Below are 56394 nucleotides of genomic sequence, written 5' to 3'. Positions count from 1 at the left end.
TTGGATGTGGCGCAAACTCAGTAAGCGAATCTGAAGTATCAAACCTGAATGAAAATACAACTACTGAAAACTCAACTGATGCAGACAGCACAGCAACAGACAATAAAGCTGAAGATAATAGTGCTTCTTCTCAGGAATCTTCTTCTATTGAAGGAATTTGGGGTTCAAATTCTATATCAGGAGAAAATGAGAACTTCCCTGCTACATACTATGTACAGTTCACCGATTCAACAGTTGATTATGGTCATATGACAGATGATGGAAATTTTGAGATTGAAAACTCTTATAAGATTTCTTCAATTACAGAGATTTCTTCTGGTATATATCGAGTACAGGCAGAAACTGAGGACGGACATCATTTCACTTACCAGACTAACGAAGATGACAACACCATCATGGACTACTTCTCAACATGGGAAGAAAGCGAATTCGATGACAACTATAGTGCAAGCGAATCACTTAGTAAATGCCAATAGTATTTATGACTTTCTGTTTTTCTGATGAAAAACAAAAACCTATATTTAGCTGTATACTTATCAAAAAGTACAATAAAATTTTAGGCGCTCTGCATTATACAGAGCGCCTTTTATTAATCAAAAAAGCTCTCTCTAACTTTCCATAGAAAGTGCCTTAGTTGAGTATGATATAGATTTAAAACTAGGTGTTACTATAGTTCGAAAGTATTTATTTTGGGGATAAGCTGTATTATTATATATCACTGTAATTATAAATTTGACTTAATGTAGGACTAAAAGGAGAATGAATGATGTATCGAAATAAATTGATACTTTTGCTTGTAACAAGCACTCTTATAACTGCTTGTGGTATGAAACAAATCACTGATGTATCTGATGATAATGAAAATGAGAAGGTAGAAGTACAATCTGAGGTTGTTGAGAAAGAAGTTGAAGAGGAAAATGCCGGTCAGAAGGAGGAAATGTACGCTGCATACAGAGAAATACTTACCAATTTTCTTGAGAGCTCTGAATTATTAGATATAGGAGTTACGGAGCCAGAAATTGAGACTATTAAGAAAGATTCTTTGTTTGCAGTTTTTGACCAGGATGGCGATGGTTACGATGAGCTTGCTTTTAGATATGATGATGGTGTTATAGCCGGAATGCAGGAACATGTTTATGATTATGACTTTGAAAAACACACTGCATATTTAAAATTCTCGGGCTTTTATGGATTAGATTATTATGAAAATGGCGCTATTGCAGATGGTATTTCCCACGGAAACTTTAAAGCAGGTGATTTTTGGCCATATACTTTATATGTAATTAATAAAGATACCAACAAATATGAGGAAAAAGGGTTTGTCGATGCATATTGTGTTGATTTTTATGAGTCTGAGAAAGAATTTATGACAGAAGAAGATGCATTTCCTTTTGATGTAGATAAAGATGGAAATGGGTATGTGTATTATATAGATAAAAATGATGGTTCTGATGAGGACAGAGAAACGCCTTTGGACGATGATGAATATCAGGCTTGGCTTACAAGCTTCACAGATGGAACAAAGATTATAGAACCTGATTTTTACCATATTACTGAGGAATATATCTCAAATATTGGTAAAAAGAATTAAAAGATAATGTTAAAAAAGCACTTTCTAAGGAACACTTAGAGAGTGCTTTTTTTTAATTCCCCCCAAAAAAGAGCCAGGCTCTTTCGAACCTGACTCTGAATAATCATAAGCACTGATTAATCCTGTACGTATGGCATAAGTGCAAGGTGGCTCGCGCCCTCTTTATTGTACAGAATTATCGGTAATACTCAGAAATTATGGTCATATCTAATAATAAACGCGTCAGCTCAGTCAAAACTATAAGGCATTATAAAGTATTAAATATTTGTCGTCAAGTTTGTCCCTTGAGCTTTCGATTTGTCAAAAGAGCTGAGCCCTTTCTAAAAATCCTTCCACTTTGCAGATAAATTCTGCATTGATTCCTTCTTCTTTTCATCGGTACATTCAGCGTATACTTCCATGGTTGTTTTGATATTCTTATGTCCCATTACACTCTGAATGACCTTAAGGTTAGTCTCGTTTTCACAGAACCTTGTACAAAAGGTGTGCCTCAAATAGTGGCATGAGAAATTCGGTAATAATAGCGGGTCACGTTTCTGACGCGATGCATCCACAGATTCCTTCATATTATAAGCTTCAACTATTCTCTTTATAGCAGCATTGATATTCTGCTGAGAAAGAATGTTACCAACCTCATTCTTAAATATGAAGCCGGACATACCTTCTATCTCTGTCTTATTGAAGCCAGTTTCACACTGCTCTTTGTACACTCTATCAAATGCTTCATAGACTTGATCCAACATTGGGATTGTTCTAATACCTGCATCTGTCTTTGGAAGTGAGACTATAACTTTTTCCTTCTTATTATATCTACTCTTCTTAGCACGGACAAGGGCGTGATTTATACTAATCATACGATTCTCCATGTCGATATCCTGCCAACGTAATCCTATAAACTCACCGCATCGACAACCTGTACCTAACAATACTGTGAATACTGGAACCCAATGATCAAAAATCGGATGCCCATCAATGAAATCCATGAATGCTTTCTGCTGTGGAATTGTAAGAGCATTTCTTACACCTTTGTTTTTCCAAAACTCTGCTGAAAATTCTCGATACGCATCATCACAAGGATTCTTCCTAATTATGTCATCCCTCACTGCCATATCAAATGTTGGATGTAAACAACAATGAATAGTTCCAACCGTATTAGGCTTTATGTTGTCCTCTTCAATTAATCTCTGATAGAATTGCTTAACATCTGAGTACTTGATATCTCCTATCAATCGCTCGCCAAACCCTTTTCTCACATGAGCATTATACATAAGCTCATAGTTTGTCCTAGTAGTGATTCGAAGATTTGTCTTTACTGCCATGTATCTGTCAAAAGCTTGATTAACAGTAACATGTCCTCTCACATAATTATCAATTCCATCCAGCTGATCACGTTTTATCTCATCTTCTCGCTCACGAAGTCGAAGAAGATTCACAGAATAGATAGTTCGTCTTTTCTTCCTAGCATCAAGATATGTGTACATGTATCGTCCTTCCTTTGGACGATAGTGCTCACCTTCTCTAAGCGTTCTTCCTTTATTATCCTTTCTGGCCTTTGCCATGAATCCGCCTCCTTCTTTAATAAGAAAGAAGCTCTCTACGCAAACTATTTTGAATATAGATTCTCTAAGCCTTCCAAAATAACCTGCGTCTTAGTTAATTGTCTTTTTTGGGAATAAGCTTCAAGTCTAGAATATTGCTCCTCTGTTAATCGAAGCCCAACTATTCTTTTCTTTGGTTCGTCAGATTTTGGACGACCACCTTTGTTTTTTACTTCACTCAAAACTCATTCCTCCTACAAAATCTATTATAGTTTTTGTTTAACAATAACTCAAGAACTTCTTTCTATATAATAATCAAGCTAATCTAAAACCTTCCAAATAAGCTTCAAACACCTCTACATTTACAAGACAAAGCTTATCCAGCTTATAAACAGCGCCTGCATCATGGGCCATTCTTTCAAACTTCTTCTGGCACATACTATATAAATCTGCACCTTCCTTATATCTTACAAACTTCTTATTGGTATTCTTTATTTCCTCTGGCATTGTTCCCTCCTAATTTACATAGCTTAATGATGCGAAGCTAACCACATTTTTCTTGAGTTTTCTCTTAATGTTATATATCTTACATTTTGCTGAATCATATTGGATATTCAGTTCATCAGCTAAATCATTTAAATCTTTATTGCCTGATAAATAAGTTTGAAGAATTGTCATTTCCTCTTCTGCTAATAAATGCATTTGACTATTGAATAACTTATAATCTCGTCTCATTCTCCTTAACACAGCTGCGTCTCTCATAAATTGTTCTTCATGATCCGTATCCTCAAGTACACCACCCTCAAAATCGCAATTAATAATGGCATCTCTAAGAGATACATTTCTGATAGCTTTATTGGCAGTTGGGTCACTATGTCCGAAACCTCCTCCTACTCTCACGCCTAAATCTCCACGTTCTTCTCTACGATTAAAATCCTGCTCCTCTTCAATCATGTAGATTAAACCTTCTGTATAACTCTCAACAATTCCCATAAAGCTAGCGTAATTCCTACAGATGTAATCAACCCTCTTTTCAACTGTTAATTCTGCATATTTTCTTAATACATTTGCCGAAGCCATCGCTATTCCTCCTTAGAATCTGAATGTCTCGGCCAAACCGGTCTGTCCTGTTGACTTCTCTATAATACCCAGTAATACCTTGTGGTTCGATGTGCGAAGCGACAACAAAAGGTTGTCGCTATGCCATCATTTCATTTTGGCTAGCGGTACTATTTTATTACCGCTAGCTTAATTATGAGATTATCCTATTAGTTCAACAACAAACCTGAGAATATTAAGTAATGTATTAATTGCATTCGAATGCTCCTGAATATAATCAAGAGCTTCCTTCATTCGCTTTCTCATTCAGCTAGCCTCCATTCTGGAATAGATTTTTGGATAATTCATTGACTCCAAAGGTTCCTAAATGAAATATGGTTTTGGTTTTCGCCAACCAAGCTCGGCTCAAACCAAAAAACTTATCTCTACTCTAAAATGAATAAAAAACTGAAATTTCAGCACAAAATGAAATCTTTTCGCTATCTTTCTATTTGGAACAATATTCTTATCTGCTCTAGCGCCACCTTCTGCAGTTCTGGTGACAACTGCTGCAACAATATCACAGCCCGATTAATAGTCTCATTTGTTTCTACATCCCCATTTAATAAGTAATCAACTGTAGTCTCTAGTGCGATAGCCATCCCAGCTAATATATCAGCTCCAGGCATTCTTCTATTTGTCTCATATGATGAGATAGTTGCCTTGCTTTCCAAGAAAAGTAACTCTGCCAACTTCTCCTGACTCAATCCCTTCCTCTTTCTTAATTCTTTTACTCTATCTCCAAATGTATTTACTGTATTCAAAAAATCCTCTCTTCCCGGCTTATAACCAGGAAAAGAGGATTCTCTCTTCTACATTATTCTATTGTAGGCACACGGGAAGCCCCAGCTTTCGCTGGTTATTTTCCCATGCGTCCCTAGGATTGCATTACTGCCTCCTTATATCATGGAGCCTTAATTCAATTATATAGTTACTGTCGCGTGGTTATAAATAGAACTTAAACTCACTATCTATTCTTTCAAGAATCATCGATTCCGTATAATTTCTTAAAGTTGATACTTTTCTACATACACGACACTTCAATGTGAAATTTGGTAATACCGGGGCTGATGGATTACCACTTACATTGTAGGTCAGTCCTATAGATTTCTTGCACTTTTTGCAATGAAACTTAACTTCTTGCATGTTTCATAACACCCTCCTTTGAACTGAAATGACTAGTTCGTACCGCTAAAAGGAAAAGGGAATCACCTTCCGCATGTACATTTACCCTTTTATTCACTCCCTTAGAAAACAAGAACAATTGTTTGTTTTCATGGTTAAATTATAGGCTAGGACAGGTGTGTATTACAAGTCCATTATAGGTTACTTGTGACATTTATCGTACTTAATCACAAGTATTGTATAAGTCCTCAAACCCCACTTCTAGATATGCTAAAAGCCTTTTTACTGTGCTAATTCTTGGATCAGAACCACACTCTGATTCCATCGCTATAATAGTTTTTCGACTAACACCAATAGCGTTAGCAAGTTGTTGTTGTGATATACCTGCTTTCTCTCTAATTTCTCTTAGATTTGAATGATAATGCTCCATTTCCTCTCCCATTAGTTCTTTAGCTTATTATTCTATCTCTCCAGTACACTTATAAATTATATAATCTAAATGATCTTCAACTACGTTTATGTATTCCTCTGGCAATTCAGCTATCACGCTTTCAAGCCTTTTTAATTTTTGCCTCAACGGTACTCGTTTCGTTTCTTCGTTATGTGCGTCTTTTGATAAAGTTCTTGTCCATTGCCCGTTTTTTATCTCAAAAACCAACTCTTTTTCATATCCACATTCAGGGCAATATTCTTTTAAGTCTAAATAGCAGTTTTCGTTAGCCTTAGTCACATAATCTCCTACGTGATACTCTTGATATGATAGTCCAAACTCCTTTGTTTTAAAGCAATACTCTACTTCTTTGTGGCAATTAGGGCATATATCCTTTACATATAATGAATCATAAACTCCCATTTTTAATTCCTCCTACTTCTTACTACTTCTTATCAAGTTCTATTAAATTATGCTCTTCTGGCTTCGTCTTTCCGCTTTCATATTCCGCAATAATCTTTTTTAGATGTTCAATATTCGTCTCTGAATAGAACGAATCTTTCGTAGCATTCTCATCTGTTATTTTTCTTGTATTTTTTTCCTTACTCATTTTTTTACTTCCTTCCTAAAAATCTCTTAACTCTATCAATAAACCTGTAATACCAATGTGTTCTTCTTTCTTCTTCAATGGCAATAATACGAGCCTCTTCTTCAGCCTTAACCTTCTTTCGCTCTTCGCCTTCAAGATGCTTTTTCCATGTATAACATTCAATATAATGTAATATATAGGTCATGTTACCATTGCAGTTTTGCTCATGAAATCCATCCGTTATATATCTTTCAGTATCACTTAGCTTTATATAATTATTATGCCAAAGGCTAACGCCATCTCCAACGGCTCTTATCTGCCAGTTATCTTCGATTCCATTTACAGTCATAACACTCATATCTTCCGCATGAAATGTGATTCCCATATCTACCATACGCTCCAATTCAGCGGTTGATACTCTGTATTTTTGGAAAAATCCTGCACATGTAGGAATCTGTTTTGTGTTTGGATAACATCCCATTCGTATCAATAGTTTTCGCTTACATTTTCTGCAGAGAATATAACCATCTGGAACCTCCGAGCTTCCCATAAATTTCTCATCTGGTATTGAATCCAAAACCTCACACTCTTTATCATGAATCTGTCTAGAGCCATCTCGATTACTTGAATAGAAGTATATATTCTTAGGATTATCTAGCTTGCTTTGTCTAGCTCTCTTTGATTCGCTCTCCTTTTGCTGCTCTTGCTTTCGAGTCTTATATTTTATCTTTCCGTGATATGTAATATACGGCTCTCTGTTATAACTACGAAGAACTCTCAAATCAACAATATCCTCTGGTGTCTCTATCCCTCTCTCTGTACAATAATCAGGGTTATTCTCAATCCCAATTGCTATACTTTTCTTTAAATGTCTCCAATGCTTATTAAATGCATCTTCCTTAATATAAACTCGTTTGTTTGTTGGCTCATACAACGCTGGTACAACTTCTATCATTCCTGCAGCATGTGGATCAATCGTTATTAATCCCACCTCTACAGCCTCCTGGCATACTCTTTGATATCCAGGGATTGTACTTCTATTCTTTGTATAAACGATAATTGGGAATTCAAATAGCTCTTCACCCCATGCATAATCATCTATATTTGTAAGGCTATCCTCTACATCTTTAAATAGCTCACCATACAAAATCTGCTGACTCATTGCACACATAACTAAAACTCCACTTTCTATCTACCTAATGATTTTTTTCTAATTATAGGGTACAAAAAAAGGAGTCCTATAAATAGGGCTCCTTATTCTCTTTTATTCTTTAATTCTCTTTATAGCCTATAGTTTCCTTTACAGAGATGTTTTGCATAACGCTGTATAATACTCGTTAATAAACTCATAGTCCAATTTTGTTATTTTTGCTTTTGCCTCTGCTTTTCTTTTCAAGTCCCCTACATGCTTTAACCATTCAACAGTTTTTTTCTTATTAGGCTTGCCATCTTCTATTATTTTAAACTCTTCTTGAAACATTGTAGACCAATTGCTTCCATAAGATATTATATCACTTACCTCTTTATAAGAAATAAAATCCCACTCAGTTACATTTTTACCTTCGACGCCAAGAATACTATTATTGTTTTTTGCTATCGCTGTATTTGCTATAACAGAATTCTTTGTACTTTCAGGCACATACTTATTTAACCAATTTGGCTCTCCCATAAATTTTTGCTTTAAAATTTCAATAATTTTAGTTTCCAACTCCTTAGCTTCATATAAAGCTTCCTCACTGAAATCTTCCAGATAATATTCAATATATTCTTCTAGATCCTGCGTAGTATATTCTGGATATCTGTTATGGAATTCTACTTGCAATTTTCTGCGTGATATATTTTCAGCAGCTGCACCTTTAGCTGTTTTGATTTCATGTATAGCTTCATCACTCAAATTATTGAGAGTAACTCCTAAACAAGTCAATAATTCCTCGCATTCTTTATAGAAACTCCTATCATTTACTACTTCTAAACCTTTTTCTGTCAATTTTATATTAACAATATCATCTATTATTCTAATAATTGCAGACATACAATTATTTATAGCTATATATCCCTGATTACCTTTATCCCATTCCTCCAAGCAATTTTCTTCAATTGTCCTAAGAGATTTTATTAAAAACGGTAATAATAAATCTAGCGTTTTTTTGTTATCTAATTTATCAAACGTACCATACTTCACTACTTCATTATTGATTTTACTCTTATATTTGTTAAAAAAACTTGTTTTTTCAAGTGCTAGTCTTAACGACTCTGATGTTATACATCTTCTATTCGTACTACTATTAGTTCCTGTTACTATTCTGTCATAAAGTGGGGAGTTTTGCGTTGTGCCCAATCTTTCACATAACGCAAGCATAACAGCTTTTGACCTCTCTAAATATGACTCTGAATTCCAAAATATGTTTATATTCAGACTGTTTCTTAAAGTCTTATTTACAGCCTTTTGATTCTCATTAATATCCATAAACATTTTTAGTTGCTCATATTTATCCATGTCAACGAAAGCTACCACCGGTATAGCATTATCTTTACCATGAGTTGAATCTGAATATCCATATAATCTATGTTGTCCATCGATTACAAATGCAGAACTATATGTCTTTGGTAAATGTAGAATTCCAGCACGTGAAAACTTATTTATATTCTCATCTGTCAAAGGCTCGAACAAAAGATCTGCTCCTTTATTATCTATGGAAATAATAATAGAATTGGGAAAATAACCCCCATTATCTACAAATTGCTTTACTTTTGTTAATCTATCTTTTGTTATTAGTCTTTGATAAGTTGGCATTAATGTTTCATTTGCATTATCTCTATGTAAAATATATGCTAATTTTAATAATCTTTCTGGTTCTATAGAAAATGAATAGTATTTTAATCCTCCTCCCATTATACCCTCAATGGCAGGTACCATACTTTCCATATTTTCTATAGTCTTTCCTGCAAATATATTTCCTAGTAACTGATACTTAGCCGCTGGACCGATATAATTGACTAACTTATCATAATAATCAACAACATCCATTTCAAAATTGGATATATCAAATTCTTCCATTCGTATCCTATCGGCATTTCCTATGGAATAATTCTTGGTAGCAAATATATATTTAAATTTTCTACCAGGATATTTGGACGATATTTCTTGTATTATTCCATCTCTTATAGTCGGTATTTCTTTTAGATCTTTATCAAATATATGATTCTTATCATATGTATCACTACACTTACATTCTATAAGCAAACATACTTCATCATCTATTGCAACAATATCTACTTGCTTACTCTGCCTCTTAGAAAATTGAACTTTAAAATCATTTGTTGAATTAAGCGTTGTAAAACCCATTCTATAAAAAATATTCCAGACTTCGTTTTCAAATAGATCTCCAATAGGCTTATTTTTTTCTATCAGAACTTTTCCATTTTTATATTCTTTTGTTATAAACCAACCATCTTGCAAATAATTTTCAACCGAGTCTCTATCCACCTTATTTTTTATAGTCTTATTTTTTCTTTCTTTAGCTGCTTCTTTTAGTTCATCTCCTGATACTAAATACTCCCAGTTTGTCATTTTCTCCTCCCGTTTCCATAATAATATGCTGTCATATATTATTGTTTACATTTCAAACAGTCCATTCTTTCCATAATCAAACAAACTCTTTAATGCTCCATCTTCCATGTCTTTTATGTTAAATAAAGTATCAAGAACACCAAACGTCTCAGATAAATTTTTTCTTGCAGACTTCCATCCGCCTCCATCTGTAACCCAAATAAATTCAACCCCATCGACTTCTTTCATCTTTTGTGCAATTAATTCATAGCTTCTTGATGTCTCATTTAATTTTGAACCACCCGCTGAATAAAAATTGGTTTCAATAACATATATCTTTTCTACTGTTTTAACCACAAAATCCCATCTCTTCGTACTCTTTCCCTCAGCGGATATTGGAGACAAATCCACTCCCCACTTTTCTTCTATCTCTGTTAGGTACATCTCTTTGTAGTACTCTACACCTGCTTTTTCGAGGTATGATTCAACCAAGTCTTCCATTTGATGTCCACCACGATTTTTTCGACCATTACTGTCGAGTCCAACTTCAATACCTAAACAATAATCTACTAAATTGTTTATCAAATGGTTTGAAATCAGGTCAAGCAACCCTGTTTTCTTCATAAATACGATGTACTGCTCTATATCGTAATTCATTTCAATGAAATTATAATTAAATGCTCCATCATCATCCTGCGCATATATTTCAGTTTGTCTAACAGCTAAAAGTGTTGGTATACATTTTATAATCTCTGGATATCTTTCAATCAATTGTCTAATATCATTTTCAATATTTTTAGAACCTATTAGACTATTCATGATATTAAGCTCTACCTTCATAGCCTCTACGTTCTCATATACCTTGTCAAAATCAACATAATAATCATATTGATTTATACTAGGTCTCATTGTCCCTAGCCATTCCTCAAAATTACGCATCTTCTAATCTCCTCTTGGAAATATCTATAAATTCCTGGTTATTATCTATCCCTATATAGAATCTATTTAATTCTTTTGCTACAACACCCGTTGTTGAACTACCGCAAAACGGGTCTAATATCACATCACCTTCCTGTGATGATGCTAAAATTATCTCTTCTAGTAAGTATTTTGGTTTTTGTGTTGGATGCTTTCCATATTCCTTCTCTTTCTTTGGTGTCAACGCCCCAGTCCAAACATCCTTCTGCTGCTTTCCAGCATTTCGTTCTTTCATCAATTGATAATTAAAAAAATGCTTGGCTTTTTTCTCGTTCTTCTTTGCCCATAAAATAGTTTCCGTACTATGGGTAAAACATCTGCAGGCAAGATTAGGTGGAGGATTAGTTTTCTGCCATGTAATGTTATTTATTATTTTAAATCCTTCCTGTTCTAAAGCTGTACCTATTGAATAAATGTTATGCAGTGTCCCACTTACCCATATTGTTCCATTCGGCTTCAGGACCCTTTTACATGCTTTCAACCATTTCCTGTTAAATTTATGCTTTTCATCAAAGGAATAAGCTTTATCCCAATCCCCCTTATTAACAGAAACCATCTTACCTGCTTGACATGTTATTCCATCATTAGACAAAAAATATGGCGGGTCTGCAAATATCATATCTACTGATTCTGGCTTCAGAGTCTTTAAAACATTAAATGTATCATCCAAGAACAATACTGATGTCTCATCCTCATAATATGGTTTTTTGTTAGAAATATTATATTTCATAGTTAGTAATAATTACTTCTTTTCCTCTTCTCTTTTTAGCATTACTATTAATATTTCTCTTTACATCCATTTGATCAATCTTGAATGACTTGTCGTTGTACAGTTCATACACCAAGTCAACATCATGATTAGAAAGCATACACTTAACACCTTTTGATGCTAATGACTTATATAGTTCGGAAAGTCTAACGTGGTCATCATAGGTAAATCCATCTTTGGTATAATCTGTAAATGACGCCGTCTCGCTAACTGGAATATACGGCGAATCAAAGTACACAAAATCGTTCTCTTTTATTTCATTACATACATCCTCAAAATCTTTACAATAAATCTGAACGTCAGCATCCTGCAAATAATATCCTATGTTCATCAAGTTTGCTTCATCTATAGATTTTCCAGTCTGCTTGTTATTATATGGAACGTTAAAGAGACCTTTATTATTAACTCGATATAAACCGTTAAAACAGTGCTTATTAATCCATATCATGTAGGCTGCACATTCAGCATCTAATTCCTTATTCGCAATCTTTTTGTTATACTCCTCTCTTCGGAGCAAATAGTAATCCTTATCACAAGGCCCTCTATCCAATTTATAAACCTGTCTTATAACTTCTCTTGGATCTGCTTTCAGTTGACGATAAACATTAATTAATTGTTCATTAGTATCATTAATTACTGCCTTCTCCGGTCTCAGATGAAACAAAACTGCGCCTCCTCCAATAAAAGGCTCATAATATGTGTCAAATTTATTAGGTGTTCTTTCCCATATTTTTGTTAAAAGCTGTCTCTTTCCACCAGCCCATTTTACAAATGGTTCCATTTAGTTTCTCCTAGTAATTTTTCTATAATGCCTTACCATGCACCATCATTTATGCAATCTATAAAATATGGACATTTCATACAGCACTGACTGCAGTTCCTTTTTTTGATTCGTTTTTTTCGCTGTAACCAAAATAGTAATCTTTTCATAATAGCTGGTCTCCATATGGTTATAATTTTTTACTGTTATTAGATTACTAAATTAGGTGTCCAATAAGTCGTCTTTATTTGTAATTATTTAAAAACAATTCTGCTTCTTGCTGCATCTGTTTAACAATATCTCCGGGACCAGTAATCTTCACATCTGCTCCTAATCCAAAAATCCATCCAAAAAAAGCTGAACTTATCGCAACATCTACAGCTATCATACTTCTACCTTCACATGTATTTCGTATATTGATGTCCTTACCAAATCTATCTATAAAAATGCCCACCTTTTCATTAGGGAACTCTATATGTACTCGCCTTATATCTCCCCCAAACATAGAAAAATTCTCTAAAGCATATTCACCCATATCAAGGTCATTGTATATTTCTTTTCCTTCTCGGAGAGTATCTTTAATAGACACCTCCTTCATCTTATCTACGCGATAGTGTTTCATCTTTGTGGTCTCATGATCATAAGCCACCAAATAGTAATACTCATTTGCCCAAGTTAATGCCCATGGACTGACTCTATAACTTGCTCCTGATTTTTTAGGAATAAGTTTTTTATCCAATGTCCACTCACAATACTTGAACTCAATTTGCTTGTTGTTAAATATTGCTGTATGAACCGCATCCACATTATAATAAATACTTTCGTTCATATTCTTGATGCGAGTGTTAATATAGACCTGTCGTTGTAGCTGTTTTCCTTGATATTCACTTACAAAACTCTTTATCTTTGATATAAGAACTTTTGATTTATTTTCTGTTATGAATTTTGATGACTGAATGGCATCAATAAGGAGCTTAACCTCAGCAAGTTCAAATTGACGCTCTCCAACATGATAATATGTCTCGCGCCCCTTCGGAGTTTTAATAACTTCAATACCAAGTTTTTCTGTCATTACAGCAAAATCATCATATAAACTTTTCCTTTCTGCAGTGACACCATAACGCTCTAGCTCATTCATAATCTGCGATAGCGTAAGACTATGTTCATCATCTGTTTTCTCCTGAAGAATTCTGCAAAGATAACTTAGCTTTAGCTTTTGGTTTGCTCCTTTGGACATAGAAAATCCTCCCATATAAATACTGTTTTCAGTATATCACAGGAGGACATTTTAAAGGACATTATTTTACTTTTTTTCGAAAACAAAGATATATTCGTGTGCAAGCAGAAGGAATGATTTACTGATACTTTTCCACTTATTTGTAGAACGACAATTATGTTGCTCTTTTATTATTATTTCTTTTAATGAAAAGCCACTTTCGATAAAACATTGCATCATTTTGAATCCTAACGGTACTACATTTCCATGTCTTCTTATGTCTCCAATCATAACTGCGCATTTTTTTGTTTTTTTTAGTACACGATATGATTCTCTTGCAACATTTTTCATCTCTTCTAAAAAGTCATTCACATCTAAAAGAGATATATCTTTTTCTATTCCTTCGCTATAGCGAATAATATTTGCATAAGGTGGATGCGTGCAAATGAAATCAATTTTCTCATCCTTCATAAAGCTTAAATCAGATGCACTTCCATTTTTTAAAAATATTTTAGAATGGGAATCTACTTGAAAATTAAGATTTTTTTCAGAAATTGAAATAGCTCGTTGATTTATATCAACACCTATAGCATTTCGGTTTAGAAGTTTTGCCTCAACTAATGTTGTTCCACTACCAACAAATTGATCCAAAATCCAATCGCCCTGTTGTGAATATTTTAGAATTAGATTTCTTGGTACATATGGTGACCAGTTACCTCTATACTCCCCTGAATGTGTTGCCCAATTGCCACGGTCTGGAAATGACCAAATTGTTGTCTGCTCTGGGCAAAAGCTGCTCGGTTCTATTTGTATATTATTCCCTCCTTTCTTTTACGTTCATGTTACATAACTTTTTTCTTTTTATCAATAGTATTTTTCTATAACCCACTTTCACAATAAGTGAATTTTAACTGTTAATTATCAATGTAATAATAATTCACAAATAGTGAATATCAAAGGAGATGGTGCCTATGAATTTTGAAAATGAATCAGATTTATATTACACAATTGGTCATAATATAAAACTTTTTCGTGAATCTGCCTCTCTTACACAAGCTCAATTAGCCGATAATGTCAAAATTAGTCTCAGCTATTTATCAAAAATCGAAGCTGCCGGTTGTGAGAAAAGCTTGTCCATTTCTGTTCTTAACCAAATCGCAAACGAGCTAAATGTTGATATTACTGAATTTTTTGTAAGGAGGAAAGAATAATATGCCAAGAAGAATAAATACACATGGTGGCGGAGCACGTACAAATGCTAATGGTTTACACTTTGAACAATCAACAAATCTTGATGATCTACTATTTTCTGCTGGATATGAAGTAGTAAACCACGAAGTTTTCCTGAATGATGCTCTTTTGGGTGTTTCAGTACCAAAACATGCTCTGTACTCCCATTTTTTAAATAACCACGGTATTAATTACAAAGATTATAATTCAAAAAAATGGCTACCTGACGAAGCTTTTATCAACTTTACTAATAACACAGCCTACATAATCGAGAAGAAATTTCAAAATTCATCGGGTTCTGTTGATGAAAAGCTTCCAAATTGTGATTTTAAGAAACGAGAATATCAAAAGTTATTTGACCCATTAGACATCCACGTTGTCTTTATATATTTGTTTAATGACTGGTTTAAGCAGGATATGTATGATGACACCCTAGAATACATCGAAGATTCTGGTTGCAACTTCTTTTTCAACGATCTTCCATTAGATGCAATTGGTTTGTAAACGGGAGGTGTTAATATGTCAAGATATGAAATAACTCATTTTTTCTCTAATTCTGGTTCAAGAAACGAAGTTAGAATGCGGGTAGTTGAATATCTATCAAGAGAAGAACCTGGTCAAGGTCAAGAGTCTTTAGCTTCCAGATATATCTATTACGTTGAACAGCTTAAAGATGGAAATAGAGTTTACCTTCAGAGACCAGCAAATTTACATAATGGATTTGATTTCTTGGTTTGTGTTGAGAATACAAACTATGCTTCCGAGGGTAAAAGAAAACGTAATTATCCAAAACATGATGACTTCAAGTATGATTTAGCTGCCAAAAAATTCGAAAACACACATATGTATTCACGGCTATATGATGTTTTATTCCGTGTATATAACTGCGAAGATGTTCCCGAATCTGATTATTCAGATATTACATTTAACACTGGATTACCTGTAGATCACATCGTAAAAACTATTAAATGGCTATTTATCGAACAAGACATAAGATATTGGAATTACTCCGGTCGTGCTATGACTTGGGGACTTGTTCCTGACAAATAAACGCAGTGGGCTGAAAAGGTTATCTAATCAGCCCACTGCATTTTCTAGTTAAATGGCAACTCCTCATCAATCCCATCCACCACGGGATTGATACCGCCATCATTTGGATCTGGTGTACCCCCTGATGCACCCTTGCTATCAGCAAACTCGTGCTCATCTACAATCACATCTGTGGTGTACACCTTGATTCCATCTTTGTTAGTATAACTGCCAGTCTGAATTCTCCCTATGACAGCAATCTTGTTTCCTTTATGAAGATACTTCTCTGCAAACTCTGCTCCCTTGCCAAATGCCGTGCAATTAATGAAATCTGCAGTATCATCTCCGTCCTTTTTAAAGCGACGCTCAACGGCTAAAGTGTATCTAGCTACCGCCTTATCCTTATTCTCTCCGCCATATCTTACCTCTGGTTCTCTAGTCAATCGTCCAATCAATAATACCTTGTTCATTCTTCTCCTCCTTTGCATTAACGCCCGTCCCGCGGGTCTCTTTTAGGGTCCTTCTAGAGAGTGGCAAGCAAGGCAAACCTGTACAGGTTTTGCAATATGCTTGCTGGGGAAGCTGCCCCAGCCCCCTAGAACAGCTTGTTTCACTCACTGGCTTCGGTATCACCTTTCGGCGTCCCTCTTACCTCTTTCTCGACTTCTTTCTGGCTCCTTCTCCATCGCCAAGAAGTCATCAATATTACGTTTGGCCTTTACATAATCGGCCATATTTTTCTTAGCCAAACGATATTCACCATATAGCTTTTTCTTCTCTGCCAACGCCTCCGCATACTCAGTGCTTAGTTGTTTAACCGTTGGTAGTTTTCCATTCGGCTTCTCCTCAGGAGACATAGCATCAAATGCTTTCTTTGCTGCCTTATGGACTGTAATCTCCTCTCTATTTGCCTCATAGAACTTTTTGCTATATCCGCTCTCACGATATTTCACATAAGTCTCTCTCGTCTTAGCATAATTGATAATGTTCATACGTATAGCGCCAATTCGCTGAAGCTTTGCTTCCTTTTCCTTAATAGCAGAACTTAGCTCATCAAATTTGCTTGAAGCATCATCAGCCTTTTCGCTCAAAGTTTCATAATCACGGATATTGTTATCACGCATAAAAAGGAGTGTCTGAGTTATCTGCTTTGCATTGAAAACCTTAGCCCAACGTTCATAGCCTCCGCCTTTTCCCTCCTTAAGCTTCTTTTGTATATCAACCAGCAAATCAAACTTTCTCTTGACTGGTGCTCCAGGATGGCCTTTATATTTTGGTCTATCCCTATATGGTCTTGGCTTGATAACTGACAGACCATGATTCATACAAATCTCATCAGAAACTCGCTGAACAACTCTGTAACTTCCCAGAAAATTCCTATATTTTCTTGAGCAATTTAAATCCGTACTGTTCCAAACAATATGATTATGGATATGCTCCTTATCTGTATGGGTAGCAACGATAAAAGCGTGATTTCCCTTTGTCAGCTTCTCTGCTAACTCGTAACCAATTTGATTAGCCTCTTGAGCTGTGACCTCCCCCGGCTTAAAGGACTGTCTCAACTGATATGCAATTATATCTCCATGTGGATGCCTGCCTGTCAGCCTATAATATTCCTTCTTCGATAACAGGAATTCCTCTGTAACAGTCTTTGGATCACAAGCATATGAGCTAACATATTCGCCATTCTCAGTCTTCTCATCATTCTTTACATAATCCAATCTAGCCTTTACACATGCTTGAATAGTCTTTCCCTTGTTGATATGCATTGGAATGATTCTCGTTGCTGCCACGACTTCACCTCCTCTTTTAGATTTCTACTAAGCGCCCCAATATCCCCTTCATCATTTGCCATATTTCTTCTTGGCTCTTTTGAAGCTCTTTTATATCCGCCACATAAATGCTTCCAGTCTCATTTGCACGTCTAGCATATTGATTTAGGTTATTCGAATTGATACGAAGGAGGCGAACCGCCTCCCTCATATCTGTCAAATCAAGCTTTATAGTGTATCCATCAATAGCCATCTTTCTCATATATGCTGCCATGCTATTTATGCCAGCCTCCTGCATTTTCTTTTTGATGAGTTCTTCTTCAGACTCATTCACTAGAAAATGAATCTGTCTATTCCTGGTCTCCTTCTTCTCCATCTGCATCCTCCTGAACAAGAGAATCCACAAAATCGTCCTCTACATAATCCAAATCAGGATCAGGTAAGTCTGTCTTTTTTGTCTTCTGCTTTTTATACTTTTTGAAGTAGAAGAAACCTGCTAAAGCACTGATTGTAACAATAAGAATTAATGACATTATTCCATTCAACTTAGAATGTCCAGATTTCTTATTATCGTCATTTTCATCTGTCTTATTTTCATCATCTTGGACAACTTCTTTCTCTTCGATTTCTTCGTCTTCAGCTTCCTTACTTTCCTCGTATATTTCTTTCTCATCATCGTCCATGAGAGCTAGAAGATCTGATTCGTCCACCTGATTGAGAAAGTGAACTGTCTCATTGCCACTGTCATCTCTATCTATGATTATGTAAAAGTAATTGCCACTCTTTGTTGTAACAGTAATGAACTGCTTACCGCCTACTTCGATGCTGCCATAATCATCCACTAACTCCATATTGCCTTCAGGAGTAAGTGAGCCATAATCCTCTTCATCTACTTCTTCAACCTCTACATCATCTTCTGGTTGCTTTTCCTTGCTGGATTCTCTATAGTCCGTGTTACTCTCAACTGTCATAATCTCTGTGTCTTCTATCTCAGCCGTTTCATCGTATTTTGCAAAAGCTGTCATTGGGGTTAGGCCAACCATTAAAGCTGTTCCCACTGCTGCAATTTTAGTAATCTTCATTCTCTTCATCCTCCTCTTTCTCTATATCATCGATATCATCTTCCTTTGCCTCTATCTCTGGCTTTGCAACAACTACATTACCAACCTGCCCCTGCTGCACCAACTGAAGGAACTGTGCCAACTGCTCTGGTGACATATTTAACGCCCCAACATCTGCTAATATCTGAGAGTTCTCGGCGTTCTTAAGCTTTAGCTCTGCTGCCCTAAGCCTTGCCTTATCATCCTCAATTTTCTTTTTAATTCGCTCCACTTCTGCGCGAAGCTTATCCAATCTCTCGTACATTCTTCCTCCTATCTGATTCTTCCATAACAATAAAAATGAGCCCTCCAATAGCTTGTGTCATAGCTTGCATAAGATATTGGTGACCCACAATGAATCATTATTTTATTTTCTGGATCAACCACAATACCTACATGGCTGGCTCCACCCGTAGCATACGTCCCTTTGAAGAAAATCAAATCTCCTGCTTTTACATTTGCTGGTTTTACTCTTGCAGTAGCCTGTTTTAATCCATTAGCCGTTGTTCTTCCTACGTTCCATCCGTTACCACAATGATTAATGACATAACATACAAACCCTGAACAATCAAAACTCTCCTCAGGATTTGAGCCACCCCACACATACGGATATCCTAGGTACTTCTCTGCTTCCTGATGCATCCTTGCAAACTGTTCATCGCTCAAGACATCTGGAGGTACATCATAATCCTCATAGTCGTCAGTAATCATTTCATCTACATAAATGTTATCTCCAAAGATTTCAGGCTTATTCCCTTTCATCTCTGTAAGTATTGAATAGCGTGAGTTTAAATCATCGCTACGTATCATTGCTGACCTAGCAGCCTCTATACCTCCATTAGTAAGAGATACCTTAAGAACATGCCAGTCATAAGGGACTAGCACTGTATAGGAATAACTTTCTGTGCTGGTTTCTCCTTTCGAGTTTGTCACCTCTCTGGTTCCTGTCCTAGTTTCAGTCCTATAACGGGTCTCCGTTATCTCCTGTGTAGTGAACTGATACTGATGGTTGAAAATAGTATTTATTGCTTCAGCAACTTCAGATTGTGTGTAATCCTCATAAAGCACTGTAAGCAAAGCAGCTAGCTCGTATGGATCATGACCTATTCCTGCCACATCATAACGATACTCATCATATCCTGGTTTTGTTATCTCAATAGTGTCTATCTTCTTCTGAAGAGCTTTCTCCTTTTTCTTGTATTTATTATCTACTGCTATGATGTTTCTATCGCTTGCTGTGTATGAGCTTTCAACTGTAAGCGATGTGATACCTCCCATTACTCCAGAGCAGGAAGTAAAGGTTGTTCCAATAAATAGCAGCAGAACTAAGACAATCACGGCAATTAGCGCAATCTTCGGATTGTCTTCCAAAAACTCCTTAAGGCGCTCTTTGATGCTCTCTGCTGCATCACTTCCAGCTTCATCGACAAATCTTTTTGACGGACTGAAACGATTATTAGCTGCCTTTACCTCTTCCTTCTTCTTGGCTGCCTTTATCTGTTCCTGTCTAATCCGCTTTCGTTGAATAGCCTTACTTCTAGTGCTTGATGCAATATCAATAGCTTCATCAACCACCTCCTTATCTGTTCCCTCCTCCTCACCCTGTCCAATGGACTTTTCAGTTAATGTTTTAAGCTTTTGCCCATACTTTGCAGCTGTAGCACTCCTGTCCTTTAGCTTTTCCTTCATTCTCTACTCCTTCTTTTCTACAACTTCCTCTAGCTTTGTTGTCATGATGCGATAAAGCTCTGTATCTGTTGGAAATCTGTCTACAAATGGCAAAATTACATTTCCAAAAAATATAAGCCCTTCACCAGGTCCCGAATGTGTTACATACGAAAGCTGATGAGGGCTTATGTTTAATTGCTTTGCAAGTATTGCTCGATCTCCCACAGCCTGATTAAGCATGTAGATGAAATCAGAGTTTTCAAATATATTTTCAACCTCCTTTGATGCCAAAAGATCCTTTACGTTCTGAGTAATACCAGTTGGAATACCTCCCCATTTTCTGAATCTCTTCCAAATCTCTACGGTGTAAGCTGCTGTCTGTTCTTCTCTAAGTAGCAAATGCATTTCATCCATATAGTAACGAGTTGACTTACCAACTGCTCTGTTTTCCGTTACTCTTCCCCACACCTGATCTTGAACTACCAGCATTCCAATCTTCTTAAGCTGCTTGCCTAAGTCTTTAATGTCATAGCACACTAGACGGTTATTGAGTTCAACATTTGTGCGGTGGTTGAACACATTAAGAGAACCTGTAACATATATTTCCAAAGCCTGTGCCACATGCTCGGCCTCCTTTTCCTGCTGCGCTAAAAGTTCCTTGTACAAATCCTCTAACATAGGCATTTTCTCAGGTCTAGGGTCCTCAAAATATCTCTGATAAACCTTTCTGATACATCTATCAATTACAGTCTTTTCAACTGGCTTCAAACCTTCCTTTGAACCAACTATAAGCTCGCATAATGAAAGTATAAAATCAGCCTTGAGGGATACTGGGTTGTCATCATCAGAATAGTTCATATTTATGTCCATAGGATTGATGTACTGATCTGATGTCGGACTAATCTTTATTACCTGTCCATGGAATCGCTCTACCAAGTCTTTATACTCTGACTCAGGGTCTGAAATGATAATGTCATCGTTTGTTACTAGAAACGCATTAGCAATCTCTCGCTTTGCTGAGAATGATTTGCCCGCTCCAGGCGTTCCAAGAATTAGACCATTTGGATTCTTAAGTCTCTTTCTATCTACAAATATCAAGTTATTTGAAAGAGCATTAAGCCCATAATAAAGACTAGCTGCACTGTCCTGAAATAACTCCTGAGTTGTAAATGGCACAAATATCGCAGTAGAGCTTGTAGTCATACCACGTTGAATCTCAATGAGGTTGTTAGCTAATGGTAAGCAGCTCATCAATCCATCCTCCTGCTGAAAATCTAATCGTATCAGATTACAGTTGTGCTTCTGTGCAATAGATTTTGTCTGGAACACATTGTTTTCTAACTCTTCCTTCGTTGCTCCTGTGTTAAGAATGAGAAAGGTCAACAAAAACATTCTCTCATTCTGTGATTGTAGCTCTTTAAGAAGAGCTTTCGCATCTTTACCATATGTTGCAAGATCCGTTGGAATGATATCCATATCATACCCCGCTCTTACTGCCTTTTTCTGCTCCTCAATCTTACTTCTATCAAGCTCAGTAATTGTATGCTTGATAGTCTTAATAGCCTCATTCTGATCCACTGATTGAATATGCATTGTAACAATCTGGTTTGACTCTATGTCTAGCAAATCAGCCAGCATTCTATCACTAATATCTGACGCATCAATGGATAGAAAATTCATTGCACAATAAGTTTCTCCTATCTTGAATCGTCTTCCATTTTCAAAATGGAAACTGCTCGGTGCAATAAAATCTTTAGGAGAATTCCCCGCTTTTAAACACTTATCCCAATCGAAGTGAAATCTCTCATCACTTCCCATATGAAACATCTGATGCATAAGAGCTAAGCGCTCCTTTCCATCTAATGTCTTAGCCTGCACACCAAGCTGCTTAAAATTATTCAGTATATCCGTCTCAATATGTTGAAGTCTTGGCTTTGCTTCCTTGATAGACTTTGCATGAATCCCAAAACTTAAGTACTTTGTCTTTGTAAGGCCGTTATTTCCTGCCTCCATCTGATGAAGTAAAATGCCTGTATATTCATCTCTCACATCATCAAAACCATCTGTCTGATGCTTAATAGCAATTCTCTTCTGGAAGTTTGCTGCGTCTACCGATGTATTTAAAAAGCTGAGCTGAAAACTCACTGAACTGTCAAAGAAATTCAAAAAGCTACACCACTCAGAAAAAATCTCTGTCTTATCTTCTTGCTGTGCCAACTGATAGTTTATATCTGCAAACTCAATTGTCTTCGTATAGAAATCCTGATCCACTCTACATATTCCATCTCTAAACATTCTGTCAAATGGAATAGACTCCTGTGCTGATATATCCTTCTTTTTATTCGAAATTAGAAACATTCTTCCTCCTTCAGACGCTTAGCTTCCTTTGCTAGCGCCGCATAATAATTCTTCGTCTTATACTTTCTCTTCTTTGGTCTGACAATCTGGCTACTGATGAAATGCTCCATAATAACCTCTAGTGGCTGTCCATTCTTCTCATACATTGCCAAGAAGAAAAATGGCATCATAATTATCATCATTCCCATAACTGCTGTATTGACTGGCACCACTGTCTTCATCAAAAAGAACGATGGTACTCCAATCAATGCTGCTACTGAAAAACAAATCAATTGCCTTTTCGTCAGGTTGCAGACTATCTTACTTTTTACCCGTGTTAAATCTCTAGGTACACTTACATATGATGCTGCCATGTAATCACCTCCTTAATGTGCCTGTAGAATTGATTTAGATATGTCATCAGTCTTAAACAACGTGAATCCCAAAAGAACCGTGTATCCTACCACTGTCCAAAGTGAACCCACAATATCGTCTGTAAACACAACTGACTGAACCAGTACTGCATAAACTCCCACACAAACCATTATCAAGAATCCTTGAAATCCTAATGCAAATAAGCTTCTTACATAATTCTGTCCCATCAGGCTCTGCTCTTTGTTTCCAAAGGTTGCAAACGGGATTGGTGCCATACTCACCATCAAATAAATCTGAAGCATACGACCATTAACAATTACATAAATTAGTACTGCTAAAATGTTCATCAACATCTGCACTATGCTTGTCTGCAAATAGATTCCAGCAAGTTCTCCTACCTCTTTTTCTCTAAGGATTGCTCTGAAATGTAACATATCGTCTAGTGTTACAGCTGTTTCTTCTGTAATAATCGTGCTGCTTTGTTGCACCACATGATGAGCAACATCAAACACAGCCATCGTAAAATCAAATGTATGTGTTACAAGCATCACAGCAATATAGGTTTTGAATATCCACTTAAAGAATATCCAAGTATCAAAGTTTGCCAGGTTATTGTGTCCTATTACTAGCTGAATCAGTTCATAACAAGCTATGAATGTCAGAATTATTCCCGCAATAGGCATTATCACGTTCTCCGATAAATTCCTAACCAGAGCAAACACCGTAGGCATAAACTCTGACGGTGTCTTCCCAACATCAGTAGATATATTTCCTACCTGAGCATTTACTGAAACAAACGTGGAAGCCATGTTATACATGATTCCATCTATAAAGTAGTCTTTAAAATACTGAAGAAGCTCTTCCCATAAACTATCCATCCGTTCCTCCTTCCTCTAAAAATAAGGCCCCGGATTTCTCCGGAGCCCTTAGGTTTACCAGCTTCTAGAAAAGGCTTGCAAGCTGTGGAACGAGTGTAAGACCGATAACGCCTATACCAGCGCCTGCCATTAGCTGCTTCATTCCCTGTGACTTAGCTCCAGGGTTATCTCCACCGTAACCTTCCATAAGATTGATGCCTCCCCATACTGCTAGACCTGCTCCAATTGCTACTACAAGTGTCTGAAGTGTTCCGATTGCTGATGTAAAAAATCCCATAAATGTTATCCTCCTGAAAATTAAATGAATATTAAATAATGTTATTGGTTACTTTATTTGCAGGAGTTCGTCGACTAACTCCTGCTATATGCGCGCATACTAAAAGGCCCTCTAGCTAGTTGCTAAAGAGCCTTTTTCTCGGTTAAATCGATGAATTCATATTTTTCATCTGCTTTCAATATTAAGTTGTCTCGTTTTTTAAGATATTTCTCTATATCTAGCCAATTATTCTTGTCAAAATCTGCCGTTTGATAGAATTTAGGGTGGCTAGTATAATCGTATTTCTCCGAAAAGAACGGTCGCACCCCTCGAAGTCTTACAATACACTTATTTCCATCCATAACTGCCAATTCATCCATACTCATTAGCTCTTTTCCTAGCTTCTGGTAATTGGTACTGTAGGATGGATTATTGCCTCTTGCCTCTGATGTATTGTAATAATCAATTGTTTCCTTACCTAGCATTTCGCTAAGATCCTTAAGCGTTGTTTTTTCCGTTCCTCCCAGAAATATTTGGCTATCACAGTTACCGATAATCGTGTCAGCGTTATCCTTGTATATAGCCTTCAACTGCGACTGAGCTTGGAGTACCAACATTGCCGATATTTCTCTAGATCTTATGGTTGCCATAAGCTTTTCTAGATTCGGTATCTGTCCAATATTTGCCGCTTCATCAATTAAGCAGCGGACATGTACCGGCAATCTGCCCCCATAAACGTCATCTGCTTTCTCACATAGCAGATTGAAGAGCTGCGTATATATCATCGAAATTAAAAAGTTGAATGTATCGTCTGTATCCGACATGATTATGAATAACGCAGTCTTCTTATCTCCTATTGTATCTAGTTCAAGCTGGTCATACTTTGTAACATCTCTCACTTCCTTGATATCAAAAGGTGAAAGCCTTGCACCACATGAAATCAAGATACTTTTGCTCGTTTTACCGGCTGCCATCTTGAATTTTCGATATTGACGCACTGCAAAGTGGTCCGGCTCCCTTTCTGCAAGCTTTTCAAACATTAAATCTATTGGGTTTTTGAAGTTTTCATCATCCTCGCGAACCTCCATAGCATTCAAAAACTCCAGTAATGTATTGAAATTCTGCTCCTCCTCAGGTGCTTCATAATAGATATAACCTATAAGAGCCTGGTACAATAACTTCTCACTCTTCTCCCAAAAGGGATCTCCTTCTTTTCCTTCTCCCTTTGTATTGGCTATGAGAACATTTACAAGCTTTAAAATATCCGTTTCCTTGTGTATATAAGAAAACGGATTATATCTCATGCTTTTTTTGAAGTTAATGGTGTTGAAGATTCTGATATCATAGCCATTTTTCAATAGCGCTGATCCACATTCATTTACTATGGTTCCCTTTGGATCAGTTACAACATAGCTTGAATGCATCTGAAGCAAGTTTGGCTTTAGCACAAATCTTGTCTTTCCTGAACCAGATCCTCCAATCACTACAACATTCTTATTTCTTGCATATTTAGGATTTGTAAGCCTGCTTTCCATTGATAATAGCTCAGTCTTTGACAAGATTACATTTTTTTCAAACTCAGGATTTATAAAGGGTTCTATATCCTTCTTTTTCCCCCATCTGGCAGAACCATACTCAACCTTATGCTTGAAGTTCTTCCTGTTTTCAATCTTATCTATGATAGCCATACCGCCAAACAAGAGACCTACGGCTCCTAATCCGATAAGTAAGGTGGGGTTCTGAAGTAATGAATCTATATTTATCATCTAACCGCCTCCTTATGCCTTTCTACTACCTTCTTTCCAAGCTCTTTTGCTACCTCCTTGGCCTTATTTAGCTTATCAATAACACTAGCTTTAACATGTTGCCTATGTAGATACTTAGTAGTGTAAGCAGAAATAACCTTGTTGATTGCATCCTCATCTCTGGCCTTAAAAAAGACATTGTATACTGGAGGTTCTACACCTTTATCCTTGATAATTGCGTAATCAACACCAAATTTCTTTGCAATCTTATGAAAATCCCTAATTCCCTCCTGATCTAGGTCTACTCTTGTCACACCCTGTCCCTGGCCTATCAGTTCCTTAACAGATTGTCTACCATGCCTTGGTTCCTGTGGAAGATGTGCTTGTGCTCTTTTCTCATCAATATGATTCTTTATAGCCATTAAGATTCGTAGCATACCTCTTGCCGAAATCTCTGTGGTTCGTACCGCTAATCGTATAGATTTTTCTTCTACCTCCTGCTGCAAGCTATTCCTCCTTTCTCGCCAGGCTACCATTAGCCATATCATTATTCACCTTTGCCCTGTAATAGCTACTGATTGTCATTGGTGCATTATATAGGGTTGCAAGTAAATATGACTTTATACTATGCACCTGGGTTGTATTTTCCCTTAATCCATCAAGTACAAACTGTATGTGCTCTATAGTCAGTTTCATAAATGTAGCCTTTACCACTGCCGCTGGCTTTTCATCTCCTGAAATCCTGATAGTATCCCTAGTAGTGCAAACGGTATCTACAATCAGTGCGTAAATCTCATCTATAAGCTCTGCATCACCTTCATACTGCTCTTTAAGCCAATCAAGTTGTAGCTGATGCTTAAAATATGCCTCATAATCCCTTCTCTGCTCCTCTCGCTCAGAAAGAATGAAGTCAGTATCACTACAGTCTGTATAGTTAATATCAGTATTATTACTTCGTAGGTTTTTCGACTCTGGACTCGTACTGATGTCAGCTTCAGAGTCGTAAGCTGCCCTTGCCTGCTCTCGTATAAATTCCGAGTCCATAAAGTTTTTCACATAAATAATGATTGGCTTTCCTTGGCCTTGGCGTTTTCGCTCTATCAGCCCGATATTCTCTAACTCCACAAATAACTTTGTTGCTGTCTTATCTGATATGGAAAGAGCTGTCATAGCACTAGAAAGCGTATAAATGATATAGACTCTACCCTTTTCGTCATACCAGCCATTCTTCGCTGATAACGATACTCGATCAAGCAATAAACCATATAAGGTCCTAGCATCTCTGGATAGCTGCCTAAATCTTGAATCCGTATAGAACACCTTAGGTATTCGATAGAACACGAATTGCTCTGATTGTTCTCCATAAAAGTAATCAAAACTCATGCATTTCCTTTCTCTGGAGTGACTTCTTCCTTAGATGGCTCAACATCCTGACCGAGAATCTTCTTCATACATGGGAAGCAGAAAGCCTTTCCATAACCATATGGACAATGATTCTTACAGTTTGATGGCTGAGGAACTGGCATCTTTCCTCCAATAATTCTGCTTGGTACTCCTCCATTGCTACATAAAGCATTTGCGTTATATCGTGCTGACATAGTTTTTTCCTCCTAATTTTGGGCATAGAAAAAGCGCCAGACTACAGATTTCTCTGCAGCTGACGCTCTATTACTATTTATTACTGTTCTAAATTACTGGCTCTGTTTTCTTCACAGCCTTTTCAATTTCATCCTTCACTGGCTTTGGTGCTTTTGCTAATTCATCTCGCTTTGCCTTTAAATCGCCTAAAACAGACGGCTTCTCCTTTGCCTTTGATTCCTTGATAGCTTGTCTCTTTTCAAACTTCTCAGCCATCTCAAATACCTTATCCTGTGAATCGTAGTGGTAAAGCTTCTCTGAAAGGACATCCTCAGGCTTAAGCTCTGTTGAATTAACCATGTGAATCATCTCTTCCATGTTTTTAATGTCCATTTCTGGCAAATCTGGCACCATAATGACCTCATGAACACTGCACGGAATCACATAGAAGTCACCGCCCATTGTATCAGCAACTTCCTCCATAAAGCCTGGATAAGCAATAACTCCTGCTCCGTTCATCTTATCATCCACAGTTGCCACATAAAGCTTGCTCTCTGGACCCTCAGGATCCATAAACTCAGCCATTTCTGGACCAACCATAGATACCAGTGTATCGCGTAGTGTGCTAAGTTCTGCTGGTCGAATCTTAGGTGAATTCTCAACTGCATCCTCGTGTAGCTGCTCAGGTGTAATTCCAAATTGCTGTACAAGATTGTTGGTTACAAGCACTGTACTTGTTCCATCCTCCGTCTTATCAAGGATTAGTCGATATACAATCGCCATGTCCTCAATAAGTTTGTGAGGAATTTTCTGAAGCAGGTTCTCATTCTTGTTTGCTGGAATCAACTGAATTGCCAGCTTATCCTTCACATTATCATATTCTGTAATAGCCTTAGTATCGTAGCTTGGCATGTTGTCAATGGCCCTTTCAAAAGTGTTAGCAGCCTTATTAAGTGCCGCCTCATAATCACCTGTTACCTTGTAATGATCAAACATTGAATCTACCTTAAGGCTAGCACCAACTGTACTGCCTTCCGGTGTAACCACCATTGATTCATATGTCTGATTGACCTTATCAGTGATTTCAAACTTTATATTCACATCACCGTATCCCTTTGCCTCAAGCATGTTCCCCACATCCTCAGCAATCTTCTCTTTAAACTGTTCGTATTCCAATACGCTTACCTCTCTTTCTTATGCTTGTTTTAGGTTTGGGTCGTCACCCTTTACCTACTTACTGGCATCAAAAAAGCGTCTGCCTGCAATCACTTAATGATTACAAACCGACGCTTATGTTCGATGCTTTATTCTTTTGCAAAAGAAAAGGACTCGCGAGGAGCTTTTGTATCGCTCTCTCGTTTGTCCATGATAAATATAACATGACTTGAAACAGAATAAAATATACAGTTGGTATGTCTTTGGTATGCGTTTGGTATGCCAAAAGTATATCGTTGGTATGTTTTCATGAATCTCTCCACTTTCACTAGCCTTTTAATGGTCAGCTTCAATTGCTATTATAAAATTATCCAATATGTCCGAGGGCACCTTACCACTGGCAACAAGGCCCTTTACAGCAGTTGACTACATAACTCCAGAAATACAGATGAAAGACGATTTATCATTTGATTAAAACTAAAAAGTAAATAATAAGGGCTAGCACAAATGCGCCAGCCCAGTTTATGTTCTATTTTGCCTTTCTACCTTCTGCCTTACCATTTTCAACATAATGCTTTATCAAAGCACTACCATCTGTGCCTATTGCTAGTTGAAGGTCTGGATTACTATCATAGTAAACTTGTGGATCAAACTCTGCTGCATAATCTACGCCATTGAAAATAGTTGTTGGATTCTGAACCTTTCCAGGTGTTGAATCTGCTAAAATCGCATTTTTCATAGCTGCTGCTAGTGTAGCCTGCTGTGTAGCTGTTAAATGTCGTGAAGTACGAATAACACATGTTCCAAGAACCTCATGTGATCCTGGGTCAAGAAATCCCTGTCCATCAAAACAAGCTAAATAATCATTTCTATTTTTTGCTTCTTTGACTGTATTATAAACCTCTACTACTCCACCACCATCGGTTCTTCCATAATCACCTTCATAGTAATCTGTTATCTGTGAATCTCTAAAGTAAACATATTCCTGATAGCCACCTGGTTTATGGAGCTTATTATTCGGATCAGTCTCTTCTGTTGCTGCAGAAACATCAGATGCCGTTGGTATGGTGCTTAACCTTTCAATCAAAAACGCAGCGTTTGGTTTAACTGCATTATTTGTGTTTTCCGCACTGACTGGCATACATAAAGTTAAGATAAATGCCACAGAAACAACAGTTGATAAGATTGTTTTAAATAACTTACCCATAATACAATCCCTCCTTGCATGACCATAGCATTATTCAACCTTGTTACCGAATGATACTCGCAAATTGTGAAAAGAATTTGACAATACAACCCTTTTTATAATTTGGAGGCCATACTGTGCTCATACGTTATAGCTCCAATAGGTCTTTCAATCAAAGGTAGCTTCGTTTTATCACTATTATGAACCATAATGCTTAATTTCTTAATCTTAGTTTCTTTCCTATTTTCTTCATATTTGCTATCTATACAATAACTGTCTGTGTACCACTATACTTTGATTTGAATATATTCCGCTAAGGAATTAGCTATTTTTTTTCCTGGTGTTTTTCCTATAGTTTGATATATCACTCCTTCTGTATCCTGCCAAATAAGCACCTTATCTATAGCTATATCCTCTACTACATACCTTGAATCTTCGATATTTTTGTTTCTGTTCTTTTTTGAAAGATATACAACATCAAGCCTCTCATCTGTAGTTATACCTGTGATTTCATGCGCATTAGCAGTTGCTATTCCTGCCTTCACTAAATATTCCCTATATTCATTTGAAAAACTTAATTGCAATTCTCTCTCAGCCTGTTTTATCTCCTCAATACTTACTGGTTTACCAATTGCAAAATCATCATATTTTTGCATAACCTCTAATAATCCCATATTTATAGTCCTCCGCTTTCCATAATGATAGCCATTGTTTTCCAGAATTGTTCTCTAGTCACACTAAATGCAACTCTATCTATTTGAGAAACCTCAACAAATCCATGCAAAACCGAACTATCATGTTCCACAGACGTCAATACTGCTAATGTGGCGTCTGCACCTTGGCCTATATGATGCAGTTCATAACTTTTCCCTGTTTTATCCAAAGCAGCAAGACCTAATTTCATTCTTTCAAGATTTGTTCTTCCCCATGTATCAACAGTTGTTAAATCTATATCTCTTACTAAAGCTATTTGCCCATTTACCATTTCAGCTTCCAAACCAGCAGCTTTAAATACTTCGTATTCTTCCATTGAATGGAACTGCGCTATCACACTCGCTGGATATCCTGATTCCATTTGTATAGCAGCAGCCTCCTGAATAGGAATACTCAATTCAACACCCTCTAGAGCTTTCATTGCAGCTGCATACTTTGCAGTCCCCACAGCTCCTCCTGATATGGTTCCTAAAATTGCTCCCCACTTAAATTGCTCACTACTCTCTAGTGCTGCGGATTTTAACGCTTTATCAATATCTCCTGTCTGTAAATGCGTAGTAATACCTGCCGCTAGTCCACCTATGCCTGCAGATGACAATGCCATTATGGTTCCCGTCTTTGCTGACATTGCAAAAACCATACTTACTGCAGGTAAACCAGCGCCACCTGTTACTACCGACACTGTAACACACAGTAAGATTACCCCTGAACCTATGGCAACATTTTTAATTATCTGTTCATATGTATCATCATATTTCTCAAATGCAGTTACTATTGTTTTACCTTCATCATTAGTAGTAAATACATATTTAGAATCCTTATATACAGCTTCGATATCCTCTAATGTATATCCAAAAAAGATATTAGCCTGAGAATTGTAAGCAGTTTCCTCAAGGTATTCTTTGGAAACAAAAATAGCATTTACATTCTCAACATAGTACCCTGTATCATTTAATTCATTAACTAGATTTGAATATACATCATCCTCTATGTATCTTATTAATTCCTCATCATCCAAATTTTCAAAATTCGGCTCATATTGAAATTCTTCTGGATTACCTATTTCATCTTCAGGAATCTCTTCTTTTCCTGTATCTGTCAACTCAATATCAGTGCTTTCTTTTGAGGAACTCTCTGTCACCATTTCAGACTGACTACATCCGCACAAAACCAGGGCTAATGATAAGCATATTGCCAATAATCTCTTTGCCATCACTATTCCTCCTCATTTTCTATATCACTGGTTTCCTCAGCGACTTTTTTTTCATCGAATTTCTCTTTGTTTAGGAACCTTTGTTTATAAATTACTACTATCCAACCTAAAACAAACAATACTATAAAAATCGGTACAATAGGCCTTTTTGTATCGTCTTGTTTTTCCAACTCTTCTTCACTTGGTTCTGGCTTTTCAACCGCTATTATGCTTTCTGAGATTTCGTCTTCTGATGTGTTATCTTCCGTCTTACTATCAATATCTTCTACCTGTTGTTCTTCCTCCAATTCATCGATATTATCTTCTACTTTTTGTCCTTTTTTTGTTACTATACTTCCATCATCTTCGACAACGTACCCTTGAGCTAACAAATTATTTATTTCCGCCACAGTTATATTATTTTTTGATAGTGCCTTTATTATCGGAGAATCTCCTACATATATAACTTTCTCTGTTTTTTGGTCATCATCATAATCATGTTTTACGCTAATTATGTATACTCCTTCTTCACTATATTCTTTTCCATCATTAGCAGCTCTATTTCGTCTAGTATCCTCTGAATATGATGTACCATTGTATTTAATTATTTTTTGTTCAACGTCTACTTTAAGATATTTCGAATTAGCATAATCAAGTTTAAAACCGTTCTTTGTAATATCATGATCATATAATTCATTCTGTGTTCCCAAATCTCGAGCAAATATCATGCAATTACTATTTCTGATTTTAAAATTAAATGCCAAAGTATAACTCTCTATAGAATCTATAGCAAATGAATCTATTACTTGATAATCTAACACTACAACATAATCACCTTCCTCAAATAAGCGCACTTTAGTGTCTGCTCCAGTACGAGTGTTAGCTTCCAAGAAGTTTTTAAATAATATAGGTTTATGAGCTTCATTCGTATCATCTGTTTGTTGTATTATCAGAGCACCTCTACCAAATTCTGTTGGCTCAATACTCTTAAATAAAGTATCATAACCTTTTTTATCATTATTAATTGTTAAATATTCATCTCCGTTAAGCTTGTTAATATCTTGATTTAAAGAAAACCATAATGTAACTTGGTCACCTGTATTTTTTAATATAATTAAATTACCATCTTCATCTTCGATATTATCTGTATATCCATTAATAGTGAATTGGCCTAAATCCCATCCATAATGTAAATCCTCTGGATATGGTTCTTCTTCGATGGAATACCCACTTTTGTTTTCTACCTTCACTCTATATATTTCATCTTGAAATACTTTTTTCTTTGATGTATCTGGTGTATCTGTTGTTCCTTTATTCTTATCTTCAATATAAAATTTATACACCTCTGCCCATCTAAATACTTCATAATCAGATGTATCAAAAAACAAGAACTTGCTATTCTCTATAAGTTTTTCTGTTTTATAAGCAACAATTACTCTAAAGAAACATCCATTTGTTTGTTGAACATAATTGCTCTCATAAATTGGGCTACTAAGTTGTCCCTTGTTCTCTCCCAAAATATCATTTATTGATTTGTCCACTATCCAATGAGAGCCATCCATCGATGTCTGGACAATAATAACGCCTTTTTTCATCTTTTCGTCTAATTCTGCATTAGAGATTTTCTTTGCATCATCTTCCACAACACCAAGTTTTGTATTTATTTTATAATTTATACTTACCTTTTCTTTGGCAACTTCAAATGCCTGAAATCCATTAACATCACTAATTTTCGATATTTGGCCATCTAAAGATATTTGACCGAATTGAGTTTCCCCAGCTATATTCTGCTTAATTTCCGCATCTGAAATTACATAATTACAGTCTTCATTAAATCGATATTGAATACCATTAATGGTTTCGTTTTTTGCAAGAACAATATCTTGTCTTGTAATAAAAGCAGTAATAATTATTGTAAAAACTATCATCATATTCAGTAAGAATTTTACTGTCCCCTGTTTCATATATCCCCTCTCCTTTGACTTCTATGCTTTCTTCAATAATCTTTCATTTTGATTATATGCATCTTCTACAATAACTATCTCTCCCTGTGATATTAGATAATCAATTCTCCTCATATACCAAATATTACTTATAGGAATTGGAGCACTAAAAAATATATTAGATATCAAAGTTTTTTGCTTTATCTCATCATTTGGAAGATGCTTTCGAATGATGAAATCATAAAAGTCCTCATTCACACTAATAACTTCACTACCCAAAAGCACCCTAAGTAAAGAATTCTCTTTAATAAGTTCTTCCCATCTCCTAGCATGTATTGAAATTTCAGTCTCTGTGAGTTTCACTGAATTCTTTATATTATTTACTAAATCTTTTCTTTCTAATTGCTCCCATCGTTTTATTATTTGCCGTCCTCTCACAATATCTGGACATTTCAATATATACACATTAATATTTTTACATTCCAAATAATTACATAACCATAGAAATCCACAGTATGATTCAGCGGTTTCACTTACCCAAATTCTTACATTTTTCTCGACTGGGAGATATTTATTAAATAAATCCCATTGATTTAGAATACCTCGTCTTGACCAGCAATCATCTTCATCCAATGGTTCTTCTATATCTTCTTCCGAAAAATGTTCGTATGAATAGAATTCTTTTGGGAAATTGGTCCTATAATCACTTGTAATATCTTCATCAATGAACCCTTTGTCTAGCATTAATTCTAGTTGTATTATTCCCGTTTCTTGTTCCTTCCCGTTAAACAATCCATTATAGGCCGCAGCAGCTTTTATTAAACCCACTATAGAGGGAGTAAAACCTACTTCAATCATACTTGTTCTCCTGCTTATCGTTATAAACATCGTTGTTTTATATTTTTCTATTTACAAAGTAACATATATTAAGTCCTAAAAACCGTACTTCATAATTTTTATCACTCCATATTTTTGAAAAATGTATATTAATCGCACTTTATAATCCCATATCTAATCGGATTCTATCATAGAGATTTTATGATATTGTGTTTAAAAAAAGAGTTGGCATTACCTGCCAACTCTCGTTAGATAATTCTTTATTCAAGCATCCAATTATACTCACTGTCACTATTATTAATTAAATCAATAAAAGATTTTTCAATAAACTCTTCCTTAATCTTTTTACGATATTTGTCATCTTCTATTATTAACTTTATAGTTTCTATAGCACCTCCAATATCTAAAGAACATAATTTCTTTGTTATCACTACATAAGCAAAGTTTGATGATGTTGAAATTGTATTTGCTATTGAAAGAATTCTTTTCGCTTTTACGATATATAGTTCTATAGGCCCATCATCCGCCTCCTCATACATCATCATATATATAGAATAGACTATTTGGTTGATTAGAAAACTTAAAATATATTGAATTGCTATAATTGACACATCTTTTTTTATAACATTTAATATTTTATCTATATATTTTTTTATTTCTTCAGAATTCCAGCCTTTTTCTATTAGTTCTTGCGCTTCATCTGCTGATTTTATAGCGAAACTGAGTGGTAACCCAGTTTTACAATATTTATCACTCATTAAATGTAATCCCTGACGAATAGTTGCCGCACCAATTCTTTTAGGATTATCTTTAGTGCTATTGATACATGTCATAATAAATGAAATCCAATTTGTTTTTTTATCTATTATATTCTCTGACGAAACCCAATATACAGGGTAGTTTGGTAAATTATATGATATTGTGCCTGACAATATATTCATCGTTCCAAAAATCCAGCCCAACACAGGATCATGCCCCATTGTATATGCGTGGTGATTTTTTCCATATAGAGCCACTGGAACTTTACAAGATGTTTTCGTTTTCATCGCATCATATGGAACAGGTTTAAGAAGAATATCCTTTATACTTCTATATTTACTCTTGTCATTTTCACATAAGGATAAATATGATTCCCTCTTTGTTTCCAATTCACGAATCTTTTTACTAACGCTTTTATTCTCTGATAAAAACTTAATTACTTTATTTAACTCATTTTGTCTCTTCTTATTGTCCTCTATTTTTTTTAGAAGTTTTTGTCGTTCTGTCTCATCAGTACAATTATTTAATTGCTCCACGGCTTTTTTATAATTTTGCTTTACCCGCTCCAGTGTTTTTTTATAGCCTTCTATATCTTTTCCATCTGTATCAATTGCTCCCATTTCCGCACTATTAAGACGTTTATCACTATTTTCAGGAGAGTACTTAAAATCAAAAGATAATGGCATTATCGCCTGAAGCATAATCCATTTAACGCATAATAATCCTGATGCTACAAAAATAAAATTTAGATCCTTTCCCTTTAATTCTACTTTTCGTTCAAATTCCTCATCTAAATCTGTAATAATGCTTCGAGAGTTTTCTGTAATTTTTCTAACCCTATCCGTTTCATTTATTGTCGACTCAAACTGAGCTGTTGTTTCCAGAAACTCACTATTCAATTTCTTTCTTCTTGCTTTTAGTTCCTCAATATTCATGAGCTAACTCTTTCCTCATTATCCTTTTCCAATTTTTCGTATAATAATCTTATGTCACTTAAATTATCTCCAATAATCCCCTCTAAATAGTCAATGTATTTTTCATACCCATCCATTATTTCTTGATTTTCTTTATTAGTGTTAATATATTTTTCTTTTGTTAGCTTCATTTCTTCAAGTAAGGATGAATATTTCTTCTCGTAAGCATCTGAAGCAACTATATATCCCTGTTTTACACCTGATGCGAATCCTTTTGATTGGTCACTCACCCATCTATAATAAAAATTAGCAACTGTAGCCCATCCAACTGCCTCTGTCAATCCGCCTGCCGTTACTGCATTTATACCATTACCTAACAACGGAATTTTTCCCCAAAAAAACTGAGATACTCTTTTTCCCGCAAATGTTGCTGCATAATTCAATACAATGCTTTTTGCAGCTGCCTCTGTAATATCCAAATCAAAAATCTGTGCCAGTTTTAGGACCATAGGTACTTGTACTGTTGTAATTAAAACACTATCTGCCACAACTGATGCGGCTGTTATTGCACCTATTCCTCCACAGGCTATAGATGCACTATGTATCACATTTTTACACTTTTTAGCCATTTCAGGTGGTATATCTAATTTTTTAACATCTCCAGACACCTTTAATGTATTTGATTCATAATCTTTGTCGATATCACAAATTTTCGTTAATATATCAAGAAATACGTGACCATTTAGACATGCAGCTAAATATGTAATTTCTTTGGTATCATCTTTTAACTTATACTCTATATGCAATTCTTCTTTTTTTTCATAATATCTAATGATGTCTTTATAATTAATGTAATATCTATCAAATAAATCTTTAAAGTACAAACCATCTTCCATAAAGACTATTCCTTCTTTATAACAATGAGTTAATGTCGTATCTATATAGGCTATAAATGAGGTTGTAGACATTGCACTATCGAAATTCTTAACTATTTTTGCCATTCCTTTTTCTGTGATTGAATCAACAAAATAGAATCTTAATGAATCTGTATATTTATCAATCATGAATTTATTATCTTTTATAATCTGTGCTATCTTTTCCTGTTTTTCATTTACATAATTTGCCATATAATTCTCCTTTTATATGCGCAACTATCAATTTACTCTAATAGAAAAATAACATATAAACGTGTATAAATTATGCTATCCACATATATATTTCTTTTGAAATTCTTGTCTACAAAAAAGACACCTCCTAATCAGAGATGTCATCATTTCTTTTGCTATCATAATTTATATTGTAATCCAACCTTTTTTGATTTCTATTTTTCCTATATTCCAAACATGTTTCTTTATATTTAAAATCTTCTTTTCATGAAACTTATTATTTTCATCATAGTATCCTATTCTTAGTTCATCTATTTCCTCCCCCTCACACTCCTCCTTTCTAAGCATGTACATCAAATCATACTTTGTCACACTCTTTTCTGGTACAACAAAAGAATATAATTCTCTATTTCCATATACATATTTATTTGATTTTTGTATTTGCACAAATTCTGCTACACGTCTTGCATTATAATATGCATATATATTTAGATTTCTTACTATTTCAGCTATACCTCTTGAATTAGTAAATTCAACCCACATTGGTAAATTCATTACTAGGCCATCACAATTAATAACTTCAGGATATTCTTCTGTATCTTTACTAGCAACAAACTTTACGTTAATACAAAGTTTTCCAGCTATTTGTAAATATCTTTCCACTACTCTAAAAAGAAATGGCAATGTTGCACCTATAACAACACCGATTAACCCTAAATAAGCCTCCACAATATTATTCCTCCCTACTATATCCTGCTATATTTAATAAACCCGTTATTATTATTCCGATGATAATATATAACACCTGCGTCTTCATAGCCAACTCTTTATTTGCATCATACACGAACACACTAACTACAAAACAAGAGAAGATTCCAAATATCACTCTAGCCACCTTGAAATTCAACTGAAGTACAACTGCCACTAATATAATTAATCCATATATCCCCCAGCACAATCCAGTACTATAGCCTGCATTACAAAGCATTATAAAGGGAATGAAACCTGCCATAATTCCATTCACAATATAAAAATGCCCTAGTAGGAATAGCACTATGGACACTGCAAACAAAAATAAAGTTCCAAAGATGCCTATAGCCCCAACTGCCATCTTACCATTATCCATAGTACTAACCCTCCTTTTTTAAATCAGCTAACTTCTTAGCGTACACTGCTGCACGAGACAGTGTTCTTGCCTTCTGAGTTCCATCCTGCTCAATTACAACAGAACGATTTATATCCTTTATTGCCCCTTGCTTTACTGCTTCATTAAACATCTTGCCCAATCTAGCTTTTACCTGAGCTGGTGACTCCTTCGCCTGCATTTCCACTAATACTTCATCTAATCCCTTGAAGGTAGGAAGGTCTGACAGTATAAAATCACCCTGCATACTCTCAGCTTCCTGCTTAAGACAATCAAGGGCCATAACATAATCAAAACCTCTCTCCCCATACTTTTCTTCAAGCAAGCTATAGACCATATGATTTACAGTTAATCCTCTACTCTCTGCATCTGCCTGTAGCTTATCATATATTTCTTGGCTTATTGAAAGATTTACTCTTGGCATATAATACCTCCCTATGAGTGTTGTGCAACTATGTTAATTCGTATTATATGAGTGTTGTGCAAATCTGTCAACACTCAACCCACAGCCATATCATGATTAACCTCAGCTCTGTAATATGCATTGATAGTGCTAGGAGCATTGAACAAAGTTGCCAGCATATACTTCTTGATATTTTTCACCTTGCTGGTGCTCTGCTGCATACAAGTAATCACGTATCTCACATGCTCTATACTGAGCCTCTTAAACTTTCGCTTTACTAAATCCATTGGATATCTACTGCTTGCTATCACTACAGACTGCTCCTGACAAAGTAATGTTTCAAGTATCAGCTCATAGATTTCTTCTATCAAATCCTGATCATACGGCATATCATGCTTTAGCGCCTCTACTCCCAGTTGCTCCCTTACCTCCTGTTCTAATCTCACCATATCTTCATCGATAGGATTAGATTCTAAATCCCTTATATTCTCTTTATATTTATTCTTATTAGGGTTTACTTCTGAAACCTCTAGAGGTTTAAAATCAGAACCTCTTGAAGTTTCATTTTCAAACTCCTTGAGGTTTGATTTGTAAACTTCTGACATAAAACTTTTTACGTATATAACCTGTGATTTTCCTTGTCCCTGAACTTTTCTTTCTATTAATCCCACGCCTGTTTCATCATCTAATTCAGCAAAAAGCTTTATAGCTTTATTCTTTCCTATACGCAAAAGTTCCATTGCATCCTTTATCCCAAAGCGAATATATACTCTGTTTTCCTCGTCATACCAGCCATTCTTTGCCGATAAGGAGACTCTTTCAAGCATCATGCCATATAGTAGCTTTGCATCATTACTTATATCCTTGAAATAATCATCTGTAATTAATAGCTTCGGAATCTTATAAAATGTGTATGTGTCTGATTCTGTTCCATAGAAATACTTAAATTGTATCTCGCTCATTTCATTCTCCCTTCTGTTTCTGAGGTTCAAATTTTGAACCTCTAAAACAAATTCACCACCTTCTGTTCCACCATAAAATCCTTAACATAAATATAATCAGGCTGCTTCTGGCCCCTATGCTTTTTAGCTATAAGGCCAATATCTTCTAATTCCTGTAAGCATTTAATTGCCTTACCCTTAGAAACTCTCATATCCTCCTGTATCTTACTAATTGGATATATTATGAAAACTCTATTCTTATCATCAACCCATCGGTGCTTAGGAGATTCGCTCATCATATCCAATAACATTCCATACAGTACTTTCGCTTCCATCGATAAAGGCTCAAAAATATCCTCAGTCATCATTATTTTTGGAATTCTTATAAATGCATATTGATCTGCTTGATGCTTAAAAAAGTAATTAATTGCCATCTTTATACCTCCTGCTCATGCTTCCATTTTTCCAAAAGATTTATGATTATTCGCTCTCTGTCAGCAGCTGATGTTTTATTTGAAAAATACTTATTCAATTTTCTCTCAGATAAGGTCACCCCTTGAGACTTCTTTTTAGGCTTCAAAGCTTCTTTCAAAGTACTTATTAATACTGGCTGAGCCATGTTTTCAAGATTATCACAAGCCTTAAGGGCTGCAATCTGCTCTGGCTTTATAAAACCATTCTCTGTAATGTACTCATATACCCATTGCTGTAATTGCCTATCGAAATATGAGATATCCACAGCCATAGTAAATGTAAGCCTCTTCTTATCCACCAATTCCATAAGTTCAGGTATTAACTCGGTTAATCTTATAAACCGTCTTACCTGAGCCCTACTTATTCCCATTTCTTCTCCAACAATATCAGCCGTTTCCAACCTCCGCTCATTTTGAGCGGATGATAAATCTGAGCGATATCCCTGCCTCTTCATGGCATCAAGTTTCATTTTTAAAGACCAAGCTCTTTCGCTTGGTAGTATTTCTTCTCGTTGTACATTAGCATCTACCATAGCTATTACTGCATCATCGTTTGTCATAGGCTTGATTATAGCTGGTATTACTAATAATCCTGCTCTTTTTGCAGCATACAGACGTCTATGTCCCGATATCATTTCATAAGTGCCCTCATCATCTGGTCTTACGATAACAGGTGTAAGTACTCCATTTTCTTTTATGCTTTGTATTAAATCCTCCATCTTGTCATCATCAATTACCTTAAACGGATGATTCTCAAACGGATAAATATCCTCGACTCTAAGTTCTACCGTTCCTTCTCCAGTACTTGTCGGAGCCCCTAGTAACTCTTCTACAGATGCAAAATGAATCTTTTCTCTCTTAGCAGCCATGTGCAAGTACCTCCTTTGTAAGTGACATATAGGCAAAAGCTGCCTTTCCCTTAGGATCATAATCATAAATTGACTTTGCCATTGAGCTTATCTCTGCTGCTCTGACTGACAGTGGAATCTCTATTGGAAATACTGGTATAGACTTTCCATACACATCATTTACTTCAAGCACTATATCCTTAGCATAGTTAGTGCGATTGTCTACCATTGTCAGAAGGATTCCTTCTATCTCTAGTCCAGGATTCAAACGCCTTTTTACTGTATAAATTGTCTTTATAAGCTGCTGTAATCCTTTTACAGGCAAATAAGCTGCTTGCACAGGAATAAGCACAGTATCTGCACAAGCGAGAGCGTTTACAGTCATTATTCCAAGTGATGGCATGCAATCAATGATTATGTAATCATACTCATCTCGAACCGTATCAATATAAGATTTAAGCACTAGCTCTCTGCTCATTGTATTTACTAAAGATATCTCTACAGCTGATAATTCTATATTTGAGGGAATTAAATCAACTCCTTCTTTATACTTAATCACAGCATATTTTTCATCGATATCTTCTTCATTTACAACTTTAGCGAATATATCAACCAATGTATCTTGTATTTTATCTGGATTTCGATTTCCTAAACTGATTGTTAGACTTCCTTGAGGATCTGCATCTATCAGAAGAACCTTCATTCCTTCCTCTGCAAGACCAGTTCCTAGATTTACTGCGGTTGTTGTCTTTCCAACTCCGCCTTTTTGATTTGCAATTGCGATTACCTTTGCCATAGCTTTTCTCCTTTGCTTTGATTATTAATTAACTAAAACGCAGGCCTATGGAAGGGCTTTAGAAATTCAAAATAATAAAAAAAGCACTCTCTAAGTCTCCTCAGAAAGTGCTTCTAAAAGCATATTATCTTTTAACAAATCGGCATTATTAGGTATCATAGGGTATCTAAAACAAGCAAAATGTTTGTCCTATATTTGTCCCTTGATAGCCTTTAAATCCCATAAATTCAATGTTCTTAAGGATTAATCCTGAACATATGGCATTAGTGCAATGTGACGAGCACGCTTGATAGCTACTGTAAGAGCTCTCTGGTGCTTAGCACATGTGCCTGTGATACGACGTGGAAGAATCTTTCCACGCTCAGAAATGTACTTCTTAAGCTTTGCTGTATCCTTGTAGTCGATAGTATTATCTTTACCACAGAAAACACAGACTTTCTTTCTTCTATGCATTGGTCTTCTTCTCTGACCATCACCTGTCTTATTAAAAGCCATGATTTAACCTCCTATAGATGTGTGAAACAACATGATTTTCACAGAAAATCCTGTTAGGTCGGTCGGAGCATTGAAAAAATATGAGCAAGCTCATATTGCTCCTCCCTGTCAAGGCTTCGTTACCTTGACTTAATTGAACGGTAATTCCTCGTCAATTCCATCAGGGATATTCATAAAACCGTCGCCTGCATCTGAGCTTGGAGCGAAATTGCTGCCACCGTCAAAGCTGCTTCCGCCGCCCTGAGAGTTTTTGCTCTCTGCGAACTCAACATTCTCGCAAACAACGTCGGTAGTGTAAACCTTCTGACCTTCTTTGTTTGTGTAAGAACCAGTCTGAATACGACCTTCTACAACAAACTTTGTGCCCTTACGAGCATACTTCTCAAGGAACTCTGCTGTCTTTCCGAAAGCAACGCAGTTAATAAAATCTGCTGTCTGCTCATCGCCTTCTCTCTTGAATCTACGATCTACAGCAAGAGAAAATCTTGCAACAGCTGAGTTGTTTGCTCCACCGTAACGAACCTCTGGGTCTCTAGTGAGACGTCCCATAAGAATAACTTTATTCATAATTGATTTAATCTCCTTGTCTTATACTATTAAGCCTCGTCAGCTCTAACGCATAAGAAACGAAGAACGTTGTCCATGATACGAATATTCTCTTCGATCTGTGCAGGAACGCCTGCCTCAGCATCAAAGTGGATGAAGTAATAGAAACCTTCATTCATCTTCTGAATTTCGTAAGCAAGTCTCTTCTTGCCCCAATCATCGACGTCTGTAATCTGGCCACCAAAGCGAGTGATGTACTCCTTTGCCTTTTCAACTGTGGCAGTTCTTGCATCGTCTTCGATCTTCGCATTAACAACGAGTGCTAATTCATACTTGTTCATGCTTTCTACCTCCTTTTGGTCTATTGGCCAAGCTACCTAAAAAATTACATAGCTTAGCAAGGATATAAATGTTTTATACCACGAATTAAGATATTAACACGTAAGAAGGTATTTTTCAAGGCTTTTGTATATTTTTTATTGATTTTTCGCCATTTGTTCGCAGATTACAGGCTTATTCCCTGAAGTGCTGCTAGTTCTGTAAACACCTTTCCAATTCTGTCGTGAATTGTCAAAGTATTTTCAGCTCTTGGTGCTGCTATATCGCTTTCATTAATGATTACAAGATACTTTCCTCTGAAATAATTAACAAAGGAAGCAGCAGGATATACTGAAAGGGATGTGCCACCGATTATCATCATATCAGCGCTGGCAATAGCATTTATTGCTCCTTCCACCTGGTCCTCAGGCAAGCCCTCTTCATATAAAGTAATATCTGCTCTCACTACACCACCGCAGTAATCACAGGTTGGTATATCCTCGTCAGAATCAAAGATGTAATCTATAGGATAGCTAGTCCCACATTTCATACAGTAATTTCTAAGAGCACTGCCGTGAATCTCAAAAACCTTCTTACTGCCGGCCTTTTGATGAAGACCGTCAATATTTTGAGTAACAACACCTATTAGCTTTCCAGTTTCTTCAAGCTTTGCCAGATATTTATGAGCATTGTTTGGCTCAATCTTTCTGGTATCCATCTTCTGTCTATGAAATTCAAAGTAAACCTTTGGCTCTCTCACAAGACAGCTATGGCTAAGCAAATATTCAGGCTGATACTTTTCAAATTGAACATCCTTCTGATTGTACAAGCCATCCTTGCTACGAAAATCTGGTATTCCACTTTCTGTAGAAACTCCGGCACCGCCGAAGAAAACAATCTTGCTGGAATCATCAATCATTTCTTTAAGCTTTTCGATGTCACCCATTGTAAATTCCCCCTTCCGTATTAAGTTAGATTTATTTATAGCAACGCATTGTAAATATCGCGCTTACTTACGCCTCTATCCTTTGCAACCGCCTTCATGGCTTCCTTTTTATCCATGCCCTGACTAAGATACATATCCATATGCTCTTCTATGGTCATGTCCTCAAAGGCTGCTCTTGCTTCCTCGATAACCTCTGCCTTAGACTTACCAGCGATTACAAGCACATACTCTCCTCTAGGCTCTTTAGTCTCGTAGCTTTCAAGAGCACCACCGATAGTGGTCTTTTCTTTTTCCTCATGCTTCTTTGTAAGCTCGCGACAAAGGGTAATTCCTCTATCTGCTCCAAGGACTTCCTTTAGCTCCTTTAAGGTTCCAATCAGATGATGAGGAGCCTCGTATATGATAATAGTCCTAGTTTCATTTTTAGTCTCTTCTAAGACTCTACGACGTTCTTTCTTGTCTTTCGGAAGAAAAGCCTCAAAAGCAAAGCGTCTACAGGCCTGTCCCGACATTGTCACTGCTGTGATACATGCAGCTGGTCCTGGCACTGAAGTGACCTCGATTCCTTCTTCATAGCACATAGCCACCAGCTCTTCACCTGGATCAGAAATGCCTGGTGTACCTGCATCAGTCACAACTGCAATGTTCTGACCCTCCTTCAACTTGGCAATAAGTGAAATAGCCTTATCAACCTTGTTGAACTCGTGGTAGCTGGTCATTGGTGTGTCTATCTCAAAATGATTGAGTAGCTTTATTGAATTTCGTGTGTCTTCTGCTGCAATCAAATCCACTTCCTTGAGAATTCGCACTGCGCGAAAGGTCATATCTTCAAGGTTTCCGATTGGAGTTGCAACTAAATATAATGTTCCGCTCATTCCATTAGCATCCCGTAAATTTCATAGATTTCTTTTGTGTACTTGCCTGGTTCGTCGTAGACAATAAGTGGTGCCTCCACCGTAAGCTGGGAGCCGCCGCCCCTTACTCCTTCGATTAAAACCATGTTTGGTTCCTTGTCTACAAAAGGATATACAAGTCGCATCCTTTTTGGCTCAAGCTTGTATTGCCTCATCAAGGTGATGATTTCCACTAATCTGAAGGGGCGATGTACGAAATAACATCTGCCCTTTGGCTTAAGCACTGCTGCAGTCTGGCTGATTAAATCCTCCAGTGAACAAAGAAGCTCATGTCTGGCTATGGCCTTTGCATCGTTAGGATTTTTCAAGCCGTGATGATTAGTCATATATGGAGGATTACTGGTAACCACATCCATGGTACCCTTTCCGAAGATTTCAGCGGCCTGCTTTATATCTCCTTCCACTATGCTAACCTTTTCTTGCAAATCATTTAATAAAACTGAGCGATTGGCCATTTCAGCGCTTTCAGGCTGTATCTCAAGGCCGGTAAAATGCTCACCTTCAGTTTTGGCCTCCAGCAAAATAGGAAGGATTCCTGTGCCGGTACCAAGGTCCAGTACCTTTTCTCCTGGCCTAACCTTAGCAAAGCTCGATAACAAGACAGCATCCATGCCAAAACAAAATTTGTCAGGATGCTGAATAATTCTATATCCGTTTATCTGAAGGTCATCTACTCGCTCATCATCATGTACAAGCTTTTCCATTAATTCTTATCCTCAAGGTCTGCTAGCTCTCTAGCTTCTTCCTTTGATACCTGTACCTTCTTCTTACGTGGTTTAAATTTAAGCTCTGAGGTTGGGTAATCCTTAACTTCCTTAAGGTCTCCATCCTCGAAAAGTACTCTAACTGTCTGTCTAAGTACGTTTACAGACTGAACTGTTCCCTTGAATCCGTCTGGTGTGGTAACCACATCGTTGATTCCTGGAAGTCTGCTGTTGAGATATTCGTAGGTTTCCTGCTCGTTCTTTAAGCAACACATAAGTCTGCCGCAGAGACCTGAAATCTTTGTAGGATTAAGTGAAAGGTTCTGTTCCTTTGCCATCTTGATAGATACAGGAACAAAGTCTGCAAGATAACTCTTACAGCAAAGCTCTCTACCACAGATTCCGATGCCGCCCATAAGCTTTGTCTCATCACGAACACCAATCTGTCTAAGCTCAATACGTGTATGGAATACTGCTGCAAGATCCTTAACCAACTCACGGAAATCAATTCGTCCGTCAGCTGTGAAGTAAAAGATAAGCTTGTTGTTGTCGAAGGTATATTCAGCACCTACAAGCTTCATTTCAAGCTCACGTTTTGCGATTTTTTCCTCGCAAATCTTCATGGCTTCTTTTTCTTTTTCAATGTTCTTTGCGGCCTTCTTTACATCATCCTCAGTGGCTTTGCGCATAATCTTTTTGATTGGACCTGGCACCTCATCATCTGAGATTTCCTTATCCACCAAAAGAACTGTTCCGATTTCAACACCGCGGACAGTCTCAACGATTACTTGATCCTCTCTTTTCAGCTCTACGCCTGCTGGATCAAAATAATATACTTTTCCGCCTCCTCTGAAGCGTACACCTATAACCTTTATCATCTAGTGTTCTCCTTAATTGCCTGTATTAAAAGCATCATGGTCAACTCAAAATTGACATTTGCATTTAGTCTTGCTCTTGTTTCTGAAATGGCATCGATTATTCGATTCAAACCATTGTACGAGCATTGCTCTGCCTGCTCATGTATATCAAATGTATCTTCCTTGAAAAGTAGAAGATTATCATCTAATGTCGATTTATATAATAGCACATCTCTGAACCAAAGGGTGATTAAATCTAGCATTTGCTCCACAAAACCCTGAAATTTCTCTGCTTCTGAGTCCTCAGCCTTTTTGTCAGCATCGTTTTCTTCCTTGATGGATTTTACTTCATCTGCTATCTGTGCCTCATCCATTTTTCCTGCCTTCTTGCAGATTCCAACCACCTTGTTCTTCACATCTGAAAAGGCAGAATCTGTGGCTAAGGCAATGGCTTTCCCTATATTTCCCTGGGCAAAGGTTGCCACCATCTGTGCCTGATAATCCACTGTTTCATATTTTTCCTGAAGCACTTTTACAATGCTTTCAGTATCCACTGTCTTCATTTGTATAAGCACGCATCTGGATAATATCGTCTGCAGGAATGCATTATGATTTGCTGTAAGAAGCATAATAATAGCAAACTCCGGTGGCTCTTCGATAGTCTTCAAAATTGCATTCTGAGCCTGAGGGTTCATTCTTTCTGCTTCATCAACAATATAGATTTTATATTTATTGTTGTAGGGCTTGATGTCTACATCATTTACAATCTTTTCTCGAACCACGTCCACGCTGATATTGCTCTTGCCTTCTTCTCTAGTGACATAGATAATATCAGGATTTTCATGGTTCATAGCCTGCTTGCAGCTATGGCACTGACCACAGGCATCCTCACCAGGATTTTCACACTGAAGCATTGCAGCAAAAGCCTCTGCAAGCATCATCTTCCCTGAGCCCTTTTCACCGCTGAAAATATAGGCGTGACTATGATTTCCAGTTTTTACTGCATTTGTAAGAAGTCTTTTGGCGTCCTCCTGGCCTACAATTTCTGCAAAGCTCATTAATTAATTCTCCCAGTTACTATCTATTTTTAGGTGATGATATCTAAAAGCAATCCTCTGATTTCATCCACTCTGTTAAGTATATCTAAATGGTCCATCTCATCCTGTACAAGTGCTGTGGCAAGCTCGTCCATTTTTTCATCCACAAGCTTTATCATACCATACACTCTGTGACGACCACGTCTATCAAGAAAGTTTTCTCTAGAAAACTTGTGTGATCTGTTAACAACCTCGTTCAAGAAATCCTTAACCAGACCGCGATAGCGTTTCATATCACGGATATCCATATGCTCAGACAACAGCTTTCCCTGAGTGGTGATGTCGTTTAAAAGATTTGTAAGCTTTTCCTGAAGCTCCGCATCATCCACCGCTGCTGCAAGTGTGAATTTGAAAGTATCATCCACAGGGGCCGTTGCTTTTGGAGCGTCCACCTGGTTAACCTGACTAACATCACTTACTCGAATATCCATACATACACCTCGTAGGAAAGACTTTTACTTTCCGTTTATGAATGCTGCTATATTGTCGCTGGTAATGGCACTATCCTCGTTGTTGTTAAATACGTTGGTTATGTTTGCCTTCTTAAGGTTTTCCTCAGAAAAATCCTGCTGGTCTGCAAGAAATCTTCTGCACATTTCCTCGTATTTTGGATGCTCTTGGCTGCGCTCTCTTTCAAGGGCACGACTGAGTCTTATACCATCATCTACCTCTATATATATCGGCAAAACCTTGTCAGCTCCGTAGTAATCACGGATTTTAACAAAGCTTTCAACAGTGCCAATCATAAGATAATCATCCTGTGATAGATCTACGCTTTCATCGTCCACAGTAAAGTAAAACCATGGGCCGTGAACAGTATCGTATTTGCGAAGCTCAATAACCTTTCCCTCTGCTAACAATCTGTCCTTCTCTTCTATCGTAACAAAATTGTATTCATCTCCTGGCTTTTCATGACTGCGTTGAGGTCTTGTTGTATAGCTAACAATCCTCTTAACGTTAATATCCTTTCTCTGGAGCAAAATCTTAAAAATTGTGTCCTTACCTGACGAGCTTTTGCCCATTATGCAAAAAATCCTACCCATATAATCCTCTTCACTTGTATTTATGTTTAAAGTATAATTCACAAAGCTTTAATTGACAACGGAGATAAGCCCTTTATTAAGGCCTGTTACGTGCAACCCTTTTGCTTTTGCAAAGCTTATTATGTCCACTGTTTCCGTCGATATTTCCTCTCCAGGAACTATTAAAGGTGCCCCCGGTGGATATATACAAACCATGGCTGCAGATACTTTGTTTATAGCATCCTCCAACTTAACATCTGTTGCTCTATTTGATTTAGCTTCGTATAATTCTATTTTCTTTGTTGGCCTATAATCGATTCTTGGAACCTCAACATTTCCTGTGGTTAGGTTTTCGTCTATTTCTAGCAAGGCCTTCTCTAGTCGCAAAAATCCTTCTTCAGAATCCATTATGCTTGTCATGGCAAGCACATAAGAAAAACTTGATAGCTCTGTTTCAAGCTCATATTTTTCTCTAAGTATTCTTGCTAGCTCCACTCCTGTGATGTTTGTGTTCTTGGTGGATATTATCAGCTTACCTGGATCCTTATTTTCATCTGTATCTTCAACAACTTTCAAATGCTTTAATTGTCCACAAGCCTTGTAGAAATTCTGAAGCTTATCCACATAGTTCTCAAATAAATCAACGCCTTCTTCCAGTATATCCATACACTGGCTAATAGAATTCATTAAAACGTAGGATGGTGAACTGCTTTCGTATATGTCTAAAGCCTCTCGAAGCCTGTTTAAATCAACTCTACCTTGCGATACATGCATTACCGCAGTCTGAGTTAAGGCTGGCAAGGTTTTATGAAGACTTTGTATTGTTATATCAGCATATTTCACAGCAGAATTTGTAAAAGATGGATGAAATCCCAAATGGGCTCCGTGTGCCTGATCCACCACAAGTATTATTTCTTTTTCGTGGCAATAGTCCGCTATCTCTTTAATCTTGCAGTGATAACCTTCATAGGTTGGTGATGTAAGCACTATAGCCCTTGGATTCTTCGCTTTTTCTACCGCCTGATGAACTTCCTCCAAAGAAACCGCCTGATAAATTCCATTATCAAAAAGCCTTGGGCATATATATTCAACCTTTAAATGTCTGAGCATTGCCGAATTATAAACGCTTTTATGAGAGTTTCTCTGGATAATAACAGTATCACCCTCGCTACATGTTGCGTATAAAGCAGCAAGATTTCCTACTGTGGAACCACCTACCAAAAAATAGCTTTCATCGGCTCCGTAAAGCTTTGCCATTCTTTTTTGATCCTGAAAAATGACATCCTCTGGATCATGCAAATCATCTACTCCTGGAACCTCTGTCATATCTATTTCATAGCAGCCTTTAAGCCTGCGCTTATGACCTGGCATATGGAAAGGATACATGTTTGATTTTGAATACTTTTCTAAAGTTTCTTTTAAACTCATATTACTATCTTTTATTTTCCTATGAAAATTAATATAATTATCCTAAATCATCAGGAGGATTACATGAACAGAACACTAGTTATTCTTTGCGGTGGCGATAGCTCACGCATGGGCACAAAAAAAGCATTATTACCTTTTGAAGATAAGACTATGGTTGAGTATATCTATGATAAATTCAGCCCTTTTTTTGATAAGATTTATCTTTCCGTAAATGAAAGAGGTGACCTTGCTCATCTTGGTCTTAACGCTCAGGAGATTCCTGATATTTCCAGAAATGCTGGCCCTTACGGCGCTATTCTTTCATGCCTCACTATGGTTTCCGGAGACCGTGCTTTTTTCATGACAGTGGATACTCCATTTTTAGATCCTCGTACCGCTGTCTATCTTTACGATAGGTCAGAGAATTACGATTACACTTCCATTATGTTCGATGATAATAACGATGCAATCTGTGGAGTTTGTAATAAACAATGCATCGGCGGTATGTTCAAAAACAATTTTTTCAAAAAAGATATACGTTCCTTCTTACTAGAAGAATGTAACAATAATCTTATTGACTGCTCTGAAATTGAAACTGTTTCACCAATTTCAGTTGAACAACAATTCTATAAAGTTAATGACAGGCAATCATATTACTACGCGGTTTTCTCTGTTTTAAAACACAACTTTACTTCCTAAAATATCGCTAATCTAGGAAGCGCTTTAGCTGAGGCATCCAGTCTCCCAGGAAAACAACATTCTTTTCCATTGCTTCCCAGATTGGTCCAAGAAAGTTCATAAGACAATTATTCACGTCTGACCACTGTGGTTCAGACTTCTTTTTTTGTCGTAATTCTACTTTCCACTTCTTTTTCATGTATGTGTAATCGGTGTAGCTAGCCAACATATTTAATCTGCTAGCATCGATTACTATTCTTTTTTCTTCCAATTCCTTAGAAAGATTGTCCTTCACCTTTCGTCCATTTACTGGACATGTAGAAAGAATCTCGTAGGCATAATAATACTGATCCATATCGTTAATCAGCTCTAGCTTTTCGATTATCTCCGACAAGCATTTTACCAATTCATCTTCCTTTGGATTTGTAAGTACATCCACCACACGATTTTCATAAGCTGTGAGCTTTAGCTTAATCATTTCAGGCTCGTGGGCACCCCTGTGTTTTCTAAAGTGTATATGAAGAGGTATGTACATTTCGTCCACTGTAATGCGAAGGCTAATTCCTGTTTCATCCACACTGCCACTTACAACAAAAGCTTCTAGGGATGCCTTGGCCATTATCTCCTTCAAAATATCTCGCATATAAAGGATCGACATTTTTCCATCAATATCCTTTACATACTCGTAATAGATATTTCCTATGCATATATCCCTATATATTTCTGGAGTGAAATCTGTGGAATTACATAAATATAGCTCATTACAATATTTTCCATTTGCCAGTAATTCAATAATGATTTCAGCTACTGCTGCACTGAGCAAATTCTTAAAGGGAATATTCAGTTCTTCTGCTTTTTCTTTAATGTGTAATCTATTAATCATTAGAGCCACACACCTATCATAGTTTGAACTTTCTTAAGTACCTTACGTTCCTTTGCATATTCCATGAGCTTAGCCACATCCTTGTCCTCGTCCATGATGTATGCCCATACTCCTTTTTTGAAATCTTCTCTATCAACCTTTTCCTGGTATTTCAAAAAATCGCAGATTAATCGTTCCTTGGTGTAAATCTTCATTTTGCCACCTGCGAAATCTGCTTCTGTAACACCTATTTCCAGAACCTCAGGCTCAGTATAATAAGGCACCACTATTGGATAATCTATATTGAATCTGGATTTGCTAGTATTTTTGTTAATTGCAATACTCCATTTATATGGTCTATCTTTTAGGTAGCCATATACATAAAGAGCTGATTCCATAGTAAGAATTCCATCTTCACCAAAAAGCTTTCGAATCCACTGGTCCTCGTCACACTCGTAATATTTAGTGGTGTAATAGCCGCTTTTCACTCTAATAAGATAGCCTTCCTCCACGAACTTTAATACTCGTCTGTAATCTACCCCAAGAGCATCAATATCACTGGCTTTCACCAAACCCTCATTGTTTTCAACCAGATCATTAATCTGCTCTAGCTGGTATTGCTTCTTTTCATCTCTTGATAATAGCATTTCCATTTTCCCCACTCCTTACTCTTTAACGAGGTAATTATTTTTTATTATCCCATTCCCTGAAATCCCTGTCAAATCCTTTAGTTTCAAGGATTTCCGGGTGTTTTAATTATTAAAAAGACACTATTGTCTTTTTTTCGCATTATTTATGTCGTATAATATTCATAGAACTATTATTTTTGTCTTTTTGGGAGGTTTTTATGTCTGAAGAGAAGATTACACTTAGAAAAAATCCTTCTCGTAAGGAATGTGAAAAAGTCATTAAGAAGATTCTTATGACAGAGGTACTTGAACGTGGCACCAATGAGCACTTTAAAACTGCTGCTGATTTTATGAGCTACTTTCAGTCTCTATATCCTGCAAGTGATAGTTTGACTAAACAGGTTCAAAGAGCGGTTAAGGCTTTGGAGATGCCAAAGGATGAGCGTGGCTATTTCATCATAAATAAAACAGAAGCTCAACTAAACCAGGATAAAGAAATTGCTTTTCTACTTGGAAAAACTAATGCGAGCCTTCAACCCTTTGAAGAATACGAGACACTTTTCCTTAAAGCCGACGGTACATACAAGGATTATCTTTATCAGCTCCTATCTGAATCCGAAACCTTTGCTGATAAAATAATAACCATGATTAATTCTTCAAATGGTATTATATTGTTTACTACCAATAAACATCAGCTAGAAATATTAATAAATAGTCTGATAAATAGATAAGTTGTACTATCAATTAATAATATTTATCTTCAGTCCTTAATATATAAAAAACGACAGCTTTTTAAAAATCTGCTGTCGTTTTTATTTTATATTTGTCTTTATTTTAGATTACCAAGACATTATATATCTTTATCTGCGTCTTCTACGCTTCTTTCCATTACTTCTTATGATAGTAAGGTTTGTTTTCTCTGGTTTTGTGTGCTTACTTTTATATCTATGTCTGGCTAAAAGTATCTCGCTTGACTTACTTCTGATATATAGCACAATTACTACTAAAACTATGATGGCCAGTATTACTAAACCAATCTTTGGATAGTCTACTTGGATATAATCCTTTCCACTTCCACCTTTTTTCACTGGTAAATTATCAAATGGATAGCTTTCTACTTCTGCATTGGTAAACAATAGGTTTGCCATTCCCACACTTCTATCTGCATAAGTATACCTCAGCTGACCAACAACTGCTTTATCGTTCTCATCACTATAAGGCACTACTGTAGACTGAACATCCAATACACTTGCTGTCTTAGGAATTACTATTAAGCCCTTTTTATCAATCTTTATTAACTCACTATTTTCACTGAGTACACCTGTCACATTTGTGTCTGTCTCAGATATTGAAGCAAAATCCTTAACTGCATATTTGCTAAAATTGCTAAAACAATATTCAAATAGGTTTGTAGTATCAGTATATTGCTCGCCAACTGTATCCTTCATTACTACGCAGATAAGAGTCATTCCATCTTTTTTAGCGTAAGTAACTAGCGTAGCTCCTGCCACAACTGTATATCCAGTTTTTCCACCTAGACAACCATCATAAAGATATTTGTTTGTCTTGTAATAGTGAAGCATCTGATGATGATTATTAAGAGGAGTAGGATCTGGATGCTTATTTGTAGGTGGTATTGTGTAGCTTTTTGTTCCAACAATCTCTGCAAACTTTGGTATAGAGTAAGCTGCTCTGGCAATTAAAGCCATATCATGGGCAGTTGTATAATGTTCATCGTCTGGCAAACCGTTTGAATTATTAAAGTGAGTGTTTGTACATCCAAGCTCCTTTGCTCTGTCATTCATCATGTCAACAAAGGAAGACATATCTCCTGCCACATGCTCGCCGAGAGCATAGGCACATTCGTTAGCAGATTCCAGCATCATACCATATAAGGTCTGCTCCACTGTCATCTCTTCATTCACATCTCTAGCAATACTAGAAGATCCTAGCTCTGTGCCATATACAGCCTCAGCTGAAAAGGTTACTGTCTCGTCTAGCTGGCAATTTTCTAAAGTAAGAAGAGCAGTCATTATCTTTGTAATACTGGCTGGGAAGTGAACCTCATCCATATTCTTTGAATATAGGATTGTTCCTGTTTCCTCTTCCATTATGATAGCTGATTCAGCCGTAACATCGATTCCTCCAGGCCAATAATCTGCAGCCTTTACTTCCATTGTATTTGCTGCTACTAGGGAATTTGTCAAAAATAAAAAAGCTAAAAGCTTTGAAATTGATTTTTTAATACTCATATTTTACTACCGACTTCATTTCTTTCTTTTTATTCACATCATTGATTATAATGAAAATAAACATGTAACGCCACTTTTTTATCCGAAAGTTAGAGTATTTGTACATCATTTTTTATGATATAATTTCATTCGATTTTATTTGATGGAGGAATCTATGAGATTAAGAAATATTCCAGGGGCTGATGAAGTTGTATCAAACAGCAGCTACTGTATTAATACCCCTGCAAAGTTTAAAGGTAACTATAAATCTGAAATTTTCAATAACGATAATCCTATCCACATTGAAATTGGCATGGGTAAGGGCCAGTTTATCACTACTCTTGCTAAGAATAATCCTAATATTAATTATATAGGAATCGAGAGATACACCAGCGTCCTCTTACGTGCTATTCAAAAGGTTCAAGAAGAGGAAATTCCTAATCTTCGTTTTATTTGTTTTGATGCAGCAGAGATTCTTGATATCTTTAGCTGTGGTGAAGTTGATAAGATATATTTGAACTTTAGTGATCCTTGGCCTAAGGATAGACATAGCAAACGAAGACTTACTTCATCTACCTTCTTAAATAGATATAATTCTATTCTTACTAAAGAAGGTAATATTGAATTTAAAACTGATAATAAGGATTTATTTGATTTTTCTGTAGAGGAAATTAACAATCACCCACTATGGAAATTAGATGCTGTTACTTATGATTTACACAATGATTCTGATATGAATCAAGGAAATGTCATGACTGAGTACGAGGAAAAATTCTCTTCTATGGGTAATCCTATTTATAAGTTAATTGCAAGTAGATAATTATAAAGATTATTAAGCGACCTCCAAGGTTTATGTGCTTACGCATGGTAAAACTGTGAGGTCGCTTTTTTCTTCTATATTCTTTTATACAAAAAATAACGTCGAGTTTATCTCGACGTTTGTTTCGTGCGCGACCAGGGGTTCGAACCCTGGACACCCTGATTAAGAGTCAGGTGCTCTGCCAGCTGAGCTAGTCGCGCATATTTATTTGTTATTGCCTCAGCAACGAATATTAGTATATATGCTAAATCATTTTTTTGCAAGTGTTTTTTTTAATTTTTTTCGATTTTTTCACTTTTTCTGTTTTGACTTTTTATTAAGCTTTCTGAATTGTACCCCTAATTTATCTTTAGGATAACAATTTAACTATATAAATAAATAATACCTGCCTCTTTATGAGACAGGTATTAAAATTTTAAATGTTAGCAAATAGCTTTTCTATCTCTTCAGCACTCATTACTCTGTTAGGATCTGTTAAATCTACACCTACATCAGGAATAATTATTTCATCTGACTTAGGTTCTTCTGCTGGTACCTCAGAAACTGGTTCCTCGGCTGGTGCTTCTTCCTCTGCAGGTCCTCCAACTTCCTCTAACAATGCATCCAAATCTACTGAAGGTTCTTCTGTTAGTATTACTTCTTCAGTTGGTTCCTCAGGAGTACTTTCTAAGATTATTTCCTCAGCTGGAGGTTCTTCGGCTACTGGTTCCTCAACAGGAGCCTCCTCTGCTACTGCCTCTTCCATTGGTGGCTCTTCTGCTGGTGCTTCTTCTGCCACCGGCATTTCCAAGTCAATTCCTAAGTCTTCTACCGGTACTTCTTCGACTGCTGCCTCTTCTATTGAT

At 36.4% G+C, this 56394-nt stretch carries 65 protein-coding genes, 1 tRNA gene and 2 pseudogenes (1 of these 68 only partly in view); 8 read left to right on the top strand and 60 right to left on the bottom strand.

Translation table 11 applies throughout. From position 1 onward, the window contains the following. Both BLR54_RS11230 and BLR54_RS11225 read left to right on the top strand, forming a co-directional pair. Positions 1 to 476, top strand: partial view of a hypothetical protein gene (locus BLR54_RS11230; protein WP_090421094.1) — the 3' portion only. 55 nt of this gene lie to the left of the window's left edge; 476 of the gene's 531 nt are visible here — the last part of the coding sequence; its start codon lies beyond the left edge, outside the window; the stop codon is at positions 474 to 476. A gap of 287 nt (positions 477 to 763) precedes the next feature. Then, positions 764 to 1591, top strand: coding sequence for a hypothetical protein (locus BLR54_RS11225; protein WP_143008435.1), 828 nt, complete (start codon positions 764 to 766; stop codon positions 1589 to 1591). A gap of 320 nt (positions 1592 to 1911) precedes the next feature. Here the strand turns inward: BLR54_RS11225 and BLR54_RS11220 are convergent, their stop codons facing one another. The 15 genes from BLR54_RS11220 to BLR54_RS11160 all read right to left on the bottom strand — a co-directional run bounded on the left by BLR54_RS11220 (position 1912) and on the right by BLR54_RS11160 (position 14415). Beyond that, on the bottom strand, positions 1912 to 3150 hold the full coding sequence (locus tag BLR54_RS11220) for a tyrosine-type recombinase/integrase (protein WP_090421092.1): 1239 nt from the start codon (positions 3148 to 3150) through the stop codon (positions 1912 to 1914). A 44-nt stretch (positions 3151 to 3194) separates the two neighbouring features. Beyond that, positions 3195 to 3371, bottom strand: a complete 177-nt coding sequence (locus BLR54_RS14995) for a hypothetical protein (protein ID WP_176761932.1) — start codon at positions 3369 to 3371, stop codon at positions 3195 to 3197. Between the two features lie 73 nt (positions 3372 to 3444). Next, complete coding sequence (locus BLR54_RS11215) at positions 3445 to 3636, bottom strand: DUF6462 family protein (protein WP_176761931.1); 192 nt, start codon at positions 3634 to 3636, stop codon at positions 3445 to 3447. A gap of 9 nt (positions 3637 to 3645) precedes the next feature. Continuing rightward, positions 3646 to 4209: a hypothetical protein gene (locus BLR54_RS11210; RefSeq protein WP_090421090.1), complete on the bottom strand. Its 564-nt coding sequence runs from the start codon at positions 4207 to 4209 to the stop codon at positions 3646 to 3648. 458 nt (positions 4210 to 4667) lie between these two features. Then, the gene (locus BLR54_RS11205; RefSeq protein WP_090421087.1) at positions 4668 to 4991 is read right to left on the bottom strand and encodes a helix-turn-helix domain-containing protein; all 324 of its coding nucleotides are present in this window, start codon (positions 4989 to 4991) and stop codon (positions 4668 to 4670) included. A gap of 584 nt (positions 4992 to 5575) precedes the next feature. Then, entirely contained in the window at positions 5576 to 5794 is a 219-nt protein-coding gene (locus BLR54_RS11200; protein WP_207645284.1) for a helix-turn-helix transcriptional regulator, read from the bottom strand. A gap of 15 nt (positions 5795 to 5809) precedes the next feature. Continuing rightward, on the bottom strand, positions 5810 to 6205 hold the full coding sequence (locus BLR54_RS11195) for a hypothetical protein (RefSeq protein WP_090421083.1): 396 nt from the start codon (positions 6203 to 6205) through the stop codon (positions 5810 to 5812). A gap of 22 nt (positions 6206 to 6227) precedes the next feature. Further along, positions 6228 to 6392: a hypothetical protein gene (locus tag BLR54_RS14990; RefSeq protein ID WP_176761930.1), complete on the bottom strand. Its 165-nt coding sequence runs from the start codon at positions 6390 to 6392 to the stop codon at positions 6228 to 6230. Positions 6393 to 6396: 4 nt separating this feature from the next. Then, positions 6397 to 7542 carry a hypothetical protein gene (locus tag BLR54_RS11190; protein ID WP_090421080.1) on the bottom strand — a complete coding sequence of 382 codons (1146 nt, stop codon included), beginning with the start codon at positions 7540 to 7542 and terminating at the stop codon, positions 6397 to 6399. 129 nt (positions 7543 to 7671) lie between these two features. Further along, on the bottom strand, positions 7672 to 9942 hold the full coding sequence (locus tag BLR54_RS11185; protein WP_090421078.1) for a DGQHR domain-containing protein: 2271 nt from the start codon (positions 9940 to 9942) through the stop codon (positions 7672 to 7674). Positions 9943 to 9987: 45 nt separating this feature from the next. Beyond that, on the bottom strand, positions 9988 to 10860 hold the full coding sequence (locus BLR54_RS11180) for a type II restriction endonuclease (RefSeq protein WP_090421075.1): 873 nt from the start codon (positions 10858 to 10860) through the stop codon (positions 9988 to 9990). After that, entirely contained in the window at positions 10853 to 11629 is a 777-nt protein-coding gene (locus tag BLR54_RS11175; RefSeq protein WP_090421072.1) for a DNA-methyltransferase, read from the bottom strand. The genes BLR54_RS11180 and BLR54_RS11175 overlap by 8 nt, the downstream gene beginning before the upstream one ends. Further along, complete coding sequence (locus tag BLR54_RS11170) at positions 11619 to 12449, bottom strand: DNA adenine methylase (RefSeq protein ID WP_090421069.1); 831 nt, start codon at positions 12447 to 12449, stop codon at positions 11619 to 11621. Before BLR54_RS11170 ends, BLR54_RS11175 begins: the two co-directional genes overlap by 11 nt. Positions 12450 to 12672: 223 nt before the next feature. Then, complete coding sequence (locus BLR54_RS11165) at positions 12673 to 13665, bottom strand: helix-turn-helix transcriptional regulator (protein WP_090421066.1); 993 nt, start codon at positions 13663 to 13665, stop codon at positions 12673 to 12675. A 66-nt stretch (positions 13666 to 13731) separates the two neighbouring features. Next, positions 13732 to 14415, bottom strand: a complete 684-nt coding sequence (locus BLR54_RS11160) for a TRM11 family SAM-dependent methyltransferase (RefSeq protein ID WP_330388202.1) — start codon at positions 14413 to 14415, stop codon at positions 13732 to 13734. Positions 14416 to 14615: 200 nt separating this feature from the next. On the opposite strand from BLR54_RS11160, the gene BLR54_RS11155 reads away from it, so the two are divergent. From BLR54_RS11155 to BLR54_RS11145, 3 genes are read left to right on the top strand one after another with little or no spacing between them, the layout of a single operon-like run. Further along, entirely contained in the window at positions 14616 to 14855 is a 240-nt protein-coding gene (locus BLR54_RS11155; protein WP_090421061.1) for a helix-turn-helix domain-containing protein, read from the top strand. A 1-nt stretch (position 14856) separates the two neighbouring features. After that, positions 14857 to 15378 carry a PD-(D/E)XK nuclease superfamily protein gene (locus BLR54_RS11150; RefSeq protein WP_090421058.1) on the top strand — a complete coding sequence of 174 codons (522 nt, stop codon included), beginning with the start codon at positions 14857 to 14859 and terminating at the stop codon, positions 15376 to 15378. 15 nt (positions 15379 to 15393) lie between these two features. After that, complete coding sequence (locus tag BLR54_RS11145; RefSeq protein WP_090421055.1) at positions 15394 to 15924, top strand: DNA adenine methylase; 531 nt, start codon at positions 15394 to 15396, stop codon at positions 15922 to 15924. 44 nt (positions 15925 to 15968) lie between these two features. Here the strand turns inward: BLR54_RS11145 and BLR54_RS11140 are convergent, their stop codons facing one another. From BLR54_RS11140 to BLR54_RS10945, 40 genes and pseudogenes are all read right to left on the bottom strand, one after another. Continuing rightward, on the bottom strand, positions 15969 to 16373 hold the full coding sequence (locus tag BLR54_RS11140) for a single-stranded DNA-binding protein (RefSeq protein ID WP_090421052.1): 405 nt from the start codon (positions 16371 to 16373) through the stop codon (positions 15969 to 15971). 159 nt (positions 16374 to 16532) lie between these two features. Then, positions 16533 to 17696 (bottom strand): relaxase/mobilization nuclease domain-containing protein, encoded by a 1164-nt coding sequence (locus BLR54_RS11135; RefSeq protein ID WP_090421049.1) that lies wholly within the window; start codon positions 17694 to 17696, stop codon positions 16533 to 16535. 16 nt (positions 17697 to 17712) lie between these two features. After that, positions 17713 to 18051 (bottom strand): plasmid mobilization protein, encoded by a 339-nt coding sequence (locus BLR54_RS11130; RefSeq protein WP_090421046.1) that lies wholly within the window; start codon positions 18049 to 18051, stop codon positions 17713 to 17715. Next, a complete protein-coding gene (locus tag BLR54_RS11125) occupies positions 18026 to 18757 on the bottom strand; it encodes a DUF4366 domain-containing protein (RefSeq protein ID WP_176761929.1) in 732 nt (243 codons plus the stop codon). Before BLR54_RS11125 ends, BLR54_RS11130 begins: the two co-directional genes overlap by 26 nt. Beyond that, positions 18744 to 19040, bottom strand: a complete 297-nt coding sequence (locus BLR54_RS11120) for a DUF4315 family protein (RefSeq protein WP_090421040.1) — start codon at positions 19038 to 19040, stop codon at positions 18744 to 18746. The genes BLR54_RS11125 and BLR54_RS11120 overlap by 14 nt, the downstream gene beginning before the upstream one ends. A gap of 8 nt (positions 19041 to 19048) precedes the next feature. Further along, complete coding sequence (locus tag BLR54_RS11115; RefSeq protein ID WP_090421037.1) at positions 19049 to 20464, bottom strand: C40 family peptidase; 1416 nt, start codon at positions 20462 to 20464, stop codon at positions 19049 to 19051. Positions 20465 to 20467: 3 nt separating this feature from the next. Next, positions 20468 to 22801, bottom strand: coding sequence for a VirB4-like conjugal transfer ATPase, CD1110 family (locus tag BLR54_RS11110; protein ID WP_090421034.1), 2334 nt, complete (start codon positions 22799 to 22801; stop codon positions 20468 to 20470). Continuing rightward, a complete protein-coding gene (locus BLR54_RS11105; protein ID WP_090421031.1) occupies positions 22792 to 23154 on the bottom strand; it encodes a PrgI family protein in 363 nt (120 codons plus the stop codon). The genes BLR54_RS11110 and BLR54_RS11105 overlap by 10 nt, the downstream gene beginning before the upstream one ends. 12 nt (positions 23155 to 23166) lie before the next feature. Next, the gene (locus BLR54_RS11100) at positions 23167 to 24033 is read right to left on the bottom strand and encodes a VirB6/TrbL-like conjugal transfer protein, CD1112 family (RefSeq protein WP_090421028.1); all 867 of its coding nucleotides are present in this window, start codon (positions 24031 to 24033) and stop codon (positions 23167 to 23169) included. Positions 24034 to 24097: 64 nt separating this feature from the next. Next, positions 24098 to 24310: a Maff2 family mobile element protein gene (locus BLR54_RS11095; protein ID WP_090421025.1), complete on the bottom strand. Its 213-nt coding sequence runs from the start codon at positions 24308 to 24310 to the stop codon at positions 24098 to 24100. 122 nt (positions 24311 to 24432) lie between these two features. Further along, a pseudogene (locus BLR54_RS11090) lies at positions 24433 to 26007 on the bottom strand (VirD4-like conjugal transfer protein, CD1115 family); the annotation flags it as partial. Positions 26008 to 26051: 44 nt separating this feature from the next. Beyond that, entirely contained in the window at positions 26052 to 26540 is a 489-nt protein-coding gene (locus BLR54_RS11085; protein WP_176761928.1) for a PcfB family protein, read from the bottom strand. A gap of 1 nt (position 26541) precedes the next feature. Beyond that, positions 26542 to 27417 (bottom strand): DUF6017 domain-containing protein, encoded by an 876-nt coding sequence (locus BLR54_RS11080; RefSeq protein ID WP_090421015.1) that lies wholly within the window; start codon positions 27415 to 27417, stop codon positions 26542 to 26544. Beyond that, positions 27414 to 27632, bottom strand: coding sequence for a hypothetical protein (locus BLR54_RS11075; RefSeq protein WP_090421012.1), 219 nt, complete (start codon positions 27630 to 27632; stop codon positions 27414 to 27416). The genes BLR54_RS11080 and BLR54_RS11075 overlap by 4 nt, the downstream gene beginning before the upstream one ends. An 88-nt stretch (positions 27633 to 27720) precedes the next feature. Beyond that, the gene (locus tag BLR54_RS11070) at positions 27721 to 28788 is read right to left on the bottom strand and encodes a DUF5688 family protein (protein ID WP_090421009.1); all 1068 of its coding nucleotides are present in this window, start codon (positions 28786 to 28788) and stop codon (positions 27721 to 27723) included. Positions 28789 to 29296: 508 nt separating this feature from the next. Then, complete coding sequence (locus BLR54_RS11065; protein WP_090421006.1) at positions 29297 to 29974, bottom strand: hypothetical protein; 678 nt, start codon at positions 29972 to 29974, stop codon at positions 29297 to 29299. 266 nt (positions 29975 to 30240) lie between these two features. After that, positions 30241 to 30627 (bottom strand): SMI1/KNR4 family protein, encoded by a 387-nt coding sequence (locus BLR54_RS11060; RefSeq protein WP_090421004.1) that lies wholly within the window; start codon positions 30625 to 30627, stop codon positions 30241 to 30243. A gap of 2 nt (positions 30628 to 30629) precedes the next feature. Then, a complete protein-coding gene (locus BLR54_RS11055; protein ID WP_090421000.1) occupies positions 30630 to 31880 on the bottom strand; it encodes an HNH/ENDO VII family nuclease in 1251 nt (416 codons plus the stop codon). Positions 31881 to 31882: 2 nt separating this feature from the next. Beyond that, entirely contained in the window at positions 31883 to 33823 is a 1941-nt protein-coding gene (locus tag BLR54_RS11050; RefSeq protein WP_090420997.1) for a hypothetical protein, read from the bottom strand. Between the two features lie 21 nt (positions 33824 to 33844). Continuing rightward, a complete protein-coding gene (locus tag BLR54_RS11045; RefSeq protein ID WP_176761927.1) occupies positions 33845 to 34660 on the bottom strand; it encodes a DUF3658 domain-containing protein in 816 nt (271 codons plus the stop codon). A 239-nt stretch (positions 34661 to 34899) separates the two neighbouring features. Continuing rightward, positions 34900 to 36333, bottom strand: coding sequence for a hypothetical protein (locus tag BLR54_RS11040; RefSeq protein ID WP_090420991.1), 1434 nt, complete (start codon positions 36331 to 36333; stop codon positions 34900 to 34902). Further along, complete coding sequence (locus tag BLR54_RS11035) at positions 36330 to 37439, bottom strand: hypothetical protein (RefSeq protein WP_090420988.1); 1110 nt, start codon at positions 37437 to 37439, stop codon at positions 36330 to 36332. Before BLR54_RS11035 ends, BLR54_RS11040 begins: the two co-directional genes overlap by 4 nt. Before the next feature lie 165 nt (positions 37440 to 37604). Then, the gene (locus BLR54_RS11030; RefSeq protein WP_090420985.1) at positions 37605 to 38147 is read right to left on the bottom strand and encodes a hypothetical protein; all 543 of its coding nucleotides are present in this window, start codon (positions 38145 to 38147) and stop codon (positions 37605 to 37607) included. A 4-nt stretch (positions 38148 to 38151) separates the two neighbouring features. Next, on the bottom strand, positions 38152 to 38544 hold the full coding sequence (locus BLR54_RS11025) for a hypothetical protein (RefSeq protein WP_090420981.1): 393 nt from the start codon (positions 38542 to 38544) through the stop codon (positions 38152 to 38154). A 4-nt stretch (positions 38545 to 38548) separates the two neighbouring features. After that, the gene (locus tag BLR54_RS11020; RefSeq protein WP_090420979.1) at positions 38549 to 38986 is read right to left on the bottom strand and encodes a hypothetical protein; all 438 of its coding nucleotides are present in this window, start codon (positions 38984 to 38986) and stop codon (positions 38549 to 38551) included. A gap of 74 nt (positions 38987 to 39060) precedes the next feature. Further along, on the bottom strand, positions 39061 to 39927 hold the full coding sequence (locus tag BLR54_RS11015; RefSeq protein WP_090420976.1) for a DUF6017 domain-containing protein: 867 nt from the start codon (positions 39925 to 39927) through the stop codon (positions 39061 to 39063). Positions 39928 to 39968: 41 nt separating this feature from the next. Beyond that, on the bottom strand, positions 39969 to 40340 hold the full coding sequence (locus tag BLR54_RS11010; RefSeq protein WP_090420973.1) for a replication initiator protein A: 372 nt from the start codon (positions 40338 to 40340) through the stop codon (positions 39969 to 39971). 2 nt (positions 40341 to 40342) lie between these two features. Further along, positions 40343 to 41248 (bottom strand): ParB/RepB/Spo0J family partition protein, encoded by a 906-nt coding sequence (locus BLR54_RS11005; RefSeq protein ID WP_090420970.1) that lies wholly within the window; start codon positions 41246 to 41248, stop codon positions 40343 to 40345. After that, positions 41238 to 42023 carry a ParA family protein gene (locus BLR54_RS11000; protein ID WP_090420967.1) on the bottom strand — a complete coding sequence of 262 codons (786 nt, stop codon included), beginning with the start codon at positions 42021 to 42023 and terminating at the stop codon, positions 41238 to 41240. The genes BLR54_RS11005 and BLR54_RS11000 overlap by 11 nt, the downstream gene beginning before the upstream one ends. Positions 42024 to 42266: 243 nt before the next feature. Continuing rightward, a complete protein-coding gene (rpsR, locus tag BLR54_RS10995; protein ID WP_090420964.1) occupies positions 42267 to 42518 on the bottom strand; it encodes a 30S ribosomal protein S18 in 252 nt (83 codons plus the stop codon). 129 nt (positions 42519 to 42647) lie between these two features. Continuing rightward, a complete protein-coding gene (locus BLR54_RS10990) occupies positions 42648 to 43085 on the bottom strand; it encodes a single-stranded DNA-binding protein (protein WP_090420961.1) in 438 nt (145 codons plus the stop codon). Between the two features lie 29 nt (positions 43086 to 43114). Then, the gene (gene rpsF / locus BLR54_RS10985) at positions 43115 to 43405 is read right to left on the bottom strand and encodes a 30S ribosomal protein S6 (RefSeq protein WP_090420958.1); all 291 of its coding nucleotides are present in this window, start codon (positions 43403 to 43405) and stop codon (positions 43115 to 43117) included. A gap of 164 nt (positions 43406 to 43569) precedes the next feature. Further along, entirely contained in the window at positions 43570 to 44328 is a 759-nt protein-coding gene (locus tag BLR54_RS10980) for an NAD-dependent protein deacylase (RefSeq protein ID WP_090420955.1), read from the bottom strand. A 35-nt stretch (positions 44329 to 44363) separates the two neighbouring features. Next, a complete protein-coding gene (rsmI, locus tag BLR54_RS10975; RefSeq protein ID WP_090420952.1) occupies positions 44364 to 45203 on the bottom strand; it encodes a 16S rRNA (cytidine(1402)-2'-O)-methyltransferase in 840 nt (279 codons plus the stop codon). Next, positions 45200 to 45946: a tRNA1(Val) (adenine(37)-N6)-methyltransferase gene (locus BLR54_RS10970; RefSeq protein WP_090420949.1), complete on the bottom strand. Its 747-nt coding sequence runs from the start codon at positions 45944 to 45946 to the stop codon at positions 45200 to 45202. Before BLR54_RS10970 ends, rsmI begins: the two co-directional genes overlap by 4 nt. Continuing rightward, a complete protein-coding gene (locus BLR54_RS10965; RefSeq protein WP_090420946.1) occupies positions 45946 to 46824 on the bottom strand; it encodes a PSP1 domain-containing protein in 879 nt (292 codons plus the stop codon). Before BLR54_RS10965 ends, BLR54_RS10970 begins: the two co-directional genes overlap by 1 nt. After that, the gene (holB, locus tag BLR54_RS10960) at positions 46821 to 47861 is read right to left on the bottom strand and encodes a DNA polymerase III subunit delta' (protein ID WP_090420943.1); all 1041 of its coding nucleotides are present in this window, start codon (positions 47859 to 47861) and stop codon (positions 46821 to 46823) included. The genes BLR54_RS10965 and holB overlap by 4 nt, the downstream gene beginning before the upstream one ends. Before the next feature lie 29 nt (positions 47862 to 47890). Beyond that, the gene (locus tag BLR54_RS10955; RefSeq protein WP_090420940.1) at positions 47891 to 48331 is read right to left on the bottom strand and encodes a YaaR family protein; all 441 of its coding nucleotides are present in this window, start codon (positions 48329 to 48331) and stop codon (positions 47891 to 47893) included. A gap of 24 nt (positions 48332 to 48355) precedes the next feature. Further along, positions 48356 to 48943 carry a nucleoside/nucleotide kinase family protein gene (locus BLR54_RS10950; protein WP_090420937.1) on the bottom strand — a complete coding sequence of 196 codons (588 nt, stop codon included), beginning with the start codon at positions 48941 to 48943 and terminating at the stop codon, positions 48356 to 48358. Positions 48944 to 48991: 48 nt separating this feature from the next. Further along, positions 48992 to 50350, bottom strand: coding sequence for an aminotransferase class I/II-fold pyridoxal phosphate-dependent enzyme (locus BLR54_RS10945; RefSeq protein WP_090420934.1), 1359 nt, complete (start codon positions 50348 to 50350; stop codon positions 48992 to 48994). Between the two features lie 63 nt (positions 50351 to 50413). Here BLR54_RS10945 and mobA point away from each other — a divergent pair, with 63 nt between their 5' ends. Then, entirely contained in the window at positions 50414 to 51028 is a 615-nt protein-coding gene (mobA, locus tag BLR54_RS10940) for a molybdenum cofactor guanylyltransferase (protein ID WP_090420932.1), read from the top strand. A gap of 7 nt (positions 51029 to 51035) precedes the next feature. Here mobA and BLR54_RS10935 read toward each other — a convergent pair whose 3' ends face one another. Then, a complete protein-coding gene (locus BLR54_RS10935) occupies positions 51036 to 51890 on the bottom strand; it encodes a hypothetical protein (protein ID WP_090420929.1) in 855 nt (284 codons plus the stop codon). Continuing rightward, positions 51890 to 52522 carry a type IV toxin-antitoxin system AbiEi family antitoxin domain-containing protein gene (locus tag BLR54_RS10930; protein WP_090420925.1) on the bottom strand — a complete coding sequence of 211 codons (633 nt, stop codon included), beginning with the start codon at positions 52520 to 52522 and terminating at the stop codon, positions 51890 to 51892. The genes BLR54_RS10935 and BLR54_RS10930 overlap by 1 nt, the downstream gene beginning before the upstream one ends. 194 nt (positions 52523 to 52716) lie before the next feature. Between BLR54_RS10930 and BLR54_RS10925 the strand changes: the two genes are divergently transcribed. Continuing rightward, positions 52717 to 53229 (top strand): hypothetical protein, encoded by a 513-nt coding sequence (locus tag BLR54_RS10925; RefSeq protein ID WP_090420922.1) that lies wholly within the window; start codon positions 52717 to 52719, stop codon positions 53227 to 53229. A 129-nt stretch (positions 53230 to 53358) separates the two neighbouring features. Here BLR54_RS10925 and BLR54_RS10920 read toward each other — a convergent pair whose 3' ends face one another. Further along, complete coding sequence (locus BLR54_RS10920) at positions 53359 to 54750, bottom strand: D-alanyl-D-alanine carboxypeptidase family protein (protein ID WP_090420919.1); 1392 nt, start codon at positions 54748 to 54750, stop codon at positions 53359 to 53361. 154 nt (positions 54751 to 54904) lie between these two features. On the opposite strand from BLR54_RS10920, the gene trmB reads away from it, so the two are divergent. Continuing rightward, positions 54905 to 55549 (top strand): tRNA (guanosine(46)-N7)-methyltransferase TrmB, encoded by a 645-nt coding sequence (gene trmB, locus BLR54_RS10915; protein WP_090420914.1) that lies wholly within the window; start codon positions 54905 to 54907, stop codon positions 55547 to 55549. Between the two features lie 127 nt (positions 55550 to 55676). Here the strand turns inward: trmB and BLR54_RS10910 are convergent. Both BLR54_RS10910 and BLR54_RS14985 read right to left on the bottom strand, forming a co-directional pair. Further along, positions 55677 to 55749: transfer RNA gene (locus BLR54_RS10910), tRNA-Lys, on the bottom strand. Between the two features lie 215 nt (positions 55750 to 55964). After that, positions 55965 to 56394: pseudogene (locus tag BLR54_RS14985) on the bottom strand (hypothetical protein); the annotation flags it as partial.

This window comes from Pseudobutyrivibrio sp. YE44, from assembly GCF_900104335.1.
Lineage (GTDB): Bacteria > Bacillota > Clostridia > Lachnospirales > Lachnospiraceae > Pseudobutyrivibrio.
Note: the sequence above shows the minus strand (reverse complement) of the source record. Positions and strands in the feature narration are given on the sequence as shown.

Excerpts from the sequence above, each read along its gene's own strand:
- BLR54_RS11225 (WP_143008435.1), top strand. The coding sequence starts at position 764 with ATGATGTATCGAAATAAATTGATACTTTTGCTTGTAACAAGCACTCTT.
- BLR54_RS11000 (WP_090420967.1), bottom strand. The coding sequence starts at position 42,023 with ATGGCAAAGGTAATCGCAATTGCAAATCAAAAAGGCGGAGTTGGAAAG.
- BLR54_RS10990 (WP_090420961.1), bottom strand. The coding sequence starts at position 43,085 with ATGAATAAAGTTATTCTTATGGGACGTCTCACTAGAGACCCAGAGGTT.
- BLR54_RS11125 (WP_176761929.1), bottom strand. The coding sequence starts at position 18,757 with ATGAAGATTACTAAAATTGCAGCAGTGGGAACAGCTTTAATGGTTGGC.
- BLR54_RS11055 (WP_090421000.1), bottom strand. The coding sequence starts at position 31,880 with ATGGCAAAGAGATTATTGGCAATATGCTTATCATTAGCCCTGGTTTTG.
- BLR54_RS11145 (WP_090421055.1), top strand. The coding sequence starts at position 15,394 with ATGTCAAGATATGAAATAACTCATTTTTTCTCTAATTCTGGTTCAAGA.
- BLR54_RS11040 (WP_090420991.1), bottom strand. The coding sequence starts at position 36,333 with ATGAATATTGAGGAACTAAAAGCAAGAAGAAAGAAATTGAATAGTGAG.
- BLR54_RS11045 (WP_176761927.1), bottom strand. The coding sequence starts at position 34,660 with ATGATTGAAGTAGGTTTTACTCCCTCTATAGTGGGTTTAATAAAAGCT.
- BLR54_RS11050 (WP_090420997.1), bottom strand. The coding sequence starts at position 33,823 with ATGAAACAGGGGACAGTAAAATTCTTACTGAATATGATGATAGTTTTT.
- BLR54_RS11200 (WP_207645284.1), bottom strand. The coding sequence starts at position 5,794 with ATGGGAGAGGAAATGGAGCATTATCATTCAAATCTAAGAGAAATTAGA.
- BLR54_RS11175 (WP_090421072.1), bottom strand. The coding sequence starts at position 11,629 with ATGAAATATAATATTTCTAACAAAAAACCATATTATGAGGATGAGACA.
- BLR54_RS11060 (WP_090421004.1), bottom strand. The coding sequence starts at position 30,627 with ATGGGATTATTAGAGGTTATGCAAAAATATGATGATTTTGCAATTGGT.
- BLR54_RS11130 (WP_090421046.1), bottom strand. The coding sequence starts at position 18,051 with ATGGAGAAGAAGGAGACCAGGAATAGACAGATTCATTTTCTAGTGAAT.
- BLR54_RS11220 (WP_090421092.1), bottom strand. The coding sequence starts at position 3,150 with ATGGCAAAGGCCAGAAAGGATAATAAAGGAAGAACGCTTAGAGAAGGT.
- BLR54_RS11150 (WP_090421058.1), top strand. The coding sequence starts at position 14,857 with ATGCCAAGAAGAATAAATACACATGGTGGCGGAGCACGTACAAATGCT.
- BLR54_RS10970 (WP_090420949.1), bottom strand. The coding sequence starts at position 45,946 with ATGGAAAAGCTTGTACATGATGATGAGCGAGTAGATGACCTTCAGATA.
- BLR54_RS11095 (WP_090421025.1), bottom strand. The coding sequence starts at position 24,310 with ATGGGATTTTTTACATCAGCAATCGGAACACTTCAGACACTTGTAGTA.
- BLR54_RS11005 (WP_090420970.1), bottom strand. The coding sequence starts at position 41,248 with ATGGCTGCTAAGAGAGAAAAGATTCATTTTGCATCTGTAGAAGAGTTA.
- BLR54_RS10955 (WP_090420940.1), bottom strand. The coding sequence starts at position 48,331 with ATGGATATTCGAGTAAGTGATGTTAGTCAGGTTAACCAGGTGGACGCT.
- BLR54_RS10980 (WP_090420955.1), bottom strand. The coding sequence starts at position 44,328 with ATGGGTGACATCGAAAAGCTTAAAGAAATGATTGATGATTCCAGCAAG.
- rpsF (WP_090420958.1), bottom strand. The coding sequence starts at position 43,405 with ATGAACAAGTATGAATTAGCACTCGTTGTTAATGCGAAGATCGAAGAC.
- BLR54_RS11020 (WP_090420979.1), bottom strand. The coding sequence starts at position 38,986 with ATGCCAAGAGTAAATCTTTCAATAAGCCAAGAAATATATGATAAGCTA.
- BLR54_RS11080 (WP_090421015.1), bottom strand. The coding sequence starts at position 27,417 with ATGAGTTTTGATTACTTTTATGGAGAACAATCAGAGCAATTCGTGTTC.
- BLR54_RS11110 (WP_090421034.1), bottom strand. The coding sequence starts at position 22,801 with ATGTTTCTAATTTCGAATAAAAAGAAGGATATATCAGCACAGGAGTCT.
- BLR54_RS11120 (WP_090421040.1), bottom strand. The coding sequence starts at position 19,040 with ATGTACGAGAGATTGGATAAGCTTCGCGCAGAAGTGGAGCGAATTAAA.
- BLR54_RS10965 (WP_090420946.1), bottom strand. The coding sequence starts at position 46,824 with ATGATAAAGGTTATAGGTGTACGCTTCAGAGGAGGCGGAAAAGTATAT.
- BLR54_RS11195 (WP_090421083.1), bottom strand. The coding sequence starts at position 6,205 with ATGGGAGTTTATGATTCATTATATGTAAAGGATATATGCCCTAATTGC.
- BLR54_RS10920 (WP_090420919.1), bottom strand. The coding sequence starts at position 54,750 with ATGAGTATTAAAAAATCAATTTCAAAGCTTTTAGCTTTTTTATTTTTG.
- BLR54_RS10935 (WP_090420929.1), bottom strand. The coding sequence starts at position 51,890 with ATGATTAATAGATTACACATTAAAGAAAAAGCAGAAGAACTGAATATT.
- BLR54_RS11140 (WP_090421052.1), bottom strand. The coding sequence starts at position 16,373 with ATGAACAAGGTATTATTGATTGGACGATTGACTAGAGAACCAGAGGTA.
- BLR54_RS11210 (WP_090421090.1), bottom strand. The coding sequence starts at position 4,209 with ATGGCTTCGGCAAATGTATTAAGAAAATATGCAGAATTAACAGTTGAA.
- BLR54_RS11035 (WP_090420988.1), bottom strand. The coding sequence starts at position 37,439 with ATGGCAAATTATGTAAATGAAAAACAGGAAAAGATAGCACAGATTATA.
- BLR54_RS10945 (WP_090420934.1), bottom strand. The coding sequence starts at position 50,350 with ATGAGTTTAAAAGAAACTTTAGAAAAGTATTCAAAATCAAACATGTAT.
- BLR54_RS11185 (WP_090421078.1), bottom strand. The coding sequence starts at position 9,942 with ATGACAAACTGGGAGTATTTAGTATCAGGAGATGAACTAAAAGAAGCA.
- BLR54_RS11170 (WP_090421069.1), bottom strand. The coding sequence starts at position 12,449 with ATGGAACCATTTGTAAAATGGGCTGGTGGAAAGAGACAGCTTTTAACA.
- BLR54_RS14990 (WP_176761930.1), bottom strand. The coding sequence starts at position 6,392 with ATGAGTAAGGAAAAAAATACAAGAAAAATAACAGATGAGAATGCTACG.
- BLR54_RS11075 (WP_090421012.1), bottom strand. The coding sequence starts at position 27,632 with ATGTCAGCACGATATAACGCAAATGCTTTATGTAGCAATGGAGGAGTA.
- BLR54_RS11115 (WP_090421037.1), bottom strand. The coding sequence starts at position 20,464 with ATGAAGGAAAAGCTAAAGGACAGGAGTGCTACAGCTGCAAAGTATGGG.
- BLR54_RS11190 (WP_090421080.1), bottom strand. The coding sequence starts at position 7,542 with ATGTGTGCAATGAGTCAGCAGATTTTGTATGGTGAGCTATTTAAAGAT.
- BLR54_RS11180 (WP_090421075.1), bottom strand. The coding sequence starts at position 10,860 with ATGCGTAATTTTGAGGAATGGCTAGGGACAATGAGACCTAGTATAAAT.
- mobA (WP_090420932.1), top strand. The coding sequence starts at position 50,414 with ATGAACAGAACACTAGTTATTCTTTGCGGTGGCGATAGCTCACGCATG.
- rsmI (WP_090420952.1), bottom strand. The coding sequence starts at position 45,203 with ATGAGCGGAACATTATATTTAGTTGCAACTCCAATCGGAAACCTTGAA.
- holB (WP_090420943.1), bottom strand. The coding sequence starts at position 47,861 with ATGAGCTTTGCAGAAATTGTAGGCCAGGAGGACGCCAAAAGACTTCTT.
- BLR54_RS11025 (WP_090420981.1), bottom strand. The coding sequence starts at position 38,544 with ATGGATAATGGTAAGATGGCAGTTGGGGCTATAGGCATCTTTGGAACT.
- BLR54_RS11065 (WP_090421006.1), bottom strand. The coding sequence starts at position 29,974 with ATGGGTAAGTTATTTAAAACAATCTTATCAACTGTTGTTTCTGTGGCA.
- BLR54_RS10950 (WP_090420937.1), bottom strand. The coding sequence starts at position 48,943 with ATGGGTAGGATTTTTTGCATAATGGGCAAAAGCTCGTCAGGTAAGGAC.
- BLR54_RS10930 (WP_090420925.1), bottom strand. The coding sequence starts at position 52,522 with ATGGAAATGCTATTATCAAGAGATGAAAAGAAGCAATACCAGCTAGAG.
- BLR54_RS11105 (WP_090421031.1), bottom strand. The coding sequence starts at position 23,154 with ATGGCAGCATCATATGTAAGTGTACCTAGAGATTTAACACGGGTAAAA.
- BLR54_RS11165 (WP_090421066.1), bottom strand. The coding sequence starts at position 13,665 with ATGTCCAAAGGAGCAAACCAAAAGCTAAAGCTAAGTTATCTTTGCAGA.
- BLR54_RS11010 (WP_090420973.1), bottom strand. The coding sequence starts at position 40,340 with ATGGCAATTAATTACTTTTTTAAGCATCAAGCAGATCAATATGCATTT.
- BLR54_RS11015 (WP_090420976.1), bottom strand. The coding sequence starts at position 39,927 with ATGAGCGAGATACAATTTAAGTATTTCTATGGAACAGAATCAGACACA.
- trmB (WP_090420914.1), top strand. The coding sequence starts at position 54,905 with ATGAGATTAAGAAATATTCCAGGGGCTGATGAAGTTGTATCAAACAGC.
- rpsR (WP_090420964.1), bottom strand. The coding sequence starts at position 42,518 with ATGGCTTTTAATAAGACAGGTGATGGTCAGAGAAGAAGACCAATGCAT.
- BLR54_RS10925 (WP_090420922.1), top strand. The coding sequence starts at position 52,717 with ATGTCTGAAGAGAAGATTACACTTAGAAAAAATCCTTCTCGTAAGGAA.
- BLR54_RS11155 (WP_090421061.1), top strand. The coding sequence starts at position 14,616 with ATGAATTTTGAAAATGAATCAGATTTATATTACACAATTGGTCATAAT.
- BLR54_RS11100 (WP_090421028.1), bottom strand. The coding sequence starts at position 24,033 with ATGGATAGTTTATGGGAAGAGCTTCTTCAGTATTTTAAAGACTACTTT.
- BLR54_RS11215 (WP_176761931.1), bottom strand. The coding sequence starts at position 3,636 with ATGCCAGAGGAAATAAAGAATACCAATAAGAAGTTTGTAAGATATAAG.